Consider the following 44,548-nt stretch of genomic DNA (forward strand, 5'->3'; position numbering starts at 1 on the left):
TCCTGTCATAAAACTTTTTCCTTCATTATAAATCATCTCATAAAAATGCAACGCCAATCATTTAGTATTTGTCATTAACTTGAAAATTCCCACTATTTCTACTTCAGATAAAATAGATTTTTTTGATAAAGACTCCCAAATATAAACCCTTGTTATAATTTAACCAAGACTGTAATCAAAATATCAAAACCATAAATATTATGAATGCTTATAAAAAATATATGACCATTGATAATCCTCAACAATTAGTATTATCTGACTTACCATTTGTACAAGGGCAAAGAGTCGAGATTATTATTTTAAGTGAAGAAAGTAATCAAACTAATCCTGAATTAGAGGAATTGCGACGAAAAATTGATAGTGCTACAGAGCAAATTTTAGTGGGGAATGTAACTGATGGAGAGTTAGTATTTGAGCAGTTACAAACCAGATTAGAAAATGAGTATGGATTGGAGTAATGGCAAATTATCAATTTTCAGAAGATGCAGTTAAAGATATTAATGAAATTTGCGACTATATTGCCAAAGAAAATCCTACTTCAGCTAGTAATTTATTTGATGCTGTCCGACAAAAATGTAAATTAGTGGCTAATTTTCCGAAAATGGGAAAGTCTTATGAACAGATTAGACCAAATTTAAAAGGATTTTTCGTAGGAGATTATATCATTTTTTATTATGCTTATGATGATGGTATTTTTATTCTGCGTATTATTAGCGGTTATCGAAATTTAGATATATTATTTAATGAGAATAATAACCTTTAAAGAAAAAATATTTATGGCTCTTCTACAGTAGTTATGAAAAATTAATAATAAATAACGAATAAAACCTTTGATATATAATAGTTTTAGTATTTTAAAAATGCAATTGTTATAAATTTATGGTTTGCATTTCACCTAATACCTGACACCTTTTTTTAGACATAATTTATCATACTCAAAGTAGAAGAGCCATATTTATGAGTATTAAAACAGTTAAACAAATAGAAGGTAACGTTAATCAATTAATTGAAGAAGTTGCCCAATCTCATCAACCAATTACTATTATGGGTGAAAAATATAGTGCAGTTTTAGTTTCTCAAGAAGATTGGAGTGCAATCCAAGAAACATTATATTTATTATCAATTCCAAAAATGAGAAAATCAATTATAGAAGGATTAGCAACTCCTATTGAAGAATGTGACGAGGAATTAGACTGGTGAAATGGAAAATATACTTCTCCAACAATTAGGATTTTTGTACGGTAAAACAGGCATTTTGCCTGTATTTCTGGAAAAGCCAGAAAAAATAGTCCCAGCGCCCTCCAAACAACTATATAAAAGTGAAATTGTGAGGGTAGGCAACAGGCAATAGTTGAGCATTTGATATTAAATGCATCTTAGCTTATAAACAAAACCTAATTTAAGATCGATTCCAACTGGCATTGAGTATAACAAGATAAACAATAGCAAACATTCCCAATACAGCAATCGCCACAGAAAAACCAATTACCTCACTATCCAAAAAACTACCCTGAGAAAGTAAACCTCTGGCATCTATTTTAAAATTAGCCGCCGCCATACCAGTATAGTGCATAGATAATACAGCGCCCCCCATAATCAAAGAGGCAATAGTCTTGTAAAGTGCATAACGGGAAGCAAATTGTCCTTGACGTAAACTAATAACAATTTTCATAGCGGCAAAAGAAACCACAATAGCAATGATGACAGATAAAACAAATAAAATTGGGTCGTAACTGACATTTGCCGCCACTCTCATGGCAGCCATGCCAATATAGTGCATTCCAGCAATAGCTGCCCCCATTGTAATCGATCCGGCTAACAACGTTTTGGTGGTAACAATGGGTTGAGTAATGATGTATAAACCTTGAAAACTCCCAGCTACAGCAGCAAGAAGGGAAAGAAAAACAATGCCAAAATCATAGTTAATTTCAGTATTGATAGAAAAAGCCGTCATGGCGATAAAGTGCATTCCCCAAATACCCATTCCCATGGTAGCAGCACTAATGCCCAACCAAGTCCAACGCTCTAAGCCTTTATTCACAGTAATTTCGTTAGACATTTCAATAGTGAAATACCCAGCACCAATGGCGACAATGGCTGACAATATCACTAATGGAATATTATATGTTACGTCCATATTTTCGTTCTACGTTAAGTTTCAATAATTATATCAAAGGAAAAAGTTAAAGAAGCAAAAAAAAATGTTAGACCTTTCCAGAAATCGGCATTTATCAAGAATTAAAAACAAAAAATAGTTATAGCTCTTCTCAAACAACTATATAATACAGCAATGGAGAAAAACAAAGTCCCCATCATTGATGAAGTAGAGGAAAACCATGCAAAAAATTCTCATCGTTGAAGACGAATTAATTGCCGCCGAAAGTCTTTCCGTTGACTTAAAAAAACTTAACTATGAAGTAATCGGCATTGTGACAACGGGGGAAAAAGCCATCAAAAAAGCTCAAGAATTATGCCCCGACTTAATTCTGATGGATATTATGCTAAAAGGTAAAATGGATGGCATCACCGCCGCCCATCACATCTACAACGAATTAAAAATACCAATCATCTATCTTAGCGCCTATGCCGATACCCAAACCCTGCAACGGGCGCAAACTATTCCTTCCTATGGCTACCTCGTTAAACCTTACAAAATAGCTGACATCACCACTACCATCATCATGGCATTAGCAAAACATAAAGAAGACTGTGCAAGAGAAGCAATACTATTAGCTGAAAAAAAACTCAATCAAATCAAAACTCAAGCCCTAGCCACCGCCTCCCACGACTTACGGGCGCCCCTCACCAGTATTTTGGGTTACACCGAATTAATAAAAGACTATGGCGATCGCATTTCTGACGATAAAAAACAAAAATATTTCAACTTTATTCGTAGTGCTATTACAGAAATGAATGATTCCTTAGAAGACTTATTATTAATTAGTAAAGCAGAAGAAGGAAAAATTACCCTTTATCCTGATGAATTTAATTTAGTAGAATATCTACAACATTTAGTTGATGAACATAATAACTTAAGTGACAAACATCAAATAACACTTATAACAAAATTCACCAAATATATTGCTTGTTTAGACCGTAAAATGCTACACCATATTCTTAATAATTTAATGTCAAATGCCATTAAGTATTCTCCTAACGGCGGAGAAATTAAAATTGTTTTAGCAGGAGATAATGAAAATATACAACTAAGTATTGCCGATCAAGGAATTGGTATTCCTGATAATTATAAAAAAAGACTATTTCAATTATTTGAAAGAGCCGAAAATGTTGGAGGTATAAAAGGTAATGGTTTAGGTTTATCTATTGTTAAAAAAGCAGTAGAAATTCACGGTGGAAATATTATGGTAGAAAGCGAAGAAAATCAAGGCACAACCTTTTTTATTTATCTTCCTAATAACTTATCAATATAACTAATCTTTTACCTTATAAAAGGAGAGATGAGGCTAGAATAAATATCAAACTATGATCAGAAATGCCATTATCAAAAATCCAAGACAATATTATCAGCTTTTGTCAACAAGAAGACTATCAAGAATTAGCAAACTATTTAGCAATACTTGGTAATGATGATTTAATTATCCTTGGTTATAAAGGATTAAGCTATTTACTAGAAAATAAAGAAGAAGAAAGCCTAGAAATTTGGTTTTATACTCTCATGAATGCCGACTCACAAGAATGTGAAATCATAGCGAATAACTTATGTGAATTAGCAAAAATTTACGATCAAAAATATAAATTTAAACTTGCTATTAAAATATATACTCAAGCCTTAGAATTTAACCATTATCATCAGCAAAGTTATTTAAACTTAGGCTACTGCTATATCAAACAAGGAGACGTTACCAGCGCCCTTCACCTTTGGGAAGATGCTTTAAAAAATTCTCTTAACTATCAATTTTTAACGCCATATTTAGGCAAAGAATACCAACAAATAAAAGAATACCCTCAAGCTATCCATTATTATCATCAAGCCTTACAAAATGAGCCTGATAATCCGGATATATTATATAATATAGGAATTTGTTATAGTAAGCTAGGTCAATTTTCTAGTGCCGTAAATTATCAAAAAAAATCCTTAGATTTGATTATTAATAGTCCTAAAAATATCATATCTTATAAGTTCACTGAAAGTATTTGTCATTTTCCACACACTTTAAATAAAAAGCAATTTATTAGTTTAATTCATGCTGAACTAACTTATCTCTATTTACAAGAAATTAATAGAAAACAAGTCGCTAATAATCATCAAAGATTAATAGAAAATCCAGAAAAATTAGAGCCTTTCACCGTAAATAAAAAAAATCAAGAAGACGAAATTATTGCTTTTTATGAAACTACTAAAAGTATAGCAAATCAAAATAACTTGGTTATAGATTATCAACCAATTTTAAATAGCACAGAAATTAATCTAAAACCGCCTAAAAATAATAGAAAAAACTTACACAACAGCTTTTTTTTTCCTGAAAAAATAGCCTTACCACCCACTTTTGTTGTTACCATCAAACAAGGTCAATATTGGCTAAGAGAAGACGAAGCCAGTAGCGCCCTTCTCACTAGCGATAAACACCTATTAGGAGATATTTCTCCTGAATCACCAGCACTAAGCCCCAATCATCCCGACAAACATCCCCGTTACCACTCTTTAATCAAAACCAAATTTAATTTACCAAAACCAACTGTAATTAAGGGAAAAATATTGATTTTAGCAGGATTACTAAATAATGTTTACTTTCACTGGTTGTTTGACATTTTACCCCGTTTATACTTGCTAGAAAGAATTAACTTTAACTATGACAAAATAGACTATATTTTGGTAGATCATCGTACTAAATTTCAGAAAGAAACCTTAAAAATATGGAACATTCCTGAAAATAAAATAATACCATTATCCTTCCCCACAAATATTAAAGCTGACGAATTAATAGTACCATCATTTCCTAGTGATATTGCATGGATGCCTCCTTGGAGTTGTGATTATTTATATCAAAAACTGCTTAAAAATATTAAACAAAAGCCTTATCGTAACATTTATATAACCCGAAAAAATGCCTCAAATCGTCGCCTAATTAATGAAACAGAAATAATTGCGATTTTACAGCAATATAACTTTGAAATTATCGACCTAGAATCTTTATCTGTAAAACAACAAGCAAATTTATTAAACAGCGCACGTCTCGTCATCTCATTACATGGTAGTGGTTTAAGTAATCTAGTTTTTTGCCAGACTGAAACGACAGTAATAGAAATATTTTCACCATTTTATGTATATCCCTGTTATTGGTTATTAAGTAACTTAAAACAACTGAATTATTATTACCTAATAGGTGAAATATGGGGCAGTGAAAATCTTCATCGATGGTTGTATCCTGATAGTAGAAAAGAGAATATTTATCTTGCCCCATCACTACTCAAAGATATACTTAATAAAATTATTTAGAACCTGTTTTAATATTGATATAGCACTATGTCGTAGTAATTGCCAATATTAGTTTTTCATTTATGATTGAGATAAATTTAAGTTCATATCACTTTGATAAAAATAAGATTACCTTTATGACTTTAGTTTATAGCAATTCCCGTTTTGGTGAGGTACAAAAATTTTCGTTGAAAGGCAAAAGGCAAAGGGCAAGAGGCAATTAAAAATTTGCACCTCATTATGATGAAAAACGCTATAGATTAATAAAATATTGCAAGACAATCAGTAAGCTAACAAAATTGGCTTAAAGAGAAAATAAAAAATAGTGTTAAGTACATTTCGTATGTCCAGAGTCCGATTTCTTTCACCAGTTTTGGCGGGAGGAATTAATAGTTCTAAATATCACCACTGAACATCGGTACGGTCTGTATTCTATGATGGCTTTATCATTATTTTTTCTTGTTTTGTCTCCCCAAATATTCTACATCGAGACTCTTCAAACAGGTTCTTATCTGAGTGATGAGAATAATATTATTCAAAAACAGAAGAGGGCAAAGAAATTGTATTTTGGATGTTTTTTCTAATGATTCCTGAAATTTCCCATGATTTGGGTACACTATATATCCCTTCTCTTAAACTATAGGGGGAAGGTATAAGTCTTGAATATTAAAAATTTGGTAATACTTTACTATTTTTACTATCACCCCTAACAAAAAACTCGTTAAAATATAGTTTGGCGTAAATGCTGGATTCGTATGCTTGGAAACTTGCACTTACGATTTTTATGGTAAAGAGAAGGAGTAATCCTTCTAATTTATCCGACTAAATATGCTAACTATAAGAATTTCATACATTAACAGAGGTTAAAATGGCAAAAAGATTACAATTAGTTCTTAATCAAGATGTTCGTAAATTAGGTAAAAGAGGCGATGTCGTTGAGGTAGCGCCCGGTTATGCCCGTAATTATTTAGTACCCCAAGGTTTGGGAGTATTCGCTACTACTGGTGTATTGCGTCAAGTAGAACAAAGAAGGATAAAAGAACAAGCGCGCCTCACCGCTATCCTAGAGGAGGCAAAATCTCGCAAAACTGCTTTACAAACTATCAATAACTTTGTTATTCGTAAGCAAGTAGGGGAAGAAAAAGCGATTTTTGGTTCTGTTACCACTCAAGATGTGGTGGACATCATTAAATCTAGCGCTGGTTTAGAAGTTGAGCGTCAAGCGATTAGTTTACCTGAAATTAAAACTACTGGCAGTTATAAAGCTCAAATTAAATTACACGCTGAAGTAACTGCTGAAATTAATATTGAAGTGGCGCCTTTATAGTCATCAAAAGAAAAGGGGTTTAAACCCCTTTTTTTTCTCTTAGAAATAATATCTTTGACAATTTGTTCTGATTGTTCTACTAAATCAACATCTCCAGAAAAACAGCCGATAAAATCACTGTTTCTTAACTCCGCCAAAGGATCATCATTATCACTAATATCAGATTGTGATAATTTATTTTGAACATTGTTTAATTTTAAATAAGACATTAATTGATTTAAAAATTTGTCTATTAATGTTAGTTCTTCAATGCTTAAATTATCAAGACTTGCTGTAATTTTTTTTTATTTCTAACTGATTCATTAATATAATTACTCTTTTACAATTACAATTTTTACGGCTCTTCATTACTTGGTATGCAAATTGCATTTTGAGAACGAGAGAGTAAGGCTTACAGTCTCGGTAGCATACTATCTAGTGAAGACCCATATTTACTTATTATATCAAGTTCGGATAATTAGTTATAAAAGATTATCTCTTTGCAATTTGTCCACCGTGTAATGAATTACACGGCTAATAGTATTCCGTTCAATAAATTGAACTAAGATTGTTTCTAACTGATTTGTAAGTGATTAAGCGGACTTGATATTATCCATTATTTGTGTCAATTAAACGATTACATCACCTTTTATAAACTTTTACAAGTTGAGGTAAAAAATTCGATTTTACCTCAATTTATTGATTATAGAAAAAATCTAAATGTTATTTTGCTTCCGATTCCACCACTTCGGCTTCATCTTTAAAGACAGCTTTTAGTAAGGGGGGCGCTACAAAGGTGGTTGCAATTACCATGACAATAATAGCCGCTTCGGTGGCAGGGGATAAAGCACCACTGGCAGAGCCAACTCCTGCAAATACTAAGCCCACTTCTCCCCTTGGCACCATGCCCACACCAACGGCAAGTTTGTTGATATTAGGTTGCCCCCAGATACTAAAACCAGCGACAACTTTACCGACAATAGCAACAACAATTAAGAAAGAAGCAATAATTAAACCTTCTCTATTGCTAGGAATAGCTGGATTTAATACGCCTAAATCTGTTCTAGCGCCCACACACACAAAGAAAATCGGCACGAATAAATCAGCAACGGGGATAATTTGTTCTTCTAATTCTTTTTGTTTGTCGGTTTCTGCTAAGACTAAACCGGCAGCAAATGCGCCTAAAATTCCTTCTAATTGGATAACGTTAGCAATGTAAGCCAAAATGAAGGCAAAAATAATTCCTGTGATTAATATTTGCCCTCTGGTTTTCATTTGATTAACTAAACCTACTAAGGCTGGGGTGATTAATCTACCGATTAAAATTGTGCCAATCAAAAAGGTGGCGGCACTGACGATAAGGATAATAACTTGATTGATTTGTATTTCTCCAGTTTTGACTAAGCTACCGACAACAGCTAAAACGATGATACCGAGAATATCGTCTAAAACGGCGGCGCCGATGATAATTTGTCCTTCTTTGGAGCTTAATTTGCCTAATTCTGCTAATACTTTGGCGGTAATACCGATACTGGTGGCGGTAAGTGCTGCCCCTGCAAAAACGGAAGGGATTAACGGTAAGCCAAAGAGATAAACTAATCCGGCTGTGCCTAGGGCGAAGGGCGCTGTTACTCCGACTACTGCGACGATGGCGGCAGAAGGTCCAACTTTGATTAATTCTTTTAAGTCTGATTCTAAGCCAATTTCAAATAGGAGGATAATTACTCCTAATTCTGATAAGACGGAAATAACTTCGCTTATGCTATCAAATACTAAACCGCTTTCGCCGGGAGTAAGATTAGCGGTGGTTTGCAATAGCTGAATGATTAATGAATCGGTAGCTTCCATGCCTCCTTCGGGAAAAACTAACAGTTTAAGAACGGAAATACCAATTACTACACCGCCTACTAATTCGCCTAAGACGGAGGGAAGATTGATTCTTGAACAAAGTTCTCCTCCTAGTTTACTGGCAAAGTAGATAATGACTAAACTTAACAATACTCCTGCTAATACTAAGGAAGGGTTAGCGGTTTCTGCTTCTGTGGCAGTGGCTAAAATTGGCTTAATCCAAGACATAAGTTTTATTTATCTTTTTACTAAAAAATTAATCTGTTATTTTTTCATTTTTCCTAGATTATCATAATGTTTCTCTTTTCTTACGGGGGTCGGGCGCTAAAATCTCTAATGATATTGATTAAATATTGGTATTATTAACTACAAATTATTTGTTTATCTTATGAGTATGTTTAGTTTTAATTGTTTATGAAAAATCAAAGTAATAATTTAGGGATTATTGGTTGGCGTGAATATATTTCTTTTCCTGAGTTTCAGGTTGATTCGATTAAGGCAAAGATTGATACGGGCGCTAAAACATCGGCTTTACACGCTTTCAATGTTCATTTAGTAGAAATAGAGGGCAAAAATGTGGTCAATTTTGAGATTCATCCTTTACAAAAAAATAATCACTTAATTGTTAAGGCTTCAGCGCCCTTCACCGAATATCGAGAGATCAAAAATTCGGGAGGAAAAGTAGAAAAACGCCCCGTTATTACTACATCGATTACCATGGGAAAATATCAATGGCAAATTGAATTAACTTTGACTAATCGAGATACCATGGGATTTAGAATGTTGTTGGGTCGAGATGCTGTTAAAAATCGCTTTTTAGTTCATTGTGGTAAATCTTTTCTAACAAGTTACTAACTGCCTAACTATTGACACAAAAACTAAAATCAAGGTACAATGGATGATTGTGTCTAACATCCTGTTCGGATCAGGTTAGGGCATAACTAAAAGTAGAAAGTAAATTTCTGCTACCTGTACGGCAGTATATCAAAGGAAAATATTATGACTTACGCAATTATCGAAATTTGCGGTAAACAACTAAAAGTTGAACCCGGCAGATTTTATGAATTAGATCGATTTGACATGGAAGTTGATGAAGAATTAACGGTAGATAAGGTTTTATTACTCAATCATGAGGGGGATATCCAAGTAGGACAACCTTATGTGGAGGGCGCTTCCATCAACGGCACAATTTTACGCCATAGCCGGGGTAGAAAAGTGATTGTTTATAAAATGCAACCTAAAAAGAAAACCCGTAAAAAAAGAGGGCATAGACAAGAATTAAGTCGTTTAATGATTAATTCTATCAGTCTCAACGGTAATGTTATCGCCGAAAAATCAGCAGAAGAAAGTAGCCAAGAAGTTATTTTACAAGGCTAAACTGTCAAAATAATCTACACTAGATTAAGTAATTATAGGAGAAATTAACAATGGCACATAAAAAGGGTACAGGTAGTACCAGAAACGGAAGAGATTCTAATTCTAAGCGCTTAGGCGTAAAACGTTACGGTGGTGAAACTGTTAAAGCTGGTAATATTATCATCCGTCAACGTGGTACAAAAGTTCACCCGGGTGAAAATGTCGGTAGAGGTAGTGATGATACTCTCTTTGCTTTAATTCCGGGTGTTGTTAAGTTTGAGTATAAATCACGCTCTCAGAAAAAAGTTAGCGTTTATCCTATTGAAGTATCTGCTTCTTAGTTTAATCAGGGCAAGGGGTTTTAACCCCTTGTTAAGTTTTTGAAAAAACAATTTATAGCAAAAATTATTCTTTAATCGCTTCATTTCGTGGATGATTTTATTTGCTAAATTCTTTTTTTTAATGATAATTAGTTTCGCTAATCTTAACCCATTTGTCTGATGTAGGGTGAAGGGCGCTGGTTAATAGAGTAAAATATAACTAGAAAAGTTAATGTTTCAAAGAATATTATCACATTTAAAAAATACCCATTGATACTGTCATAGTATGTCAAAAACTCTTTTATTACAACCAGATTTAGTATTGGGAGATACTGTTATTCATTTAACCCCAGAAGTAATCCGAGCAAAAAATCTCAGAGGATTAGTATTAGATGTGGATGAAACTCTTATACCTTTTCGAGAAAGTGAATTATCTCCAGAATTATTACAATGGGTGACAGAAATTCGTCCTTTTGTTGATTTATGGTTAGTGAGTAATAATTTGAGTCGCAATCGTATTGGTAATATTGCTGATGCCTTGAATGTACCATATATATTTGGAGCGGGAAAGCCCTCACGAAAAAAACTTCGTCAAGCGGTGGAAGCAATGAAACATCCAGTTAATCAAGTGGCAATGGTGGGAGATCGAATTTTTACGGATGTTTTAGCTGGTAATCGGTTAGGAATGTTTACTATATTAGTTGAACCGATGGTTGTTAATGTCGAAAGTTCAGCAGATAACTTTTTTTCTATCCGTAATTTTGAAGTATGGTTTTCTCAAAAAATTGGAATTTCTCTTTATAAAAGTTAATTTTATTTACATTACTTTATATAATAAGACATTATCTTACAAATTATTAAATAAATCTTAAGAAAAATCCATAAGTTTACAGAATATGTGATTATAATTGTATGAATAAATTGAGGTCAGCTTATATAAAGACCTTAAGTATAAACAAACAAACATAAAATAAGGGCGCATCTACCTAGGTGGAGTGCGCCTTGATTTTTTGTTAACATAAACACATCACTTTTTCATCAAACCTGATTCGGAGTGCGCCCTCCACCGTTACGAAAGTTAAGTTAATGAGAGAAAAGATTTAATTTGACTCACAAATTCATCTTGACTAACAATGGGTTTAGTGATATAACCATCAGCGCCACTCAACTCCAAAAAATACTCTTTATCTCCCTGCATAGCATGGGCGGTAATCAAAATTACAGGGATATTTTCACTGATTTGATCAGCTTTAATTAATTGAGTAATTCTAATGCCATCAACAGGTTTATCATCATAAAAACTATTAGATAAAGATACATCCATTAATATTAAATCTACCTTTCCTGATGTAGTAACATCAATTATTTCCTTAACGTTTTCCGTGCCAATAATATCAAATCCGCCCCTTTTACTTAAAATTTTACTAAAAACTTTAAGATTAATAGGGTCATCTTCTACAATTAAAATCGTTGTCATTTACTAGCACCCAAATAAACTTTCTCATTATGTTTAACAGACTTAAAAAAGTCCACTATGGGACGAGGGTAATCTACCCCTAATTGTACTTTATATCTTTTTTGCTCTTCTGGGGATAATTGCCAAGGTTCATGGATTTTCTCTCCTTTGACGGGCGCTATTTCTGGCAACCAATGGCGTAGATAATCCCCTTTATAATCATAGTCTTTAGATTGTTTGGGAATATTAAAATAACGGAATGCTCGTGCATCATTACCCACCCCGGCGGTGTAATTCCAATTACCCCAATTACTACACACATCATAATCAATTAACAAAGACTCGAACCACTCAGCGCCCATCTGCCAATTTATACCGAGATTTTTTGTTAAAAAACTAGCGACATTTTGTCGTCCTCGATTAGACATAAAACCAGTGGTTTTTAATTCTCTCATGTTAGCATCAATGAGGGGATAACCCGTTTTTCCTTCAGTCCATAATTCAAATAATTGCCAATTTTCCTGCCAAGGAAAATCAAATTGTTGTAAACCAGATTTAAGAAATATTTTTGAGCCATATTTCAAGGTAGTAAAACGGAAAAAATCACGCCACAATAATTCAAATATTAGCCAATAAGTAGAATCATTTTTAACTCTTTCTACTTCATATTTTTCGATTTCTGTATAAATTAAGCGAGGAGAAATGCAACCACAAGCTAACCAAGCTGAGAATTTTGATGAATAGTCACCTCCTAACATTCCGTTTCTAGTTTCTTTATATTTACTGATTAAATCACTATCCCAAAGGTAATATTCTAATCTTTTTAAGGCTTCAGTTTCTCCACCAATAAATTTTAATACTCCTAATTCGCTGACTTTAAAATTATCATGTCCTAATTCTTTTAAAGTAGGTATTTTTCCTAAGTCGATATTAGGTAATGATGGTAATTTTTCAGGAGTTTTAAAAGGTTCATATACTTCGCTTTTTTTCTCTACTTGTTTACGAAAGTTAGTAAATAAATCTGGTAAGTTATCAATGGTAAAGGGTAAATCTTCGGGATAATAAAGGGTACTTTGCCAAAAAGTTTTTACTTTAATGTTGTGTTGTTCTAATTTTCTAGTTAATTTTTTTTCGATTTTAATTTCTTCTGCGGTAGCTTCTTCTGAAAAATATACTTCGTCAATATGATATTGTTGAGCAATTTCGCTAATAATATCTTCTGTTTTACCTTTTCTAATAATTAAGTCACTACCTAATTTTTGTAAAGATTTTTGTAAATCTGCTACACTTTCGATGATGAATTTTGCTCTAAATTGACCTGTTTTATCAAAACCAAAGGAAGTTTTACTGTAGCTACGATCATCAAAACAATATAAGGGTAAAATATTGTTGGCTTTATTTTCTATGGCTTGATAAATACATTCTTGATCGTGGATTCTTAAATCATTACGAAACCAAATTAAAACATTTTTTGCCATTTTCTTTTATTTTAAAATTTTATCTTATTATACTCTGTCGTGTTCTAATATTACAATGATAGTTTTAAACAATAATCCGCTTTGCAATAAATCGGCAAAGCCAATAGCTAGAGTGATATATAGCAATTATTGTGAAGATTAGCGCTAAGCAATCACGAAGTGGTGATCCCCCTAAATCCCCCTTAAAAAGCAGGGTGTTTTCAAAGTCAGGATCAAAATTGATTTGTTTTTGACAAGAAGACAATATAAGGATGATCCCCCCCAACCCCCCTTAAAAAGGGGGGAGATTCAGGGAGACAGGAGGATTTTTTACTATTAATTGATTTATTAGTAGTTAAAAACCTCTGAATTTCAGATTATTGGCTAGTTTGAGAAACTAACATTTTTGAGAATGAAAACGCCCTGCTTAAAAAGGGGGACTTGAGAATAATAAAAGTGCCTCATTGTCATGAAAAACGCTATAAAATTACTTTTAAAAATATATTTTACTGTGATGAAAGATAAAATCTATAAAAAAAGGGTAAGTTTATTGCAGTTTCTTAGAAATAATTTATATTCACTGTATGTTATACTTAAATATTTTAAATAATTATTAAAAAATGGTTAATTCTTCAGCAATAATCAATCAGGCAATCGAAACATTAAATCCGACTTTTCAAGCTATAGATTTACATATCAAAAAAAACTTAGAAAAAGTATTACAAGCCTTCCGAGAATATAAAGTCGGTGTTCATCATTTTAGCAGTGTTACGGGCTACGGTCATGATGATTTGGGTCGAGAAGTATTAGATCAGGTGTACGCTAGGGTGATGGGCGCCCCTCACGCCGGGGTGAGAGTGCAGATTGTTTCCGGCACTCATGCCATCGCTTCTTGTTTGTTTGGGGTATTGCGCCCGGGTGATGAAATGTTGGCGGTGGCTGGACATCCTTATGATACTTTAGAGGAAGTTATCGGCATCAGGGGAGAAAAACAAGGTTCTTTAAAGGATTTTAACATCGGTTATCGTGAATTGGCACTAACTCCAGATGGTAAAATTGATTGGCAAAATCTCTCTACTGCCATCAAATCTAACACTAAATTAGTTTTGATTCAGCGCTCTTGCGGTTACAGTTGGCGTGAGAGTTTATCTATTTCTGATATAGCACAAATTATCGAAATTGTCAAGGGTCAAAATCCTGAAACGGTGTGTTTTGTGGATAATTGTTATGGGGAATTTATCGATACCGTTGAACCGACGGCGGTGGGCGCTGATTTGATGGCTGGTTCATTGATCAAAAATCCGGGAGGGACGATTGTGACGGCGGGGGGATACATTGCCGGTAATGGTGAGTTGGTGGAGAGGGCGCTATGTCGAGTTACAGCGCCCGGCATCGGTAGCAGTGGGGGGGCGACTTTCGACCAAAATCGGCTGTTATTTCAAGGGTTATTTTTAGCACCGCAAATGGTGGGGGAAGCCATGAAAAGTTCTCACCTGATTGCCACAGTATTTGACAAGTTAGGTTATGAAGTCAATCCGTCACCTTTTGCCCCTCGTCGTGATACCATTCAAGCCGTGAAGTTTAAAGAGGGGAGGGCGCTTATTGCTTTTTGTCGTACCATTCAGAAATATTCCCCCGTGGGCTCGTATCTTGACCCTATTCCAGCGCCCATGCCCGGCTATGAAAGCGACTTGATTATGGCAGGAGGTACTTTTATTGATGGTAGTACATCTGAACTATCTGCTGATGGTCCATTGCGAGAGCCTTATATTGCTTTTTGTCAAGGAGGAACTCATTGGACTCATACCGCCATTGCTTTAGAAGCTGTCTTGGCTGAATTGTAATGAACAATGGATAATTAATAATTATTTGTCAATTCTTAATTCGTAATTTTGTAACGCTAAATGGTTTAATATTTAATATAATGATGACTAAAATTAGATATTTGTGAGGGTAAGATCGTGGATGGTGGCAACAATGAAAAAATAGTCGGCTACTTTATCGAAGAAGCCAAAGAGCATTTAGAAACCATAGAAAAAGGCATATTAGACTTATCCTCAGTCATTGACGATGAAGAAAGCGTTAACGAACTGTTTAGGGCAGCGCACTCCATCAAAGGGGGCGCAGCTATGTTAGGTTTTACCAGTATCCAAACTACGGCGCACCGTCTCGAAGATGCTTTCAAGATTATTAAAGATCAAACCATCAAGCCTGATCAAACTTTAGAAAGTTTATTTTTAAAAGCCTACGATATTTTACAAGACTTACTAGAACGTTTACAAGGACCTTTTGGCTTAAAAGAAGAAGAAGGAGAAAGCATTATTCAAGCCGCCAGTCCTCATTTTACAGAATTACAAAACTATTTACAGCAGTTGGTGGATGGTGATATTCCTACCGCTCCAAAAATTACCTCCGCACAAGTTAAAAATTCCGCTCAGTCTCTTAGTTCTATTCCCGTTAATGAGATTGTTATGGAAATTAGACCGTTATTGCAACGTATGTTGGCAATTTTTAAACAGGAATCCACCACCGAAAATCGTCAACAGTTACAAGGATTATGTGATCGTCTCGTTGCCCTTGCACCGGAAGAAAATGGTTGGCAGAATTTACTCAAATGTTGTCAAAAAGCCATCGGTAATCCTAAGCATTCCTATCGTTTACTAGCGCCCGTCGTCATCAAGGAAATAAAACTAGCTGGGGATTGTTTAGAAGTGGGGAAGGGCGCTGAAATTGCGCCATCTCAAGGTTTAGAACAGTTAGCACAGGCAAAAACTCCCCAAATTTTACTTAGTTTAGACCCGGAAACTGCCGCCACAACTTTAACTCAAGTGTTTAATCGAGATCAGTTGTCTAAATTAGTCCGTTTGTTACAAGCTACGGGCTAAGATGAAACTAAGATTTAGTTATCTAATGTATTCATTCATTACCTGAACAAGATATTATTAATATCAGTATTTTTTGTTTCTCGCAAAGGCGCAAAGACGCAAAGGTAATCTTTGTGATAATCCAAAGTGTTGTTGAACTAAAAAATATGAGTAAGTTTGTCTCAAAGGTTATAAAATCACTGTAATTACTAATTAATGATTGACAAAAGATCATGTCATTGAGAGTCCGAATCGCACAGGATAAAGCGCCCCTCGTCCTATGCCTGGTCCATAGCCATAACCATCCAGAAGGGGTTTTTTCTACCTATGCCGATCTAATGGCATTTGCCGCCGCCGTAGGTACAAAATATCACTATCGTCAACCCCTAGAAAGTATAGCGAAAGAGCCTTCTCCCATCAGTTTAGAGGTGTTTATCAGTCGTGGTTATGATTTATTAATCAAAATGATCGCTATTACCGAAACCAAAAACCCGCAAATTATTTCTCCCCATTATCCTAACGGCGAAGAAGAAAGGGTAGTGATTTTTGAAGAATACGCTAATGGTGGTTTAAGTCAATTATCTGAACAGGTGAAGGGCGCTGTTAGCTATCAAGAACGAATTTTGTTATGGTTAAATCAACATCGTGCCATGAATACTTCAGCCCCAGAAGACTTTGACCTCACTCGCTTTCTTAGTTAAATAATGCTGAAAAATATTATTAGTGGATTTGGCTTTTTGACAGGTTTTTTTTATCCTTTTCAAGCTCTTAATCTTATTGCTAAAAATAAATCCTTATGGCAATACTTAATTATTCCTATATTAATCAATATTATTATCGGAATAATCACATATTTATTAATATTGCAACCTAGCTTAAACTTATGGGAAACTGTAGTTAATAATTTAGTTATTTCCTTGCAAGAATTTATTAAAAACCTTCCTCAGTGGTTAAATATTTTAATTATTATAACTAATTTTATTAGTTCGATTATTAGGGGATTATTATTAATAGTTATGTTTATTGTCATTGGGATTATTATTGCTCAATTTGGAGGGGTGTTGGGGGCGCCGTGGTATGGTAAACTATCAGAAAAAATCGAAGTTATTAAACGAGGACAATTAGAAATTATTGAAATTGATCCTTTACAAGATATAGTTCGAGCTATTTTATTTGAATTAAAGAAAATCTTATTATCTATCATAGTAGGCTTACCCTTATTTTTATTAAATTTTATTCCAGCCGTAGGTAATGTTATCTCTGTTTATGGGGGATCAATGTTAACAATTACCATAGTTTGCTTAGATTTTTTAGACGCTACTTTAGAACGAAAAAGATTAAAATTTAGAGAAAAATTAACCTTTGTTTTTAAAGAATTTCCCCGTACTTTTGGTTTTGGATTAGCCTGTTTAATTATGATTAGTATTCCTCTATTAAACTTGATTATTGTCCCTATGTGTGTGTGCGCTGGAACTTTATTAGTGTGTGATCGACATAGATCGGTTACCTAAAGAGGCTTTGCTTAAAAAATAAAATCGAGAGATGAAGGGAAAAGGTTTTGATTTATTCAAAAATATCAAGTCTGCTCGAGCAATTACAAATTAGTAATATCAACATCTTAGTTCAATTTATTGAACGAGATACTATTGGTTCCGTGTAATTCATTACACGGTGGGTAAATTGCGCAGATATAGTCTTTAATAACAGATTACCAGAACATGATATAGCTCCTAAATATGGCAGTGCAAAATTAAGAAATAATCTTAACCATTTTTTGGTAATCTTTTTTAGGTAACAAAATTTAATATAATCAGGAAATACTAATGGAACGTACTTTTTTAATGATTAAACCCGATGGTGTACAACGTAACCTCGTGGGAGAAGTAATTAAACGCCTAGAAAATAAAGGTTTTAGCCTTGTAGGTTTAAAATTGATGAGTGTTTCTCGTGAATTAGCGGAGAAACATTATGATGTTCATAAAGAGCGCCCATTTTTCGGTGATTTAGTAGAATTTATTATTTCTTCTCCTGTGGTAGCAATGGTATGGGAAGGTGATGGCGTGGTGGCTTCCGCTCGTAAAATTATTGGTGCTACTAATCCTCTTAGCGCTGAACCGGGTACAATTAGGGGCGATTTTGGTGTTAGTATTGGACGTAACCTCATTCATGGCTCTGATGCTATTGAAACCGCCCAAAGAGAGATTAGTCTTTGGTTTGGTGATGAAGAGTTGGTAAGCTGGGAAAAATGTCAAAAATCTTGGCTTTATGAGTAACATCAAATTGGGATAATTAGTTACCAATAGATTATCTCTTCGCACTTTACCCACCGTGTAATTAATTACACGGAACCAATGGAATTACGTTCAATAAATTGAACTAAGATTAGTATAAGTGATCAAAGGAACTTGATATAACTTTTAACAAGTTGATTTTGGGTTGGGTGAAATGAAGCACAACCCAATTTTGACTTTCCCGAAAGACAGGCAAGATGTCTGTTTCACCAAAGTTTATGGTAATTCGGCTAATTTATTGCGGTAAAAATCCTCTTTATGATTTAACTGTTGGGCAATTTCCAGCGCCCTCCGCCAATTATTTTTCGCTTCTGAATAATTGCCTTGCTGTTGATAAATTGTACCCATGCGCCCGTAGGTTTCCATTAAGCCATAAAAGTTAGCAGATTGTTGTTCAATGATGATTAATTCTCGATAAATTTGTAGAGCAGAATCTAATTTTTCATAGTCTTGATAAAGAATGCCTAACTGTTTTAGCGCCCCTCCAGCCTGTGCAAATCTCTTGACACTCCATGCTAAATTAAAGGCTTCTTGATAATAAATACCAGCTTCTTGCGGTTGATCGAGTTTTTTATATTCATCCCCGATGGCAATTTTTTCTAAAATTATGTCATTAAAATTATCTGTTTTTTCGTAGGTTTCAATTAATCTCTTTCGATAAATAATAGAGTTTTCGCTACGGAGGAGGGCGCTGTTAATTTGTGAAAGATTTTTTAAATAATTAGTTTGATTAATAAAATCATTTTCTCTCTCCGAAATAGTTAATAACTCCTCATAAATAGGTTGAGCATTAAAATAATCAAACTTACTCAAATATAATTCCCCTAAACTGATCAAGTTTTCTTTAACTTTTTCCTGATTTTTCTTTTCCCTAACTTCGGTTAAAATTTGCTGTTGAATATTTACTGATTTTTCCACATTACCTAAACTTTGATAAGCCTTAAAAAAAATATCTAAATACTGTGAATTTAACTGATTATCGACAGTATTTTCAGCTTCTAAAATCTGTAACCTTGCCGTTAAATTATTAATCTCCAGCGCCCTCCCCCGTTGCCAAAATAATTGACCTAACCTAGTAATTTCTTGAACTTCAGACTGTAAACCAAGAAAACGAGTTAACCTTAATTGACGATACCAAATTTCTACCGCTTGATCTTCATTTCCTAACGCTAATTGTTCTTCTGCTGACTGATTTAATAATTGTAAATCTGCTTGTAATTGTGCCTTTTCTGCTTCAGTTAAAGGACGATTTTGAGTAGGTAATAAAACATCTTCAATGTTGTTATTTTTAAGAGGATTTACCTGTTGATTTTCTGCCCAAATAGGATTATTTGTAATACTCAGACTAGCAATAATAACGAAAGAAAATAAAGCAGTTTTTTTAAACATTTGTAGAATAGCCAAAATAATCTTGGTTCAATTTATTGAACGGGATACTGTTGGTTCCGTGTAATTCATTACACGGTGGGTAAATTATCCCCCTCTTAGGGAAGGGGATAAGCATAAATTAAAGTAATTTTAAAGCGCGAAAACCATAATATAAAGCCACCGCCGTCACAGAAAAACCACCAATAATCCCGATATAAGCTACTACACCAGCAGTCATGTTAAAACTCCTTTTAATAAATAGATAACCAATACATTGTACAATAGACTGTTAAATTGATTCTATTGTGCCATCATCATGTCCTCAATTATTTCCGTAAAATTACCGCAAAATCCTTATAATATCCACATCGCTTCCGGTGGTTTAAGCAATATCGGTAACTATACCAAACCCCTCAATATTGGTAACAAGATTTTAATTATTTCCAACCCCGAAATATTTGATTACTATGGTGAGACGGTGATGGCATCGCTGGAGGGCGCTGGATTTACCGTTAATTATCATCTCATTCCGGCAGGAGAAAGCAATAAAACCCTTGATTCTATTAGCAAAATTTATGACACAGCCTTAAATCTGCGCTTAGAAAGAAACTCTACCATGATGGCACTAGGGGGAGGCGTTATCGGTGATATGACAGGATTCGCCGCAGCCACTTGGTTAAGAGGCATTAACTTTATTCAGATTCCCACCTCATTACTCGCCATGGTAGATGCTTCCGTAGGCGGAAAAACTGGCGTTAATCATCCCCAAGGCAAAAATTTAATTGGTGCATTTTATCAACCTAAACTGGTTTTAATCGATCCTGATGTTTTGAAAACATTGCCAGAGCGAGAGTTTAAAGCAGGTATGGCAGAAGTAATTAAATATGGAGTAATTTGGGATCAAGACCTTTTTCATGCCCTTGAACAAGCGGAAAACCTTAATAGCATGAACTTTTTAAGCCCTAATCTACTTAGCTACATTTTAGAACGATCTTGCCAAGCGAAAGCTGAAGTAGTCGCACAAGATGAAAGGGAAGGAGGTTTAAGGGCTATTCTCAATTATGGGCATACAGTGGGGCATGGTGTAGAAAGTTTGACCCATTATAATACTTATGTTCACGGTGAGGCGGTGGCAATCGGTATGGCAATAGCTGGAAAAATTGCCGTCAAAGCTGGATTATGGCAAGAAGACGAATTACAGCGACAAAATGAGTTAATCCTTAAAGCTGGATTACCTATCGCTATTCCTGATAATGTGGATAGGGAAAAATTAATAGATAGTTTGCAATTAGATAAAAAAGTCAGGGGGGGTAGAGTGCGCTTTATTTTGCCGACTGCTATCGGTAAAGTGATTATTACTGATGAAATTTCCTCTGATTTATTACGGGAATGTTTTTAGTTATTGACAATGGAAAATTTTGCAGGGTGAGGTGAAGGGCAAAGGTGACTAGGTTTCAGGCTTCAGGTTTCAGGTGTAATTTTCAAACCTAATACCTAATATCAAGTTCGCTTGACCACTTACAAATTAGTAATATCAATATCTTAGTTCAATTTATTGAACGAGATACTATTGGTTCCGTGTAATTCATTACACGGTGGGTAAATTACGAAGATATAATCTTTTGTAACAGATTACCTGAACATGATATAACATCCGATACCTGACACCGCCCCTAACCAAAATACTTTTTCAGCAAACCCTATCTAAATCTTTATTGAAACAACTATAAATCTCTGATTTTAGGCTTAAAATAAAAAAAAAGGTTTAAGGAAATAGAGCAAAATGGTAGCACAAGTACAAATTTCCACCAATCATGAAGAAGAATTTATCACCAAACCTGATGTTAGTCATTTAATCACAGAGGATGATACACCCGTGGATAATTTTGGTTCAGCAAAACAACAAAGATTTTTAACCAGCATTCTTTATCATGCTAGAAAAGAAGTAACTTTTTTAGCCGATGCCAATGTTGGTATTTACGCTAGTCTGGGAAAACCTCCCATTGTGCCAGATTTTTTCTTGAGTTTGGGAGTTACTACTCCCAAAAATTTGTGGGAAAAAAATCACCGTTGTTATTTGGTGTGGGAATTTGGGAAAAGCCCCGAAGTTTGCCTCGAAATTGTCTCTAATAAAGTAGGGGGAGAATTAAGCGAAAAATTGAAAATTTATGAATATATGAGGGTGAGTTATTATATAGTTTATGATCCTCAACAACATTTAAGTAATAAGATTTTAAGAATATTTAAACTCACGGGCATCAATTATCAGGAAACTTCTGATACTTGGTTAGAAGGGGTTAATTTAGGATTGACTTTGTGGGAGGGAGAATTTGAAAGTTTTAGCGGTGTTTGGTTACGCTGGTGTGATGAAAATGGTAATTTATTGTTAACTGGAGATGAATCGGCTCAAAAAGCTACTTTAGAACAAAAAGAACAGCAAGAAAGAGCAGAAAAAGCGGAAAAAGAGTTACAAGAGTTACAAGAGAAACTGCGCCGTCAAGGTATAAATTTTGAATAGATAGGCTTTCTTGAGTAAGTAAAAAATAATCTGGTAACAAAGGGTTAAAACCTCTTGTTTAAATTTAGGTATTTTAGTTTTTATGAGATCTGAAAAATTAGTTTTATTCTTTTAAAAAAAGTATCTTCAATACTACGACTCATTCCTTATTCTTTATTTCCTAACTCGAGAAAACATCAGTTATTAATTCATCAACACCAAAAGCGGTAAAATTGATCATCATCAGATGATATTAAAACCAAATAAAATGACAGCATTAAATAACCATAAAAAAGCTAAAGCATTAAAACAAGGAAGCCAGCGCCCGGCAAAAGAGTTATGTAGCGAGTGCGGTTTATGCGATACTTATTATATTCACTACGTTAAAGAAGCCTGCGCTTTCATTAATCAACAGATTGCCGATTTAGAAGAAAAAGCACACGGGCGCAGTCGTAATCTTGACTCGGAAAATGACCTTTATTTTGGTGTGCATCAACAGATGATGGGCGCTAAGAAAAAAGAACCTATACCGGGCGCTCAATGGACTGGCATTGTGAGTACCATCGCCTGTGAAATGTTAACGCAGGGGCTAGTAGAAGGGGTTGTATGCGTTCAAAACAGCGATGAAGATCGTTTTCAACCTAAACCCATAATTGCCACCACTACAGAGGAAATTTTGGGGGCTAAGGTCAATAAACCCACTTTATCGCCTAATCTGTCGGTATTAGAACAAATCGAACAGTCAGGGATGAAAAGGTTATTGGTGATTGGCGTGGGTTGTCAAATTCAGGCACTGAGAGAAGTTGAGGATAAATTAGGTTTAGAAAAATTATATATTCTCGGTACGCCCTGTGTGGATAATGTGACGCGCGCTGGGCTACAAAAATTCTTGGAAACTACCAGCAAATCTCCTGACACAGTCATTGCTTACGAATTTATGCAGGATTTTCGGGTACATTTTAAGCATGAAGATGGCAGTGTAGAAAAAGTACCTTTTTTTGGCTTAAAAACCAATCAATTAAAAGACGTTTTTGCTCCTTCTTGTATGACTTGTTTTGACTATGTTAACTCTCTCGCTGATTTGGTGGTGGGGTATATGGGAGCGCCCTTCGGGTGGCAATGGATTGTCGTGCGCAACCACACAGGACAGGAGATGTTAGACTTAGTGCAAGATCAGCTAGAAACTCAACCTGTCATGTCCAAAGGGCAAAGAAAACAAGCCGTTCAAAATAGTATTCCAGCCTATGATCAAGGTGTTACATTACCCATGTGGGCAGCAAAATTAATGGGGGTAGTGATTGAAAAAGTAGGACCACAGGGATTAGAATATGCGAGATTTTCCATTGATTCCCACTTTACTCGCAATTATCTTTATGTTAAACGAAATTATCCCGAAAAACTATCAGCGCACGTCCCCGATTACGCCAAAAAAATAGTTTCTCAATATAAATTGCCTGATTAACCGACCGGGAAAAATTGAAGAGAGTGAAAATCAAGAGTAGAATGGAAGTATGGCAAATTTATTATGACTAATTATAATTATGAGTAACGATATATTATCTGACAATCGCAGTGGAGAAAAGGTCGAAATTTCCATGCACATTGACGCTGTTTTATTAGAAAAAATTAAACATTTAACCAATGACCCCAGTAAAGTGGTGGAAACCGCCCTCAAAGAATGGCTCAAGGGTGAGAGAAAACAAGATGATGAACTAACTCGTAGTCTGCGCCGTAATCCTCCTGTGCCACCACGGGGGGAATGGAATGACTAGAAAATCATTTAGTTATACGATCAACTATATGCCCATAGTAGCCAACATGAATTAATCTTGATGCTATAGAGGGACTTATCCAGCTCAATAAATAATGATAGTAAATAAAATTGAGTATAATTAATTGCCATAGTTTAGCCCATATGGGCGCTGAGTTGGTTTTTACTCAAGATAGTGACGGTAACTATCGAGCTTTTTTTTGGCAACCAACTAAAATACAACTAGACTTCTGCAATGATGGGGGGGAGGGCGCTGGTCAAAAATTTAAACCAATCCCCCTGTCTTCTTATCTCGAAAAAATCAGACGGGTAATAGCTAGGGGTATCCCAGAGCGCTGTTATCACATTTTTTCCTACGAAAATTTACAGTTTCCTTTTGAATTAATGATTACCCCCATCAAAAATCTTGAGGGGAAATTTGATTCGGTTTTTGTCACAGGATACTGCTTATCTTCCTCTGATTTTTCTCTCACCTCAAATTTAGCTTTACCCACCAACCCTGATCCTTTTCAAGTAGTATTGACTCGGATTGCCCGAAATATTCGTAGTACACTAGACCTAGAAACTATTTGGCAACAAACCGTTGATAGCATAGGAGAAGCCTTACAAGTAAGTCGTTGTCTTTTACTAGCGCCCTCCACCGATGCCAATTTTTTGGACGTAAAAGCTGAATATTGCCACACTTCCCATAATTCCCTACTAGGGCAAAGATTCGCCATCAATGATTATCAGTGTTTACAAGATGTTAGCCATCATCAAAAACCTTTTGTTTACCATCAAAATAATGACCATCAGTATCAATGCTTATCGGTTTTAATCGTAGGTACATTTTATCAAAAACAGCTAAACGGAGTCATTGCCCTTAACCAGTGTGATCGCACCAGATACTGGAGTGAAGCAGAATCAGAATTGATCCAAGAATTAGCAGAACAAGTGGGAACAGCCATCGCCCATGCTACCATTTATCAAAAACTAGAACAAGCCAATATTGAAGCCGAAAAAGCCTCTCAATTAAAAAGCGAATTTTTAGCTAGTACCAGCCACGAATTAAGAACCCCTTTAAATGGCATTTTAGGGTTTTTGCAGTTGGTTTTAGATGACATGGCAGATGATGAAGAAGAAGAAAAAGAATTTATTACTCAAGCCCATCGCTCGGCATTACACTTACTTAATTTGATTAATGATATTTTAGACATCGCCAAAATTGAAGCGAATAAAATTGAATTTAGATTCGATAATATTTCCCTTAATCAAATTTGTGAAGATGTTGCCAAATTTGCTCAAAGCCAAGCAGAAAAGAAGAATATTGAATTTCATTTCGATTTACCCACTACCTATGACCCCATTTTAATTTATTCAGATTATCAAAGACTACTGCAAGTTTTATTGAATGTAGTCGGTAACGCCTTTAAATTTACCCATGAAGGAGAAATTTCCCTAACCGTGGAAATTATTGCTAAAGCTATTCAATATAACGGCAAAAGTCTGCCCGGTTTAGTCAAAATGAGTATTGCCGATACTGGTATTGGAGTATCCTTAGAAAAACAAGAAAACCTCTTTGAGAAATTTTATCAGGTGGATGGCTCTAGGACAAAATCCACAGGAGGTACCGGATTAGGGTTAGCTATTTCTCGGCGCTTAATCGAATCCATGGGGGGAAGAATCTCTTTTTATAGTATGGGCGAGAGTCTTGGTTCTACTGTCACTTTGACAATTCCCCTTAGTCAGTTGCCAGTTATTCGGGGTTAATGAAATCAGCACCCCTCTGCTGAAAACAGTGAAAAAAAGGGGAGAAAAAAGAAAATATAATTTTCAGCGCCCTCCCCCGTCACCATGAGATTATAAACTTACGGTATAAGCATCAGTAACACCGCTTACCTTAATGATTTCAGATAAAACACCATCAGGTAAAGGATCATCAATACTTAACACCATCACTGCATCACCACGCACAATTTTGCGCCCTACTTGCATACTAGCGATATTGACGTTAAAACTTCCTAACAAAGTACCAATATTACCGATAATACCGGGGACATCACGGTGTAAAGTGAACAACATATAAGTATTAGGTGGCACATTGACAGGAAAACCATTAATACTGGTAATGCGAATCTCACCATCATTTAACAGCGCCCCTGTCACCGAGTGAGTACCTTTAGTACCAACTGCTTCAAGGTAAATAGAGTTACTATAGTCTTTGATACTAGCGTCTCTGGTTTCCACTAAGTGAATACCTCTTTCCTTCGCTTCGATACCAGCATTAACATAGTTAACTCTCTCCCGTAAGGCTTTGGATAATAAACCCTTGAGAGAAGCAATCACCAAAGGTTGACTATTATTATCGGCTAAATCCCCTTGTAATTTAACGTTGAGACTCTCTACCCTATCTCCAGCTAACTGCCCTACTAAATTCCCTAACGTTTCCGCTAAACGCATATAAGGGCGTAATTTTTCCATGACATCAGGGCTTAAACCGGGAATATTCACCGCACTACGAGCAGGAAGTCCGAGTAATACATCTCTAATTTGTTCTGCAACATCGATGGCCACATTAACTTGAGCTTCAGCAGTGGATGCACCAAGGTGAGGAGTAAGAATGATATTATCTAATTCTCTTAATTTTGATTCCCCTAACGGTTCAGATGCAAATACATCAAGGGCTGCCCCAGCAATTTGACCATTTTTCAGAGCTTCATAAAGGTCATTTTCTTCGATGATACCCCCCCGAGCGCAGTTGATGATACGGGCGCTGGGCTTCATTTTGGCTAAAGCCTCAGCATTAATTAAATTAGTGGTTTCTTTCGTTTTAGGAATATGCAGAGTAATATAATCTGATTCACTGAAAAGAATATCAAGATCAACTAAAGTGCAACCCAGTTGATTCGCTCTTTCTTGAGAAATAAACGGATCAAAAGCCAAAATTTTCATGCCCATGGCTTTACCCACTTTTGCTACATGAGAGCCAATTTTGCCTAATCCTACTACGCCAAGACTTTTTTTATAAACCTCAGAACCAATATACTTTTTACGATCCCACCTACTTTCTTTTACTGATTGGTTAGCGTCTGGAATATGACGAGAAAGAGATAGCATCATTGCCAAAGCGTGTTCGGCGGCGGCAATGGTGTTACCTTCAGGGGAGTTAACCACCACAATCCCTTTACGGGTAGCGGCAGCCACATCCACGTTATCAACCCCTACCCCAGCGCGCCCCACAATTTTTAAGTTTTCGGCAGATTCGATCACTTTTTGAGTAACCTGAGTGCCAGAACGAATCATCAGCGCGTCATACTGAGGGATAATCGCTATTAATTCATCTTCTGATAATCCTGTTTTAATATCAACTTCTGCTACTTGCTGCAGAATTTTAATCCCTACTTCATCGATGGGATCAGATACGAGAACTTTTGCCATAGTAAACTAAATATAATTGTTATTTTGGTGACATTTTGCTGTCTTTGTCATCTTATCAAAAACAGGTGTCAATCCTACAACTATCTAAGTTTCCTGAAAACCTAAAACAGTAAAATGCCTGAGAAGGGAAGGTTTCAGGTGAAATGCTTATAAATTAAAGAATTAAGCTAAATAGTTATTTTTCATAAGAGATTTACTAAATCTTAGATTTTCTATATAAAATGACATAAAAGGACAAATAAATAAAAAGTTTGTGAAAGTATTCGATTTCGGTTTCAGAAAAGTAATATTTGATGTACGATAAAGGGAGATTTTGGTTGCCCCTTTTGGGGAAGTACCTTACAAAAATAGGATAGTAATACTATTAACGCTTCCGTGGGTGAAGCAGTCTGTTAAATCAGATAACATAAGTGTCTTAAAAATATTTTTTAAGGCTTTGAGGGATACCTCCTTTTGAGTATTTTACTCAAATGCTATTGCAGTTTATTACGGTATATGCCGTTTTATTCTGCATAAACGTATCAGGATAGGCATCAGGTATCGGGTTAAATTTAACCTAATACCTGCTACCTGATACCTGACACCTTTATTTGATAAATGTGTGCGTAACGTCAGTTATAATAGTTCGTTACAAACTTTGATCCGAAACAATGCTATGAAACAATTTTTAGAGTCTGAAATCATCTCCACTTATGAAGAGTCAGAGGTGGTGATTCTACCGATTCCCTACGAGGTTACTACCACTTACCGCAAAGGATGCGAGTTTGGACCAGAAGCAGTTTTGATCGCCTCAGATCAATTAGAATGTTATGACGAAGAATTAGGAATGGAAACTTGTTTTCAAACCAAAATTTTCACCCATGATAATATTGCCGATACACGCCTCAATAATCAGTTAACGGCGGAAGAAATGTTATCTATTACCAGTGAAACGGTGAAAAAACTTGTTAAGGATGGTAAATTTGTGATTGGAGTGGGTGGAGAACACGCTATTACTACAGGCTTAGTACAAGGATATTTAAACAGTTTGGGAGAATCTTTTACTGTAGTGCAAATTGATGCCCATGGTGATATGCGCTACGAATTTGAAGGTTCAATTCATAATCATGCTTGTGTGATGCGTCGAGTTGTGGAGTTGGGTTTACCTACCTTACCTGTCGGCATTCGTGCAATTTGCAAGGAAGAAGCGGATTTAATTGAAGCTAAAAATATTCCTGTGATGTGGGCGCGCGCCATCTACCATAATTCTAATTGGATTGAGGAAGCCATTAATAATATTACTACGAAAAAAGTTTTTGTTACTATTGATTTAGATGGTTTAGACCCGGGTTTTATGCCGGGAGTTGGTACACCTGAACCGGGTGGCTTAGACTGGTATCAACTTTTGGGCTTCATGAGGGCAGTTTTTAGTAATTTTGAGGTGATTGGTTGTGACATCATGGAATTAGCGCCCACCAAAGATTCTGTAGTGTCTGAATTTACTGCGGCTAAGTTGATTTATAAGTTGATTGGCTACTGGGTAAATTCTAAAAAGTTTTAAGAAATGAGGGGAAAGGGAAGCAGAGGTAGAAGGGGAAGCAGAGGTAGAAAGGGAGGATAATTAATAGTTTTTAATTATTCATTATTCATTATTCATTATTCATTATTCATAAACTGTGCAAATTGACGTTATTACTTTATTTCCTGATTTTTTTACCTCAGCCATACAATGTAGCTTGCTGGGGAGGGCGCTGAAAAAAGAAATTGCTTCGGTTAATTTCATCAACCCTAGGGATTTTACCACGGACAAACATCACCAAGTAGATGATATTCCTTATGGTGGTGGAGTTGGCATGGTGTTGAAACCTGAACCAATTTTCTCGGCGGTGGAGTCTTTACCTGTGTTATCTCCTCGTGAGGTGATTTTATTAACTCCCCAAGGGGAAAAGTTAAATCAACCTTTACTAAAAGATTTGGCTTTTAATTATCGTCAATTAGTGTTAATTTGTGGACATTATGAAGGTATTGACGAGAGAGTTAAGCATTTGGTAACGAGGGAAGTTTCTTTGGGAGATTTTATTTTAACTGGGGGTGAAATTCCGGCTTTAACTCTCATTGATGGAGTAGTGCGCTTGTTACCCGGCACAGTGGGAAAACAGGCTTCTTTGGAGGAGGAAAGTTTTGAGAATGGGTTGCTGGATTATCCCCATTACACTCGCCCAGCGCACTTCAGACAGTGGGAAGTCCCTCTGGTGTTACGTTCTGGCAATCACAAAGCCATCGCCGATTGGCGCTATCAGCAACAGTTACAGGCAACTAAAGAAAAAAGACCAGATTTGCTTGAGGAGTTATGAATTATGAATTATGAATTATGAATTATAATCTTTCCTCTGCTACCCCTTCTCCCTCTGCTACCCCCTCTCCCTCTGCTTCCCCTTCTACCCCTGCTTCCCCTTCTACCTCTGCTTCCCCTTCTCCTGGTCCAAAACACCCATGATTTTGATGCCGACTTTGCTAAAACCATCAAATTGAAGGGCGCCGGTGATAATAACGGTAGCGTTGATAGTCTTGTAAAATTTGGTCATGATCAAAACAAAGATTTTTAGGAATTTCCCATAAATCAAAAATATTAACATTAAGGGCATCATCCTGCGCTTGGGGATTTCCTCTGGCTGTGGCAATATAAACAATGCTAATAGTATGTTTTCGTAGGTCTCGATTAGGATTAGAATAAACGTAAAATTGTTCTATTAGGGTGACATCAAGATTAGTTTCTTCTTTTGCCTCCCGGCGCGCGCTAACTTCAGCGCACTCCCCGTAATCCATAAACCCTCCCGGTATTGCCCACCCCAACGGTTCAAATTTTCTCTCGATGAGAATAATCGGGCGAGAAGGGCGATCGACCATTTCAATAATTATATCGACGGTGGGCGCTGGATTTTTATACATGAGACAATTAGGGTTTGCTGAAAAAGTATTTTGGTGAGGGGAGGTGTCAGGTTTCGGGTGTCAGGTTTCAGGTGAAATGCTTACAGATTAAAGAGTTAAGACATATTATAAGCCTTAAAAATATGCAAAATCACGCTTTTTTGAATAAAAATGCAGTTAAAATACAAAATTACATATACTACACGAGAACAGTAAAACCATAATTGTCAATTGTTAATCTGCCTCCCCTTGATATTAACCTCAAAATAAAGGTATTTTTTGATAAAATAAGATTGGATAAGTAACTTTTACTAACCATAACATAAAATATATCAAGCGTAATTCATGTCCAGAATCAAACGTCCTCCATATCCTCCCTTAGAAGTACATTTATTAAGAGAAGGAATTGTCGAATCAGTTCATCAGGTAGAAGTTACCGTCGCTGACGACAAAGGGCGCACCCTCTGTGTAGCTGGAAACCCCGAAACCGTAACTTTTACTCGCTCCGCATTAAAGCCATTTCAAGCCTTAGCAGTAACCAGTACAGGAGTATTAGAAAGATTTGATTTAACGGATCGAGATTTAGCAATAATGTGTGCTTCCCATCAGGGTACAATCGAACAGGCTAGACAAGTTTTTAATATCTTGTGGAAAGCAGATATTGATCCTACAACATTGAAATGCCCCATTCCAGAGGGAAAAGACAGCGCCCTCCAACATAATTGTTCAGGGAAACACGCTGGAATGTTAGCGGTTTGTCAACAAAGAAATTGGGATTTAGATAATTATTGCCATCGCTCTAATCCAGTACAGGCTTTGATTTTAAAGAAAATATCCGAACTATTATCCATGCCTTCGGCAGAATTGATGGCAGCACGGGATGATTGTGGTGTGCCGACTTATGCCCTACCCCTATCGCAAATTGCCACTTTATACGCTAAATTGGCTTGTGGTAGTCATATCGATTTAGAACGCATTGTACGTTCTATGACTCGTTATCCCCGTTTAATCGCCGGGGAGGGCGCTTTTGATACCGAGTTGATGTTGCTCACAGAAGGGGCGCTGGTGAGCAAATCGGGGGCTGAAGGGGTACAATGTATCGGTAATATCAGTCAGGATATGGGTTTAGCCATCAAAGTTTTGGATGGGGCGAAGCGCGCTAAATATGCCACAGCTATTCAAGTTTTAAAACAACTGGGGTGGATTTCTCTGAGTATGGCGGAAAAATTAGGGGATAAATTTATTCGTATCGATCAGTATAGACGCTTAGAAATTTTAGGAGAGTGTACTCTCGTTTAACTTACCCAGTTTTTTGATAACTTTTCTCCCTTTCATAAATTGTTTTATTCCACCCTGTATTCCCTTTCTCCCTCTGCTTCCCTGTCTCCACTTCTCAAAGATTAAAAATTAAGCTGTTGATATACTATCAATCCTAATTTAACCAGACAAAGAGATAAAAGGCTGAGGGCGCTGAGGGTGCTAATAGCAAAGCCCGGCATTCTTTTTTTAGCCTCAAGGGAATATCCCCAAGCATAGATAATCCTACCCACAACCCAAGTGCCACCAAGAATTATCCCCCATAACTCGCTAACGTAAGCAGAGAAAATCCATAATAGGGGTAAGAAAAAAATTAATTGTTCGAGGGTGTTTTGTTGCACTCTTACCACTCGCTCGAAATCCTCATTTCCCGTCATTGCCGGAGGCATAACCTGATATTTCATTCTTGCTCTACCCACATTAATGATAGTGGCAAAATACACTAATAGAGCTAATAAAGTAACAATACTTGCACCTAACAACATAATTTTTATTTTTAATGATTTCCTCACCTATTTTACAGCGCATTTCAGATGAATAAACCACGTTGTTTATTTTTCACCTTGATATACTAAAGACGCAACGCAAAGAGAATCTTTGTGAAAATCTATGGCGCGCCTAAATTATTTGTAGCTAATTCAGTCGTTGACATTTCATACAACTTCTTTACATTAGCGATGGAATACCCAATTAATATTGCGCAAAAACTGCAAAGGATTACTCATATTTTCAGCAAATCCCAAAATACCTTTATCCCTATGCTGATAAAGCAAATTTTGATTTTGATCAAATAAAAATGTCGCGCCCCTCTGGGTTAAATATCGTCCATCTTCGACATAAATATGCCAATTTGTCAAGACTTCAATCATATTTTTTAAGCGTAAAGTAGCTAATTCAAACGGGCGCTGATAATCTTGACCAACTTTATCGAATAAATTACCTTGAAAAGAGGGAAAAGGACTAATATTAATGGTCTCGTTACTGCTAAAAAGAGAAGGAGAATTTTTGTCACCAGTATAACCCCGTAAAACTTCCTTGAGAGTGCCGGGGCTACCAATTCCAGCGCACATCACCAGTAAATTAAACCATGCTTGTTGAGTAGGAGAAAGAAAAGGTAACTTAACTTGTAAACCCGGATAAAGTTCTAATTGTTGATGTAGAGAAGCCGTAGCATCCACAAATAAATGATCAGGATCAAAACCAGTATAATCGCAAAACTTTTGCCCAGCGCCCCTCGCCCCGATAGCTACTACCCTTAAAGCAATATTATTTTGAGCGAGTAAGGCTTTGTCACGCTGTAACCACCAAGCATATTCCATACTGTCAAAATCCCCTAACTGCGGTAAAACGATGATTAAAGCAGAGGAAGCAGTATGGCAACCTGTCATAATAGGCATCATTTGCCCATCACTAACTCTAACTCTGGAGGTATTAGCGAAAATTTCGTAAGATAATGTAAGCACTTCAATAATGAATAATTAATAATTAATAATAATTCTCCTTGTGTCCTTTTCACCTAAAATCAAAATAGTTTTATTTAACCAGAGGAAGAAACCTTAAACGAATACGATGATGATCTATTGTTACCACTGCACCTTTAAGTAAACTTTCTTCACACTTAGGTAAAACTGACAATAATAAATTTGTGAATGCTTGAGCTTTCAGTCTTTCAATGCAAATACGGATAACTGAAGGAAACTTTGCACCACTCAAGGCTAACAGGCTATGAAAATCAGCATCTAAAGTAACAATAACTCTCCTTTCTTGTTTCGCTTTTAACAAAATTTCCTCATCTTCTGCTGTGGCAAGTCCGATGTCTGCTACATGAATCGCATCAATTCCAGCATTCAATAAAAGTTTGGGTGCTGAACGGGGCAAACCTTGATCAAGCAACAGTTTTAACAACATTTTCTAAGTCGATAATTTGGTCATCTAAATAACTAGAAGCATATATTAATGCTTGTTGAATGTCCTGTTCTTCTAGTTCAGGAAATTCTTGATATAATTCGTTACGATCAGGATAAATAGCTAATAATTCTATAATTCGACGCACTGTTAAACGAAGATTTCTGATACAAGGTTGTCCATTCATTTGACGGGGATTATAAGTTATTCTATCTAGTTTCATTATTTTAATCGATGAGTTGACAATATCTATTAGGTTTGGTGTCTTTGTTTAAGATAACAATATTCTATTTCTTTCTAGTTTATTGATAATTAACTGATGTTACGCAAACATAGAATTAATTGTTGGTGTCGGGTGTCAGGCGTGAGGTTAAAGAATTGACAAGAAACTTATGTTTATTGATCTTTTTCTTGTACAAGAGTCTATTGAGGAAAGGGTTTTAAACCTGCTACCTGCTACCTGAAACCTTCCTTTCACCTAAAATCTAAAACCTGTTACCATAGCCTAGAGATGATTGTACAAAATTGACAGGAAAAGATGGACAGTTTTTTGGGTAAATTGAGGAATAATTGGCAATCAAAATTAATCATTGCTAGTAGCATTTTAACCCCTTGGGTAGCGGTGGAGGGCGCTGTTGCCATGGTAGGAGTGGTTTATAGTCAAGAAAACGCACCCCAATGGCAAGAAATTACCCAACGACTACAAAGCACAAAAATTGACTATTGCATCTTAGATACCCGTAACTGGCAAAGCCAAAGAGACTTAAACACCCTACAGGCTCTATTTATTCCCAACGTTAACAATATTAGCCCCAATCAAGCTCAATCCCTCGAATATTGGCTCAAAACAGGGGGAAAAATCATCGCTTCAGGTCCCGTTGGGCAATCCTCCCCCGATGAAGTCAAAAATAGTCTCAAAAAGATTTTAGGGGCGCAGTGGGGTTATCCCATGACTAGCCCTTCTAACCTAATTCCCACCGCTACTAACTTAGTCGATCAAAGGCTTTTAGCAGGTACTTTAATTGGTGGTGTCATTATTCCTGAAAATAATCAAATTGTCACCGAAGCATCGTGGTCATCCAATGGTAATCCCCCTGCCGTATTGCGTAGTAATAATACCACTTTTTTTGCTTGGCGCTGGGGTATCGATGAATTGACTAAACCTGAATTTGACACGGCTTGGCTTACCAAAGCACTACAAGATCATCGCATCAAATTAACAGGAAATAGCAACCCTAATCCTCAACCTTGTCAAAGCGCCCTTTTCCCCGCACCAAAAACCCCAGCGCCCTCCCCCGCACAATCTCAGGCAAAACCTACCACCATCGCCAGAAACGTCTCTAATCGAGAAGTAGAGCAAATGATGGCAGAATTAAGCGCCCTCACTTATCGAGTCGAAAACACCCTTATAAAAGGAGAAGCGAAAGAGGCGAGATATGATCAACCGATGACAGAAACCATCGCCCAAATGAATCAAATTGCTTCTAAAAATGTCGGTAAAGCGCCTGCAAGTAATTTCCGTTATGGCAACGACAGCGCCCACCAAGCCGTCATTCAAGCCCAAGAATTATTAAAAAACTTCCCCCAATTAGCAAGAACAAATTTCCCCGACGCGCGCCGACAGTGGCTTAATGCCAGACGAGATTTATGGGAAAATTACCCCACGGATCGTAATTTTGCTGAACCAGAAGTGAGGGCAATGTGGGTAGATCGAGGCACTATTGTCAAAGCGAAATCAAAAGCTGATTTAGTACATTTGTTCGACCGCATGGCAGAAGCTGGAATTAATACCGTATTTTTTGAAACCATTAACGCTGGTTATCCCATTTACCCTAGCACAGTAGCGCCCCAACAAAACCCCATGACCAGAGGTTGGGACCCACTCAAGGCATCCATTGAATTAGCGCACGAGCGTAATATGGAATTACACGCTTGGGCGTGGATTTTTGCAGTGGCAAATCAAGGGCATAATCGCCTTTTGGGTTTACCTGACAATCATTTAGGTCCTGTTTTGAGTCGTCATCCTTCTTGGGCGCTAAAGGATAAAAAAGGCGATATATTTAGTCGCACACCCGGTTTTCAAAAAGCCTTCATCGATCCTGCTAACCCCGAAGTGAGAAGATATTTACAACGGGTGTTGAGAGAAATTGCTCAAAATTATGACGTGGATGGCATACAATTCGACTACATTCGCTATCCTTTCCAAGATAGCTTCACCAAACAACAATATGGTTATACCAATAGCGCCCGTTGGTTATTTAAGCAAAAATATGGCGTTGATCCTCAAACCCTAACATCTTCTTCCCCATTGTGGTCACAATGGGCAAGGTTTCGCATGGAACAAGTGGATAGTTTTGTGGCGGAAACCTCTCAACAATTAAAAGAAATTAAACCAGATTTAACCATCTCGGCGGCAGTGTTTCCCACCGAGAGAAACGAGCGCCTGTGGACATTACAGCAAAATTGGGAGAGTTGGATTGCCAATAATTCCGTAGATTTAATGGTACTGATGACCTATGCTTTGGATACGGGCAGTTTTGAAAGTAGGGTACAATCAGTTAACGATTATTCTCTCACCAGTAACAGTTTAATTCTACCCGGTATTCGTTTATTGAAAGTTCCTTACGCTGAGGCATTGGATCAGATGCAGTTGTTGCGCAATTTGCCCAGTAGCGGTTTTGCCCTGTTTGCCTCAGAACATTTTGACCAAGATTTAGAGCGTATTTTAATTCAAACTCAAGGGCGCAACGGCACAAAAACTCCGCCTATTCCACATCGTCAACCTTTTGAGTCGGCTTCTTTGCGTTATCGGGCTTTGCAACAGGAATGGAATTTTTTATTACTTAATGACAAAATTAATATTAGTCCTTCTGCTTTGCAAGATTGGGCAAAAAATGCTGATACTCTCCGTAGTCATTTAGATATTTTGGCAAAAAACCCTAACCCTCAGAATTTACAACAAGCTAAAAGTAGTTTAGTTTATCTTCGTAGTCGTTTTCCCACTTATTTGCAACAGCATAACACGAATAATGTAAGGCAAGGGCGCTCTTGGTCTAATCGTCTTATTGCTATTGAAAATTTACTTAATTATGGCGAAGTTAGAAAAATTAATTAGGCTAAAAGGGCAAACGGGAGAAGGGGAAGCAGAGGGAGAAAGAATTTAGAATTTAGAATTTAGAATTTAGAAAATAATTACTTCTACATTCTTTCTATTGTCCATTGTCAATTATCAATTGTCCATTGTGAGCTAAGATTGTTACCATAAAAATGATGGCATAAAATTGTGATGGCATAAAATGGTTAGTCAACTGCAAAAAACTACTAAATCAGAGATTATTTATCCCGATAGTGATGGAAAACCGATGGCTGATAATACCCTCCAGTTTCGTTGGATTACTACCATAAAAAATAATTTAGATTGGTTATTTGCTGATAATCCCCAAGTATTTATCGCTGGTGATTTACTATGGTATCCCGTGGAGGGAGATAATAAACGGCGGTGTGCGCCGGATGCTATGGTAGTATTTGGTAGAGAAAAAGGTGAACGTGGTTCTTATCAACAATGGAAGGAAGATAACATTCCCCCCCAAGTAGTTTTTGAAATCCTCTCGCCGGGTAACACCCCAAAAGAAATGTATGGCAAACTTTTATTTTATCAACGTTATGGCGTGGAAGAATATTACATTTACAATCCTGATAAAAATGAATTAACAGGGTTTTTAAGACAAAATGATATTTTAGAAATGATTGATAATATCAATGATTGGCAAAGCCCACTTTTAGGTATTCGTTTTGAATTAAATCAACCTGAATTGAAGATTTATCACCCTAATGGTGAAGTTTTTTCTACCTATAATGAAGCACAACAAAAGCTATTAGAAGAAAGAGAAAAGGCGCAAAAAGAAAAAGAAAGGGCAGATAAATTAGAAGCAAAATTACGAGAACTAGGCATAAGTTTAGATGATATTAATAGTTAACTTTTAATAAAAACTAATATGGGATAATAAATTTCGCAATTATCCATTGTCCATTATCCATTGTCCATTGTCCATTATCTTTATGACTAATATTTTACCGCCGTGGAGGGCGCCCGTCGCCCGTGCTTTACATCGTAATCGTGCGCAGCCATTTAGCCGTTATTTACAATTAGCAACCGTTACCCCAGAGGGAATGCCTACTAATCGCACGGTAGTATTTCGGAGTTTTTATGGCGATAGTAATTATTTACAGATTATTACTGATATTAGAAGTGAAAAATATGAACATTTAAAATCTAATCCTTACGGCGAAATTTGTTGGTATTTTTGTAAAACTAGAGAGCAATTTAGACTCACAGGAAAAATAGATATAGTCACGGCAAAAACAGAAAATATAGAATGGCAAAAAGCACGAAAATTAATGTGGCAAAATATTAGTGATAACGCTAAAGTCCAGTTTTACTGGGAAACCCCTAAAGATTCATACAGAGAAGAAAGTACAGATAATGAATATGAAATTAACAAAGAATTACCTAATGATAACTTTTGCTTACTTTTATTTGCAGTGGAAAAAGTAGATCATTTAGAGTTAAGGGGAGAGCCACAAAATCGTTATCTATATAGTTTAGAAAATAATTCTCAATGGCAAGTAATAAGAGTTAATCCTTAAAAAAATCAAAGTTAAAGTAGGATTTTTTTACCTTTCGAGAAATACAGGCAAAATGCCTGTTTCACCATGTAAAAAATAGCGTTAAAATAGATAGTATTCTGATATGATAAACCCTAATAATTGTCAATTATCCATAAATTTTAGCTAATTCTCGGCGAATATCCAAGAAAATATCTCGGCGCAAATAAGGGTAATCCCCTACCCATAACTTATGACGGGGAATATAAACATCAGTAATATTAGCAATACGCATAAAATCAGGGTCATTTGATAATAACAAACCCTCCACAGCTTGACCACGATTAATAACTTTATGAATACGTTTTAACGGGCTAGAAATAGTAGCACGAAATCCACTTTTATCTCCTATTTCTAGGTTAATTTTTTTCTGTAAATTTTCCACAATAATTGCCCTACCCAACTTATCTAAAGCGGATGATTCATTTAAAACTTCTTCGGTGATATAAACATCTAAAACACGACCGCGCCAAAAACCCGTATAATTGTAGCGACGATACTTACGATTGCGCACACTACCCCAGTACACAGGGCTCCATAACCAGTATAACCCCGCAGTGACACGAAAAATGAGGGATAAACCCTCAGCGCCCTTCCCCAAAACAGCGCCGATTAACCAAAAGATTAAGATACCAATGAGAGAAATAAACAAGTTTTTCAGTAAAGTAGCAATATTAGCCCAATAGTAAGCGTATTGAGTGCCTGTAGCAACGGCTGGAATTAAGTCTTTGATGGCTTCTTTTTTTAGGGGGATTAACATTTTTTGATATTCTCCTCTCTTTCTAACCGAGCCAAAACTCGGTATTTTTCCCAGTTTTGATTATATTCTATTTTTTTACCTTCAAAAGATTGAAATATTTGACGATGTAATTCCAAGTAGATTCTGTTAAGAAATGATGTAATTTATGATATGTAATATCAATATTATTATCAGCAATTTGAGAAAGATTCTTTCGGCTAGACTCTCCTAATAAACCTCCTAAATAGTTTCTAAATTCCCGTTTCTGTGCTTTTGTTTTCAATAGTGGGTCAAATTTTTGAAAGCAACGATTGAAACATGGTGGCATGGAGGAAGATGTTGTTTCTTTCATAGCGACCTAAAATGATTACTATAAATAGTTTATACTTTAGTTTACCTTATTTCTTTGTTTAAGTATCGCTAATAAAAATAAGTCTTTTTGAAGTAAGTTAGATTGAACATTTTAGGCAATTCTTTCCTTAAATATTTAGTGAATTTATATATTAAAATTTCGTCGATCAATTCTTTAACAATTCATTACCCTTGACAACTGCGCTTTTTCAGCAACCCTTGCTTAAGCACTTCATAGCAATTCTTGAGAAAACATTAACTATTGATAAAACTATTGAATCTAAAAAAAAGCGGTGCTAGACTGAAGGCAAATACTAAAGGTATATGGCATTATGGTTCAAACTCCGACACAATCAATTCAAGAACCTCTCATCTTAGATACTGAGGAATTACGCAAAATCGATGCTTACTGGCGCGCCTGTAATTACCTTGCTGTGGGCATGATTTATTTGCGAGATAACCCGCTACTCAAAGAAACTTTACAACCTGAGCATATCAAGTATAGGTTATTAGGACACTGGGGATCAAGTCCGGGTTTGAGTTTCGTTTATGTCCATGTCAACCGCTTGATTAATAAATATGATCTTAACATGGTCTATTTAGCAGGACCCGGACATGGGGCGCCGGGTGTCCTTGCTCCAGTTTACCTAGAAGGCACATATTCTGAGATTTATCCTGATAAAAGCATGGATGCGGAAGGAATGCGCAAGTTTTTTAAACAGTTTTCCTTCCCCGGTCATATTGGCAGTCATGTTACCCCTGAAACCCCCGGTTCAATTCATGAAGGGGGCGAATTGGGTTATAGCGTTTCCCATGCCTATGGTGCGGTTTTAGATAACCCTGATCTCATTTCTGTGGTGATGGTGGGGGATGGTGAGTCGGAAACTGGCCCTCTAGCCACTTCATGGCATTCCAATAAATTTATCAATCCCATTCGTGATGGTGCTGTATTACCCATACTACATTTAAACGGCTATAAAATCGCTAATCCTACTATCCTATCGAGGATTTCCCATGAGGAGTTGAGGGCGCTGTTTGTGGGTTATGGTTATGAACCTTATTTTGTAGAAGGGGATAATCCAATGACCATGCACCAAAAAATGGCTCAAACCCTCGAAGATTGTGTTTTGAGAATTAGGGAAATTCAAGAAGAAGCGCGCGCCACCGGTATCCCCAAACGTCCGAGATGGCCCATGATCGTTTTTCGTTCCCCCAAAGGTTGGACAGGTCCAAAAGAGGTGGATGGCAAGAAAATGGAAGGTTTCTGGCGCTCTCACCAAGTACCCATGGGGGAAATGCAGAATAATGCCGAACATTTGCACCTCCTTGAGGAGTGGATGAAAAGTTATAAACCTGAAGAATTATTCGATGCCAACGGTACTTTAATCCCCGAATTGCAAGAATTAGCACCGAAAGGCGCGCGCCGTATGAGTGCCAATCCCATTGCTAATGGTGGATTATTGCGCAAAGATTTAGATTTGCCAGACTTCAAAACTGCTACTTATGTAATACAAATGACTGAGCCGGGTAAGGTAGAAGTAGAAAACACTAAAGTGATGGGTTACTTTTTACGGGATGTCATGGCGCGCAATATGAATAGTTTTAGGGTATTTGGACCTGATGAAACCGCTTCCAATCGCCTCCATCCCATCTATGAAGTATCCAAAAAAGTTTGGATGGCGGACTATTTACCTGAAGATGAAGACGGCGGTGAATTATCCCCTGATGGGCGCGTCATGGAGATGTTAAGCGAACACACCCTCGAAGGTTGGTTAGAAACTTATCTCTTAACTGGTCGTCATGGCTTATTCCACACTTACGAAGCCTTCGCCCATGTTATAGATTCTATGTTCAATCAACACGCTAAATGGTTGGATATTTCCAAAAATCATGTGCCTTGGCGCGCGCCGGTTTCCTCTCTCAATATTTTGTTATCATCCACCGTATGGCGACAAGATCATAACGGATTTTCTCACCAAGACCCCGGTTTTGTGGATTTAGTCACTAATAAAAGTGCCGATGTGACGAGGGTTTATTTTCCCCCTGATGCTAACTGTTTGTTGAGTGTTATCGATCACTGCTTGCGCAGTAAGGATTATGTGAACGTTATTGTAGCGGATAAACAAAGGCATTTACAATACTTGAATATTGATGATGCGGTGAAACATTGTACTAAAGGCATCGGTATTTGGGATTGGGCGAGTAATGATCATGATCAAGGTAAGGCAAATGAACCAGATGTGGTGATGGCTTGTTGCGGTGACGTGCCTACCATGGAATCTTTGGCAGCTACGGCGATTTTACGGGAAGAATGCCCTGATCTCAAAGTGCGCTTTATTAATGTGGTGGATTTGTTTAAGTTACAGGATGAAAAAGAACATCCCCACGGTTTATCTCGCCGAGATTTTGCTACTTTATTCACGGACGACAAGCCGATTATTTTCAATTTCCATGGCTATCCTTGGTTAATCCATAAATTAGCTTATCGTCATCATAATCCAGATCGTCTTCATGTGCGTGGTTACAAGGAAGAAGGTAATATTAATACTCCTCTGGAATTGGCCATTAAAAACCAAATTGATCGTTTTAATCTGGTTATTGATGTCATCGACAGAGTACCTAAATTGGGATCCCGCGCTGGTTATCTCAAGGAGATGATGAAAAATGAAATTATCGATAACCTTAATTATGCTCATACTCACGGTATCGATAAAAATGAAATGACCCATTGGAAATGGCCTTATTAATTACGATTAGCAAGGGGTTTAAACCCCTTGACACCTTGCTTTGAACCTTAACTTCTAACCAATGACATAGACCAAACTATGATATATTAGAAATTAATATTTAATACCTAAATAATATTTTTCCTAGTCATATTATATTGTCAAATAAATGGAATTTGCTGAACCAGAAAAAGAGTTAGTAGATGATAATCTAAGCATTAAAGAATCTCAAGAAAATGCTTTTTTAACAGTTTTAAAAAATTTTAACTTTGTTAATCTTTGGATTGGACAAATTTTTTCTCAATTGGCAGATAAAATTTACTTAGTTTTAATGGTCGCTATTATCACTAATTCATTTCATAATGAGGGTGAAACTATCAGTAATTGGGTGTCTGCGGTGATGATTGCTTTTACGATTCCAGCTATTTTATTCGGTTCTTTAGCTGGTGTTTATGTGGATCGTTGGTATAAAAAAGCTGTTTTAATTCTCTCTAACTTGGGACGAGGGGCGCTGGTTTTTCTAATTCCTTTTGTGCTTATTAATAACAATACCAATGGCATCTGGTTAAATTTTCCCATTAAATTTTGGATACTTTTAGTCTTAACTTTTTTAGTTTCTACTTTGACTCAATTCTTTGCTCCAGCAGAGCAATCTTTTTTACCTCTCATTGTCAAAAAAAGAAATCTTTTAGCTGCCAATTCTATTTACACTACAACCATGATGGCGATGGTTATTTTCGGTTTTGCCATTGGTAATCCTTTACTAGATTTGGTGGCAAATTGGGGAAATCGTTTTTCTTTTGATTATAGTCAAGAATTGTTGGTGGGAGGAGGTTATACTCTAGCTGGATTGGTGCTGATTTTAGTCAAAAGTAAGGAAAAAGACAAAGATCGACAAATGCAGGTTAATCATCCTTGGCAGGATATAAAAGAAGGTATTAATTATCTACGTCAAAATGATCGAGTGCGCAATGCGTTATTTCAATTAGTGATTCTTTTTTCTATTTTTGCTGCCCTTGCTGTGTTGGCGGTAAGTTTAGCTGATCAAATTCCTCAACTGGAGGCGGAAGAATTTGGTTATCTCCTTGCTTCGGCTGGATTTGGTATTGCTGTGGGCGCTACGTTTGTCACCCAACAAGGACATTCTCTAAGTCATGGTAAGTTGAGTTTTTATGGTTCAATGGGTATGGCAGGGGCGCTGATTGGTTTATCTTTTTCTACGGGTAGCCTAATTCTGGCTTTGCTGATGACGGTATTAGTGGGATGTTTTGCGGCGCTGATTGGTGTGCCGATGCAGACTACTATTCAATCAGAAACACCTCCAGCTATGCGCGGAAAAGTCTTTGGTTTGCAAAATAATGCGGTTAATATTGCTCTTTCTTTACCTCTTGCATTAGCTGGAATTGCGGAAACTGTATGGGGGTTGCCTACGGTGTTATTTATCCTTGCTTTATTTTCTTTGGGTAGTGGTGTTTTAAGTTCTCGTGTCTAGGCTTTTTGATCTCGGTGGAGGGCGCCCTTCACCATATTTACAATCTCTTGATTTTAAAAATGATGATTGATTGGCTAATTTGATGAGTGTGTAAATGATTTTAGCGGTGGGCATTACCCACCTTGCCACCTTTAGGAATTTTGTAAGGCACTTTTGCGCTTTGCTTCTTCCACAGGATTCATTTTTTGCTCTAACCACTTAAAAACAAAAGAAGATAAAGTAGTTAAACAGAGATAAACTAAAGCGACAGCAAGATAAACTTGAAAGGCTTGAAAAGTACTAGCCACGATTAATTGCCCTTCTCGGAATAACTCGGCAAAACCAATGACCGCCACCAAACTGGTATCCTTAATCAGAGTGATAAACTCATTGCCCAACGGAGGTAAAACACGGCGAAAGGCTTGAGGCATAATAACCTCTTTCAGAGTTTGTAGTCGATTCATGCCCAACGCTTCACAGGCTTCCCATTGCCCTTTATCAATGGATTCAATACCGCCCCTGATAATTTCTGCTAAATAAGCCGCCACATTCAAACTCAAGGCAATTACCGCTGCAGGAAAACGCTCTAAACTCCACTGTAAGCCGATACCTTGAAAAAAAGCAGGAAGTCCAAAATAAATAATAAATAACTGTACCAACATTGGTGTACCCCTGAAAAATTCTACATAAATGCGTAAAATATTTTTCACGATAAGATTATGAGAAATTAACCCAAAAGCGATCAATGAAGCACCAATGAAGCCAAAAAAGATCGAACAAGCTGTTAAGATCAAGGTGATGAGGGCGCCTTGAGGTAATCCTTGGGTAAGTAAACTTAACACCGATTGACGACTACCATCCCCAAGAGGATTAGTGGCAAAATCAGTAGAAGTTGTGCCAATTAAAGAAGGGGCAATCAATGGTAAAACGAAAGGCTCACCAGCAAACCATTTCTGATAAATTTCGTTATAAGTGCCATTGCGTAAAATTTGAACGTTCGTTGCGACAGTCCTCAATCTCAGCGAAGCGGATTGGGGAAGGATAGCGACACCCTTATTTATTTCCCCCCTTCTTGATTT

At 36.5% G+C, this 44,548-nt stretch carries 43 protein-coding genes and 2 pseudogenes; 29 read left to right on the plus strand and 16 right to left on the minus strand.

The features are described 5' to 3' along the window. Positions 1-200: 200 nt before the first annotated feature. The 4 genes from IGQ45_09110 to IGQ45_09125 all read left to right on the plus strand — a co-directional run bounded on the left by IGQ45_09110 (position 201) and on the right by IGQ45_09125 (position 1,351). Positions 201-458, plus strand: coding sequence for a hypothetical protein (locus IGQ45_09110; GenBank protein MBF2057366.1), 258 nt, complete (start codon positions 201-203; stop codon positions 456-458). Beyond that, positions 458-763, plus strand: a complete 306-nt coding sequence (locus IGQ45_09115) for a type II toxin-antitoxin system RelE/ParE family toxin (protein ID MBF2057367.1) — start codon at positions 458-460, stop codon at positions 761-763. The genes IGQ45_09110 and IGQ45_09115 overlap by 1 nt, the downstream gene beginning before the upstream one ends. A 194-nt stretch (positions 764-957) precedes the next feature. Continuing rightward, positions 958-1,200, plus strand: a complete 243-nt coding sequence (locus IGQ45_09120) for a type II toxin-antitoxin system Phd/YefM family antitoxin (protein MBF2057368.1) — start codon at positions 958-960, stop codon at positions 1,198-1,200. 1 nt (position 1,201) lies between these two features. Then, positions 1,202-1,351, plus strand: coding sequence for a hypothetical protein (locus tag IGQ45_09125; protein ID MBF2057369.1), 150 nt, complete (start codon positions 1,202-1,204; stop codon positions 1,349-1,351). A gap of 48 nt (positions 1,352-1,399) precedes the next feature. On the opposite strand, the gene IGQ45_09130 is transcribed toward IGQ45_09125, so the two are convergent. Then, positions 1,400-2,137, minus strand: a complete 738-nt coding sequence (locus IGQ45_09130) for an integral membrane sensor protein (protein MBF2057370.1) — start codon at positions 2,135-2,137, stop codon at positions 1,400-1,402. Positions 2,138-2,336: 199 nt separating this feature from the next. Here IGQ45_09130 and IGQ45_09135 point away from each other — a divergent pair, with 199 nt between their 5' ends. The 3 genes from IGQ45_09135 to rplI all read left to right on the plus strand — a co-directional run bounded on the left by IGQ45_09135 (position 2,337) and on the right by rplI (position 6,764). Beyond that, complete coding sequence (locus IGQ45_09135; GenBank protein MBF2057371.1) at positions 2,337-3,431, plus strand: response regulator; 1,095 nt, start codon at positions 2,337-2,339, stop codon at positions 3,429-3,431. Between the two features lie 62 nt (positions 3,432-3,493). After that, complete coding sequence (locus IGQ45_09140) at positions 3,494-5,458, plus strand: DUF563 domain-containing protein (protein ID MBF2057372.1); 1,965 nt, start codon at positions 3,494-3,496, stop codon at positions 5,456-5,458. An 847-nt stretch (positions 5,459-6,305) separates the two neighbouring features. After that, entirely contained in the window at positions 6,306-6,764 is a 459-nt protein-coding gene (gene rplI / locus IGQ45_09145) for a 50S ribosomal protein L9 (protein ID MBF2057373.1), read from the plus strand. On the opposite strand, the gene IGQ45_09150 is transcribed toward rplI, so the two are convergent. Both IGQ45_09150 and IGQ45_09155 read right to left on the minus strand, forming a co-directional pair. Continuing rightward, entirely contained in the window at positions 6,704-6,973 is a 270-nt protein-coding gene (locus IGQ45_09150) for a hypothetical protein (protein ID MBF2057374.1), read from the minus strand. The genes rplI and IGQ45_09150 overlap by 61 nt on opposite strands. 493 nt (positions 6,974-7,466) lie before the next feature. Further along, positions 7,467-8,819, minus strand: a complete 1,353-nt coding sequence (locus IGQ45_09155) for a cation:proton antiporter (GenBank protein ID MBF2057375.1) — start codon at positions 8,817-8,819, stop codon at positions 7,467-7,469. Positions 8,820-9,005: 186 nt separating this feature from the next. On the opposite strand from IGQ45_09155, the gene IGQ45_09160 reads away from it, so the two are divergent. From IGQ45_09160 to IGQ45_09175, 4 genes are all read left to right on the plus strand, one after another. After that, entirely contained in the window at positions 9,006-9,446 is a 441-nt protein-coding gene (locus IGQ45_09160; GenBank protein ID MBF2057376.1) for an ATP-dependent zinc protease, read from the plus strand. A gap of 144 nt (positions 9,447-9,590) precedes the next feature. Beyond that, complete coding sequence (rplU, locus tag IGQ45_09165) at positions 9,591-9,968, plus strand: 50S ribosomal protein L21 (protein MBF2057377.1); 378 nt, start codon at positions 9,591-9,593, stop codon at positions 9,966-9,968. A 50-nt stretch (positions 9,969-10,018) separates the two neighbouring features. Then, positions 10,019-10,288 carry a 50S ribosomal protein L27 gene (gene rpmA / locus IGQ45_09170; protein MBF2057378.1) on the plus strand — a complete coding sequence of 90 codons (270 nt, stop codon included), beginning with the start codon at positions 10,019-10,021 and terminating at the stop codon, positions 10,286-10,288. Between the two features lie 265 nt (positions 10,289-10,553). After that, complete coding sequence (locus IGQ45_09175) at positions 10,554-11,078, plus strand: YqeG family HAD IIIA-type phosphatase (GenBank protein MBF2057379.1); 525 nt, start codon at positions 10,554-10,556, stop codon at positions 11,076-11,078. 267 nt (positions 11,079-11,345) lie between these two features. Here the strand turns inward: IGQ45_09175 and IGQ45_09180 are convergent, their stop codons facing one another. Together IGQ45_09180 and IGQ45_09185 are read right to left on the minus strand one after the other, a co-directional pair. After that, the gene (locus IGQ45_09180) at positions 11,346-11,744 is read right to left on the minus strand and encodes a response regulator (GenBank protein ID MBF2057380.1); all 399 of its coding nucleotides are present in this window, start codon (positions 11,742-11,744) and stop codon (positions 11,346-11,348) included. Continuing rightward, complete coding sequence (locus IGQ45_09185) at positions 11,741-13,201, minus strand: DASH family cryptochrome (GenBank protein MBF2057381.1); 1,461 nt, start codon at positions 13,199-13,201, stop codon at positions 11,741-11,743. Before IGQ45_09185 ends, IGQ45_09180 begins: the two co-directional genes overlap by 4 nt. A 599-nt stretch (positions 13,202-13,800) precedes the next feature. Between IGQ45_09185 and IGQ45_09190 the strand changes: the two genes are divergently transcribed. The 5 genes from IGQ45_09190 to ndk all read left to right on the plus strand — a co-directional run bounded on the left by IGQ45_09190 (position 13,801) and on the right by ndk (position 18,317). Further along, entirely contained in the window at positions 13,801-15,024 is a 1,224-nt protein-coding gene (locus tag IGQ45_09190; GenBank protein ID MBF2057382.1) for a methionine gamma-lyase family protein, read from the plus strand. Positions 15,025-15,141: 117 nt separating this feature from the next. Beyond that, the gene (locus IGQ45_09195) at positions 15,142-16,065 is read left to right on the plus strand and encodes an Hpt domain-containing protein (protein ID MBF2057383.1); all 924 of its coding nucleotides are present in this window, start codon (positions 15,142-15,144) and stop codon (positions 16,063-16,065) included. A 212-nt stretch (positions 16,066-16,277) separates the two neighbouring features. Next, positions 16,278-16,745, plus strand: coding sequence for a DNA phosphorothioation-associated protein 4 (locus IGQ45_09200; GenBank protein ID MBF2057384.1), 468 nt, complete (start codon positions 16,278-16,280; stop codon positions 16,743-16,745). A gap of 3 nt (positions 16,746-16,748) precedes the next feature. After that, the gene (locus tag IGQ45_09205; protein MBF2057385.1) at positions 16,749-17,555 is read left to right on the plus strand and encodes an EI24 domain-containing protein; all 807 of its coding nucleotides are present in this window, start codon (positions 16,749-16,751) and stop codon (positions 17,553-17,555) included. Between the two features lie 312 nt (positions 17,556-17,867). Beyond that, the gene (gene ndk, locus IGQ45_09210; GenBank protein ID MBF2057386.1) at positions 17,868-18,317 is read left to right on the plus strand and encodes a nucleoside-diphosphate kinase; all 450 of its coding nucleotides are present in this window, start codon (positions 17,868-17,870) and stop codon (positions 18,315-18,317) included. A gap of 234 nt (positions 18,318-18,551) precedes the next feature. On the opposite strand, the gene IGQ45_09215 is transcribed toward ndk, so the two are convergent. Together IGQ45_09215 and IGQ45_09220 are read right to left on the minus strand one after the other, a co-directional pair. Beyond that, on the minus strand, positions 18,552-19,724 hold the full coding sequence (locus IGQ45_09215; GenBank protein ID MBF2057387.1) for a tetratricopeptide repeat protein: 1,173 nt from the start codon (positions 19,722-19,724) through the stop codon (positions 18,552-18,554). Between the two features lie 118 nt (positions 19,725-19,842). Continuing rightward, positions 19,843-19,941 (minus strand): cytochrome b6f complex subunit PetL, encoded by a 99-nt coding sequence (locus tag IGQ45_09220; GenBank protein ID MBF2057388.1) that lies wholly within the window; start codon positions 19,939-19,941, stop codon positions 19,843-19,845. A 78-nt stretch (positions 19,942-20,019) separates the two neighbouring features. Between IGQ45_09220 and IGQ45_09225 the strand changes: the two genes are divergently transcribed. The 5 genes from IGQ45_09225 (at position 20,020) to IGQ45_09245 (ending at position 25,720) form a co-directional block, all read left to right on the plus strand. Next, positions 20,020-21,102, plus strand: a complete 1,083-nt coding sequence (locus IGQ45_09225) for a 3-dehydroquinate synthase (protein ID MBF2057389.1) — start codon at positions 20,020-20,022, stop codon at positions 21,100-21,102. Between the two features lie 384 nt (positions 21,103-21,486). Next, positions 21,487-22,221, plus strand: coding sequence for a Uma2 family endonuclease (locus IGQ45_09230; GenBank protein MBF2057390.1), 735 nt, complete (start codon positions 21,487-21,489; stop codon positions 22,219-22,221). Positions 22,222-22,468: 247 nt separating this feature from the next. After that, the gene (locus IGQ45_09235) at positions 22,469-23,662 is read left to right on the plus strand and encodes a Coenzyme F420 hydrogenase/dehydrogenase, beta subunit C-terminal domain (GenBank protein ID MBF2057391.1); all 1,194 of its coding nucleotides are present in this window, start codon (positions 22,469-22,471) and stop codon (positions 23,660-23,662) included. 79 nt (positions 23,663-23,741) lie between these two features. Beyond that, positions 23,742-23,972 carry a type II toxin-antitoxin system CcdA family antitoxin gene (locus tag IGQ45_09240; GenBank protein ID MBF2057392.1) on the plus strand — a complete coding sequence of 77 codons (231 nt, stop codon included), beginning with the start codon at positions 23,742-23,744 and terminating at the stop codon, positions 23,970-23,972. Positions 23,973-24,076: 104 nt separating this feature from the next. Next, positions 24,077-25,720, plus strand: a complete 1,644-nt coding sequence (locus IGQ45_09245; GenBank protein MBF2057393.1) for a GAF domain-containing sensor histidine kinase — start codon at positions 24,077-24,079, stop codon at positions 25,718-25,720. A gap of 90 nt (positions 25,721-25,810) precedes the next feature. On the opposite strand, the gene IGQ45_09250 is transcribed toward IGQ45_09245, so the two are convergent. Then, on the minus strand, positions 25,811-27,388 hold the full coding sequence (locus tag IGQ45_09250; GenBank protein ID MBF2057394.1) for a phosphoglycerate dehydrogenase: 1,578 nt from the start codon (positions 27,386-27,388) through the stop codon (positions 25,811-25,813). A 655-nt stretch (positions 27,389-28,043) separates the two neighbouring features. Between IGQ45_09250 and speB the strand changes: the two genes are divergently transcribed. Next, positions 28,044-28,928, plus strand: a complete 885-nt coding sequence (gene speB, locus IGQ45_09255) for an agmatinase (GenBank protein ID MBF2057395.1) — start codon at positions 28,044-28,046, stop codon at positions 28,926-28,928. 115 nt (positions 28,929-29,043) lie between these two features. Then, positions 29,044-29,721: a tRNA (guanosine(37)-N1)-methyltransferase TrmD gene (gene trmD, locus IGQ45_09260; protein MBF2057396.1), complete on the plus strand. Its 678-nt coding sequence runs from the start codon at positions 29,044-29,046 to the stop codon at positions 29,719-29,721. A 169-nt stretch (positions 29,722-29,890) separates the two neighbouring features. Here the strand turns inward: trmD and IGQ45_09265 are convergent, their stop codons facing one another. Next, entirely contained in the window at positions 29,891-30,316 is a 426-nt protein-coding gene (locus IGQ45_09265) for an NUDIX hydrolase (GenBank protein MBF2057397.1), read from the minus strand. A gap of 324 nt (positions 30,317-30,640) precedes the next feature. Here IGQ45_09265 and IGQ45_09270 point away from each other — a divergent pair, with 324 nt between their 5' ends. Next, positions 30,641-31,594, plus strand: a complete 954-nt coding sequence (locus tag IGQ45_09270) for an asparaginase (GenBank protein MBF2057398.1) — start codon at positions 30,641-30,643, stop codon at positions 31,592-31,594. A 101-nt stretch (positions 31,595-31,695) separates the two neighbouring features. On the opposite strand, the gene IGQ45_09275 is transcribed toward IGQ45_09270, so the two are convergent. The 4 genes from IGQ45_09275 to IGQ45_09290 form a co-directional block, all read right to left on the minus strand. Next, the gene (locus IGQ45_09275) at positions 31,696-32,097 is read right to left on the minus strand and encodes an MAPEG family protein (protein MBF2057399.1); all 402 of its coding nucleotides are present in this window, start codon (positions 32,095-32,097) and stop codon (positions 31,696-31,698) included. A 186-nt stretch (positions 32,098-32,283) separates the two neighbouring features. After that, positions 32,284-33,012, minus strand: coding sequence for a hypothetical protein (locus IGQ45_09280; GenBank protein ID MBF2057400.1), 729 nt, complete (start codon positions 33,010-33,012; stop codon positions 32,284-32,286). 133 nt (positions 33,013-33,145) lie between these two features. Next, on the minus strand, positions 33,146-33,520 hold the full coding sequence (locus IGQ45_09285; GenBank protein MBF2057401.1) for a DUF5615 family PIN-like protein: 375 nt from the start codon (positions 33,518-33,520) through the stop codon (positions 33,146-33,148). Next, a complete protein-coding gene (locus IGQ45_09290; protein ID MBF2057402.1) occupies positions 33,498-33,740 on the minus strand; it encodes a DUF433 domain-containing protein in 243 nt (80 codons plus the stop codon). Before IGQ45_09290 ends, IGQ45_09285 begins: the two co-directional genes overlap by 23 nt. Positions 33,741-34,055: 315 nt before the next feature. On the opposite strand from IGQ45_09290, the gene IGQ45_09295 reads away from it, so the two are divergent. The 3 genes from IGQ45_09295 (at position 34,056) to IGQ45_09305 (ending at position 38,164) form a co-directional block, all read left to right on the plus strand. After that, positions 34,056-36,632, plus strand: a complete 2,577-nt coding sequence (locus IGQ45_09295; protein ID MBF2057403.1) for a family 10 glycosylhydrolase — start codon at positions 34,056-34,058, stop codon at positions 36,630-36,632. A gap of 181 nt (positions 36,633-36,813) precedes the next feature. Next, positions 36,814-37,494, plus strand: a complete 681-nt coding sequence (locus tag IGQ45_09300) for a Uma2 family endonuclease (GenBank protein MBF2057404.1) — start codon at positions 36,814-36,816, stop codon at positions 37,492-37,494. 82 nt (positions 37,495-37,576) lie between these two features. Further along, complete coding sequence (locus IGQ45_09305) at positions 37,577-38,164, plus strand: pyridoxamine 5'-phosphate oxidase family protein (GenBank protein MBF2057405.1); 588 nt, start codon at positions 37,577-37,579, stop codon at positions 38,162-38,164. A gap of 127 nt (positions 38,165-38,291) precedes the next feature. On the opposite strand, the gene IGQ45_09310 is transcribed toward IGQ45_09305, so the two are convergent. Both IGQ45_09310 and IGQ45_09315 read right to left on the minus strand, forming a co-directional pair. Next, on the minus strand, positions 38,292-38,942 hold the full coding sequence (locus IGQ45_09310; protein MBF2057406.1) for a phosphate ABC transporter permease: 651 nt from the start codon (positions 38,940-38,942) through the stop codon (positions 38,292-38,294). Positions 38,943-39,051: 109 nt separating this feature from the next. After that, positions 39,052-39,273, minus strand: a pseudogene (locus tag IGQ45_09315) (transposase). 331 nt (positions 39,274-39,604) lie between these two features. Between IGQ45_09315 and IGQ45_09320 the strand changes: the two are divergent. Together IGQ45_09320 and IGQ45_09325 are read left to right on the plus strand one after the other, a co-directional pair. Then, the gene (locus tag IGQ45_09320; GenBank protein MBF2057407.1) at positions 39,605-42,019 is read left to right on the plus strand and encodes a phosphoketolase family protein; all 2,415 of its coding nucleotides are present in this window, start codon (positions 39,605-39,607) and stop codon (positions 42,017-42,019) included. A 148-nt stretch (positions 42,020-42,167) separates the two neighbouring features. Beyond that, the gene (locus tag IGQ45_09325) at positions 42,168-43,490 is read left to right on the plus strand and encodes an MFS transporter (protein ID MBF2057408.1); all 1,323 of its coding nucleotides are present in this window, start codon (positions 42,168-42,170) and stop codon (positions 43,488-43,490) included. 131 nt (positions 43,491-43,621) lie between these two features. Here IGQ45_09325 and IGQ45_09330 read toward each other — a convergent pair. Then, positions 43,622-44,461: pseudogene (locus tag IGQ45_09330) on the minus strand (ABC transporter permease subunit). Positions 44,462-44,548: the final 87 nt, after the last annotated feature.

Origin of the sequence: Cyanobacterium sp. T60_A2020_053 (assembly GCA_015272165.1) — a bacterium.
Classification (GTDB): domain Bacteria; phylum Cyanobacteriota; class Cyanobacteriia; order Cyanobacteriales; family Cyanobacteriaceae; genus Cyanobacterium.

Bases quoted from the DNA above. Each gene is read 5' to 3' on its own strand.
- rplU (MBF2057377.1), top strand. From the start codon at position 9,591: ATGACTTACGCAATTATCGAAATTTGCGGTAAACAACTAAAAGTTGAA.
- IGQ45_09295 (MBF2057403.1), top strand. From the start codon at position 34,056: ATGGACAGTTTTTTGGGTAAATTGAGGAATAATTGGCAATCAAAATTA.
- IGQ45_09110 (MBF2057366.1), top strand. From the start codon at position 201: ATGAATGCTTATAAAAAATATATGACCATTGATAATCCTCAACAATTA.
- IGQ45_09190 (MBF2057382.1), top strand. From the start codon at position 13,801: ATGGTTAATTCTTCAGCAATAATCAATCAGGCAATCGAAACATTAAAT.
- IGQ45_09160 (MBF2057376.1), top strand. From the start codon at position 9,006: ATGAAAAATCAAAGTAATAATTTAGGGATTATTGGTTGGCGTGAATAT.
- IGQ45_09125 (MBF2057369.1), top strand. From the start codon at position 1,202: ATGGAAAATATACTTCTCCAACAATTAGGATTTTTGTACGGTAAAACA.
- IGQ45_09130 (MBF2057370.1), bottom strand. From the start codon at position 2,137: ATGGACGTAACATATAATATTCCATTAGTGATATTGTCAGCCATTGTC.
- IGQ45_09275 (MBF2057399.1), bottom strand. From the start codon at position 32,097: ATGTTGTTAGGTGCAAGTATTGTTACTTTATTAGCTCTATTAGTGTAT.
- IGQ45_09230 (MBF2057390.1), top strand. From the start codon at position 21,487: ATGGTAGCACAAGTACAAATTTCCACCAATCATGAAGAAGAATTTATC.
- IGQ45_09150 (MBF2057374.1), bottom strand. From the start codon at position 6,973: ATGTCTTATTTAAAATTAAACAATGTTCAAAATAAATTATCACAATCT.
- IGQ45_09155 (MBF2057375.1), bottom strand. From the start codon at position 8,819: ATGTCTTGGATTAAGCCAATTTTAGCCACTGCCACAGAAGCAGAAACC.
- IGQ45_09320 (MBF2057407.1), top strand. From the start codon at position 39,605: ATGGTTCAAACTCCGACACAATCAATTCAAGAACCTCTCATCTTAGAT.
- IGQ45_09250 (MBF2057394.1), bottom strand. From the start codon at position 27,388: ATGGCAAAAGTTCTCGTATCTGATCCCATCGATGAAGTAGGGATTAAA.
- rplI (MBF2057373.1), top strand. From the start codon at position 6,306: ATGGCAAAAAGATTACAATTAGTTCTTAATCAAGATGTTCGTAAATTA.
- IGQ45_09200 (MBF2057384.1), top strand. From the start codon at position 16,278: ATGTCATTGAGAGTCCGAATCGCACAGGATAAAGCGCCCCTCGTCCTA.
- speB (MBF2057395.1), top strand. From the start codon at position 28,044: ATGAAACAATTTTTAGAGTCTGAAATCATCTCCACTTATGAAGAGTCA.
- IGQ45_09290 (MBF2057402.1), bottom strand. From the start codon at position 33,740: ATGAAACTAGATAGAATAACTTATAATCCCCGTCAAATGAATGGACAA.
- IGQ45_09215 (MBF2057387.1), bottom strand. From the start codon at position 19,724: ATGTTTAAAAAAACTGCTTTATTTTCTTTCGTTATTATTGCTAGTCTG.
- IGQ45_09310 (MBF2057406.1), bottom strand. From the start codon at position 38,942: ATGTTAATCCCCCTAAAAAAAGAAGCCATCAAAGACTTAATTCCAGCC.
- IGQ45_09115 (MBF2057367.1), top strand. From the start codon at position 458: ATGGCAAATTATCAATTTTCAGAAGATGCAGTTAAAGATATTAATGAA.
- IGQ45_09240 (MBF2057392.1), top strand. From the start codon at position 23,742: ATGAGTAACGATATATTATCTGACAATCGCAGTGGAGAAAAGGTCGAA.
- IGQ45_09205 (MBF2057385.1), top strand. From the start codon at position 16,749: ATGCTGAAAAATATTATTAGTGGATTTGGCTTTTTGACAGGTTTTTTT.
- IGQ45_09325 (MBF2057408.1), top strand. From the start codon at position 42,168: ATGGAATTTGCTGAACCAGAAAAAGAGTTAGTAGATGATAATCTAAGC.
- IGQ45_09305 (MBF2057405.1), top strand. From the start codon at position 37,577: ATGACTAATATTTTACCGCCGTGGAGGGCGCCCGTCGCCCGTGCTTTA.
- IGQ45_09280 (MBF2057400.1), bottom strand. From the start codon at position 33,012: ATGATGCCTATTATGACAGGTTGCCATACTGCTTCCTCTGCTTTAATC.
- IGQ45_09270 (MBF2057398.1), top strand. From the start codon at position 30,641: ATGTCCAGAATCAAACGTCCTCCATATCCTCCCTTAGAAGTACATTTA.
- IGQ45_09265 (MBF2057397.1), bottom strand. From the start codon at position 30,316: ATGTATAAAAATCCAGCGCCCACCGTCGATATAATTATTGAAATGGTC.
- IGQ45_09140 (MBF2057372.1), top strand. From the start codon at position 3,494: ATGCCATTATCAAAAATCCAAGACAATATTATCAGCTTTTGTCAACAA.
- IGQ45_09225 (MBF2057389.1), top strand. From the start codon at position 20,020: ATGTCCTCAATTATTTCCGTAAAATTACCGCAAAATCCTTATAATATC.
- IGQ45_09135 (MBF2057371.1), top strand. From the start codon at position 2,337: ATGCAAAAAATTCTCATCGTTGAAGACGAATTAATTGCCGCCGAAAGT.
- IGQ45_09220 (MBF2057388.1), bottom strand. From the start codon at position 19,941: ATGACTGCTGGTGTAGTAGCTTATATCGGGATTATTGGTGGTTTTTCT.
- IGQ45_09175 (MBF2057379.1), top strand. From the start codon at position 10,554: ATGTCAAAAACTCTTTTATTACAACCAGATTTAGTATTGGGAGATACT.
- IGQ45_09185 (MBF2057381.1), bottom strand. From the start codon at position 13,201: ATGGCAAAAAATGTTTTAATTTGGTTTCGTAATGATTTAAGAATCCAC.
- IGQ45_09285 (MBF2057401.1), bottom strand. From the start codon at position 33,520: ATGTTGTTAAAACTGTTGCTTGATCAAGGTTTGCCCCGTTCAGCACCC.
- IGQ45_09300 (MBF2057404.1), top strand. From the start codon at position 36,814: ATGGTTAGTCAACTGCAAAAAACTACTAAATCAGAGATTATTTATCCC.
- rpmA (MBF2057378.1), top strand. From the start codon at position 10,019: ATGGCACATAAAAAGGGTACAGGTAGTACCAGAAACGGAAGAGATTCT.
- IGQ45_09180 (MBF2057380.1), bottom strand. From the start codon at position 11,744: ATGACAACGATTTTAATTGTAGAAGATGACCCTATTAATCTTAAAGTT.
- IGQ45_09120 (MBF2057368.1), top strand. From the start codon at position 958: ATGAGTATTAAAACAGTTAAACAAATAGAAGGTAACGTTAATCAATTA.
- ndk (MBF2057386.1), top strand. From the start codon at position 17,868: ATGGAACGTACTTTTTTAATGATTAAACCCGATGGTGTACAACGTAAC.
- IGQ45_09235 (MBF2057391.1), top strand. From the start codon at position 22,469: ATGACAGCATTAAATAACCATAAAAAAGCTAAAGCATTAAAACAAGGA.